The organism is Vulcanisaeta sp. JCM 16159 (assembly GCF_001316265.1).
Taxonomy (GTDB): Archaea; Thermoproteota; Thermoprotei; order Thermoproteales; family Thermocladiaceae; genus Vulcanisaeta.
The window spans coordinates 1-55,460 of sequence record NZ_BBDN01000008.1 but is presented as its reverse complement, the minus strand read 5'-3'; the positions used below and the strand labels follow the sequence as shown (position 1 = coordinate 55,460).

The following is a 55,460-nucleotide window of genomic DNA, read 5'->3' as shown; positions in this document are numbered from 1 at the left end:
CTACGACATCCTTCGTAATTAATACATTAAGCCAGGGCATAATTAAGATGCTTGAGGATTCCAATATACACCTGGTATTAACTACATGTCCTGTTGTGTCACCTTTCCTCAAGAGCGTTGGTGCTAATACCGTGGCTACGGAATCCGTTAAGCAAATGTATTACCTACCTAAGATGGTTGGTATTAATTATATAAGTTGTAATGGCATTGAGTGCTTAGATATTGCATTTGATGAGTAGGGGGTGATGGATATAAAGTATGTGTCCTTTGATATAGATGGAGTCCTGGTTAATTCAGAGAATAGATTAAAGTTATGCCTTAAGTCCAACAATGAAGTTGATTGGGATTGCTTTCTCGATTGCAGAAAATTGTTCATGGACAGCCCTAAAACAAGGAACATAAACCTCCTCAAGTTATTAAGGAATAGGGGTTTTGGCATAATAATAGTGACGGGTAGGAGGGAATCAATGAGAAAGTGCACAATAGATCAATTAAGGAGCTTTGGCGTAAATGAATTTGAGGATTTATTCATGAGACCGATGATAATACCGAACCGGACCCGATTTATAAGTCTGGGATGATCAAGAACCTATTGAGGAGGTACGAAATACTTGTGCATTTTGATGATAATGCCGATACCGTATCAACCCTGGTGAACAATGGTATTGATGCTGTAGTAATATCCTAAGTGATTAACCATGAAAAGAATAGGCATATTAAGCGTTAGGGGTGCAATGCCTTATTACGAGGAATTACCATTTAATGTACGTATTAATGAACCAGGCATTATTAAGGACCTCGACTTGCTAATACTACCTCCAGGAACCCTGGTGGAGTCCCAGGTACTACAACGTTATGACTGGATTGAGAGAGAAGTTTGGGAGTATGTTGAGAGGGGTGGTTTTGTCTTGGGTATTTGCTCGGGTACTCAATTGTTGTCGAGAGCCGTGAATCTGAACGTCAGGGGATTACCCGGGTACTCCAAAGGGCTTGGTGTCCTGGACATAGTCTTTGAGCCGTTAATCGTTACAGGGCCTGTGAGGGTTAAGATAATTAATGAGACTTGGGCAACTAGGGGTCTCGTAGGTAGCGAATTAGTGGGTTGGCAGGCCCATACCTATGGCAAGATGAGTATACTATCAAATAATGTCCAGGTTGTTGGAGTATCACATGTACTAAGGCATAATTATAGGAATGTAAGGATTGATGTACCCACATTGATCATATCCCGTAAGTATAACGTGTTTGGCACCATGGTTCACGGAATACTTGGGTCAGGGTCTCCTATAATTAGGAATATATTTCGTGAAATTGGGGTTTACGATAACAAGGAAATTATGAATTACTATAGGGATTACCATGAAAAAGAGTGGATAGGCAAAGGGAGTGTTGTTAATCCTAGAATGAGTACTAAGATAATTACTGTCGCATCGACCTTAACCAGTGAGGGCAAGACCTTAATAACGAGCGCATTGGCATTCTGTCTCAATAAGGCTGGTTATTACGTGGGCATCGCCAAATTGGCTGGCGATATAAGGGACCTACATCCCGGACTTTACATTCTTGATAGACCATTTAAGCCCTGGATGAGTATAAAGCTAAGATGGGGAGGTAGATCACTTGGTTGGGTTAATCTGAGGGATGTGTTAAATACTGTTGAGAGTCTTGGACTGGATGCTTTAATTGTTGAGGGTGTTATGGGGCTTTTAACGGGTTCGTCTAGGAAGTATAAACGTGGTTTTTCATCAACACTTGACTTCATAAGATGGGTAAATACGGACGTTGTATTAATAGCATCAGCGAACCTTGATGGTATTGAGGGTTCATTATTTAGGTTGAAGATGTATATTGATTTGTTAATTAGGTATGGTAGGAAACCTATTATGGTTATCCTCAATAATGCGTATGATGGGGTACATGAGAATAGGGTAATAAGGAAATTTAGTAAGTACGTTAATAAGTTGGGTGTCTCGTTCGTAGTAATTAAATCAGTGAGCACGTTTTCAAAGCCTGAGGAACTAATAGACCTTGAGGACTATAAAGAGGCTGCAATTAAGGTCGCGGATACTTTATGTAGTGTGATTATTAATGAGCTAGGTAAATCACGGTTACTATAGATAAATAGTCATTAATCCAGTGAATAATTATATCAGGCACCACATTTCTTGTGGATACAAATATAATGCTTGAAATGATTCCATAGATAAATATGTAACTAAGGGTGTAAATCAGTGATACTGGGTCGCTAAGGCCGTAAACCGCTAGGTAAATGGGCACATGCGCTATCGTGAAGTATAGGGCATCTATAGTTACCGCGGGTAATGAAGTGATTATGTTGATGGATCCCATCTTCGGTAATAACCTACTAAGCATAAAGCCTCTAAATATGAACTCTTCGCTAACGGCTATTGGAAACAACATGTAAGTCGCTAGGAGAAGACTTATCATTGGAACCCTAGGAATAAATAAGGTAAGGGGAATTAAACCGCTGATTAAAAACCAAACAAGTGCTAAAACAATGATAATCGGTACTGTCAACTTACCGAATAATGGTCTCCAGGATAGACCTAGCTCATTAAGTAATTCATGAATTCTTTGTCGATTAAGTACTAGAAGTATTGCAACAATTATATATAGGTATGGGGCTAGGTCTCCGAGGAGGTATATTAATAGAATACTCACCGGATTACTCATGGCATTACTCAGCGTCTGCGCTATTGATGACCCAATGTTGTAATAAGTATTAGTTAATATATATGGTTCATAGGTAATGAACACAGGGACCACTATTGTGACTAAGAGTATTGTTGGCCAAATGATATCACCCAAGTACCTACCCATTGTCTGCCTGCTTAATACGACCTACTTAATAATTCTACTCACATATAAATGAAACCATAGTACCTAAGGTAGGGGAGCAACGAATTAATAAGTCAGTTATTATAGCTATATCTTGCTGGAAAATGAAGAGTAAAGAGTATAGGGAAGAAGAGGAGGAAGAGGAATTTGAAGAGGAGGAATTTGAGGAACGCGAGGAGGAAGAAGAAGAGGAAATAACAATAAAGGCTGAGACACCTCAGAACACACCGCCATCTATAGTGCTGACCGTGACCTACGATGGGAAGGTTGGTAAAGCCCTTGTTAAACTTTACGATCCAGTCAATGATAGAATTTACTTCTGGTACGATAACACTGGGCATAGGCCCTACCTACTAACTAACGTGAGGCCGGAAGAAATAATTACTAAGTTTACGAAGGTCATATTACATCCAGGGTTCAGCCACGTTGAAGCTATCGAGAAGTATGACCCATTGAGCGATAAGAAGATTATACTTACTAAGATTGATGCTAAGGATCCGTTGAGCATTGGAGGTAGGTCTGACTCAATAAGGGAGTTACTTCCAAAGACCTGGGAGTCAAGAATAAGGTACCACTTGTGCTACATATATGATAACGAGATCATACCTGGCATGTTCTATAGGGTTGAGGATGGAAAACTAGTGCAGGTGCCCATTGAGGTGCCTGTCGAGATCGAGGGATTCATAAATAAGTTGTACGCAAACGATAGGGAATTCCTTGAGGAGGCGAGGAGGTGGATACCGCTGTTCCAGGCCCCTGTACCAAACCTTAAGAGGCTATCCCTCGACATAGAGGTATTCACACCACAGGAGAATAGGGTGCCGAACCCCAGGGAGCTAATTATGAAATCATAGCCATAGGCCTTGCAGGTAGTGATGGACTAAAGAAGATCCTGGTCCTAAGGAGACCGGACATGGAGTTAAAGCCCGAGGACCTTGAGGACCTCATGTACGATGACGTCGAGGTGGAGTTCTTCGATAGCGAGTATGAAATGTTGAAAGAATTATTCTCAATAATCTTGCAATACCCAATACTGATTACATTTAACGGTGATAATTTCGACTTACCTTACATCTACCACAGGCCCTTAAGCTTGGTTTTAAGAAGGAGGAGATACCGATAATTCTGAGGAGGAACGAGGCATCCATAGCCCTCGGAATACATATCGACTTGTACAAGTTCTTCAATATCAGGGCTATCGAGGTATACGCCTTTGGTGGTAAGTATAGGGGCATGGATAGGACACTGGACACCATAGCCCACGCGGTAATAGGCATGTCTAAGCTGAGTAGGGATAAGCCCGTGTCGCAAATGAGCTACGTTGAGTTAATTAATTATAACTTTAGGGACGCCTTTCTGGGGCTTTATCTGACGACGTATGATAACAACCTAGTGCTGAGGCTAATAATATTGATGTCCAGGATTTCCAAGACACCGCCAGATGACTTAGTCAGGAGTCAAATATCGGCATGGATTAGGAACATGCTGTACTACGAGCATAGGAGGAGGGGTTGGTTAATACCTGAGAAGGAGGATATAGTTAAGGCTAAGGGTGACGTAGCGACTAGGGCTATTATTAAGGGTAAGAAGTACGCAGGTGCCATAGTCCTGGAACCAATGCCCGGCATATTCCCGAACGTCTACGTACTTGACTTCGCAAGTATGTACCCATCAGTGATAAAGCGTTGGAACATATCCTATGAAACCGTTAAATGCCCAAACGAGAAGGAACAAGGCAATAAGCCAATACCAGAACTACCCCATTGGGTGTGTAATGATAGAAAGGGACTGACTGCATTAATCGTTGGCTTACTCAGGGACCTAAGGGCCTATGTATATAAGAAATTAGCGAAATCTGCACAAAGTGAATTATTGAAGAGTTATTATAATGTCGTACAGAGCGCCCTCAAGGTCTTCATCAACGCATCATACGGCGTGTTAGGAGCCGAGGTTTTTCAGCTATATTGCCCACCTGCCGCTGAGTTAACGACCGCCCTAGCTAGGTACGTGTTATCAAAAACCGTATTAAAGGCACTTGAGCTTGGGTTAGTACCCATTTATGGGGACACTGATAGCCTATTCATTTGGAACCCTGACGAGAACAAGCTTAAGGAATTAATTGAATGGGTGGATAAGGAATTCGGCATTGAGATTGAGCTGGACAAGGTCTATAAATTAGTCGCCATGAGCGGAAGAAAAAAAAGAACTATGTCGGCATACTACAAAATGGTGAACTGGACATAAAGGGATTAGTTGGTAAAAAGAGGAACACACCTGACTTCGCTAAGGAGGCATTCAATGAGGTTATTAGCCTTCTCTCTGATATTCAGGGCCTTGAGGATGTCGGTAAGGTCGTTGAGGAGGTTAGGGATAAAGTCAGGGATTATTACAGGAAACTACAGAGAAAGGAGATACCACTTAACAAGTTGGCGATAAGAACCGCACTCACTAAGTCTCTTGAATCATACACAAAGAACACACCACAACATGTAAAGGCAGCGCTTCAATTAAAGAGCCTAGCTATAATGTAAGGCCTGGTGACATAATAATTTACGTAAAGACCACGGGTAAGGATGGAGTTAAGCCAATACAGTTGGCTAGGATTGATGAAATCGACCCAAATAAGTACATTGAGTACCTAAGGACATCGCTTGAGCAGGTCCTTGATGCCTTTGGGATAGAGTTTGAGAGTATAATGGGCTCATCAATAATAGATAATTACTCATGAAATGCCGTCAACCTACTCCTCAAGGAATTCCTCACCTTCTTCCTCACCCTCAGGTGTCAGTGATGACAGTATATTATTCACCACCTGGTTTATGACGTCATCATTTATGTAGGGCATTATAACGACGAACCTGTCGGCCTCCATGTCCTCACCCATCCACCTATTGCTGTATATTATCTCGTAGGTCGGTATCTCAACCTCAGCCTTATTACCGACCCTCTTAACACCGTACTTCTCAACCCTCCTATAGAGTTCCTTACTTAATGGTAAATCAAGACTTACCGTTTGAGACACTTTAAGTACTATGAAGTCTGACTCGTCTGGGTTCCATTGATCCAGTAGCTTTTTCACGTAGTTCTTCACGGTGTCTATTAAGCTCGACTTAACAATCTCCTTATTGGCTATGTTCTCATTCTCTACGTAAATAACCACATTCTCGCTCTCCTCAGCCATACCCACAATTATTGGCTTGAGGATCAATTATAAAAGCTTTAGCTTTTCCCTGTTATCGATAATCATTAATTAAGAAAACCAAGAAATGAACTAATGAAATCAACAAATCATTTCATTATAAGTCAAGTAGAGCTCAGAGATCTAACTGCCATGATTATCCTCTCCACAGCCGTAACATTTGTTAATAATGCGAGTAGTAAGAGACCATATAGTACCACTGCATCCATGCTCGTGACTATGAATATCAAAAGAATAAGTAGTATGAGAATTAGCCTTTCCTCCCTCTCAAGTAAGCCAATACCCATCATCTTAATACCAAGTGCCTCAGCCCTAGCTCTTGCGTAGCTTGTCATTAATGAACCCAGTATTGCGAATAATAATGACAGTATACTCAGTAGACCCCTATTGCTAATTATCCAGAGATCAATTAATGCTATAAAATCAACATACCTATCCAGTGTGGAATCCAGAAAAGCGCCAAGCCTGGAGGTCCTTCCCCAATACCTGGCAACTAAGCGTCAAGCATATCAAATGCGCTTGTAATTATCAATAGTATGAACGTTAATACGTAGGCCCAGTAATAATGCAACCACATTAAGTAGGGTGTTGGCAATGCGATAACTAATGAAGCTATCGTTAGTGCATTGGGGTTTCTAGGCATAACTCTCGCAAGGCCTTTTTCGAGAACTCTCCTACCCATCCTTTCTATCCTGTCCTTAAGCCTTCCCAGAACCACAGTCAACACCGCAATTAAAAACCTCCTTAAGAATTACGGATATGAAGTCCCTAGCCCTTAACCAAAGCTCCATGGTTTCCGGCTCAACCTATACATTTTAGATCCATCACTCATGAACGTCTCCACTAAACCATCTCTCTCCATCTTGTAAAGCACTACGTAAACACCAACATTCGTTATATTAATGTTAAAGCGCTCTCTAACCTCCCTAGCTATTTCATAACCATACATGGGTCTCTCCATTAATAACTTGACCACATAAATCCACAGATTTTCCTTGGTTAATTTAGCCATAAGCCTATTGAGCGCCTTCTGGCTCATGAGATTCTCAGGGATAATCATTGATTAATAACTTTAAATGCTAATCTAGGTCGTCAATGTTCATATTACATAAGCCAATAGAGAAAGATTTAATAACCCATCACTTACATAGTCTCGATGTCACTAAGGGGAACTACATTCCTAGAAAGTGTCCTACAAACACTAAAGAGAGCTATAGAGCTAGGCGGATATCCAGAGGAGGTCTATGAAATCCTAAGTAGGCCCCAGAGAATAATAACCGTTAACATACCCGTTAGGATGGATAATGGAAAGATACAGGTATTCACGGGTTACAGGGTACAGCACAACAACGCCTTAGGACCGTATAAGGGCGGTATAAGGTTCCACCCAGAGGTAACGCTTGAGGAAGACATAGCACTGGCCACGGTAATGACCTTCAAGAACTCATTAAATGGCCTACCATATGGTGGAGGCAAAGGCGCAATTGCAGTTGATCCTAAGAAATTAAGCAAGAAGGAACTTGAGGAACTAAGCAGGGGCTATGCAAGGGCATTGGCGCCCTTCATAGGTCCTGAAGTTGATATACCAGCACCCGATGTTGGTACTGACCCGCAGATAATGGCCTGGATGGTTGATGAGTACAGCAAAATATCAGGTCACAACGTACCTGGCGTATTCACAGCAAAGCCAGTGATACTATGGGGCAACCCAGTTAGGGAGTACTCCACTGGCTTTGGCGTGGCAGTCTGGGCTAGGGAGGCTGCTAAGAAGTTATGGGGTGGAATTGAGGGTAAGACCGTGGCAATTCAAGGATTTGGTAATGTGGGTTACTGGGGAGCCTATTGGCTGGAGAAGATGGGCGCTAAGGTAGTTGCCGTAACAGACAGCAAAGGCGGTGTCTATAACCCGAACGGTCTCAAGCTAGCGGATGTTAAGGCAGTTAAGGATAAGACAGGTACAGTAATGAACTACGATGCCTCAGGAACGAGGAAAATAACCAACGATGAAGTGCTTGAACTACCGGTTGATATACTCGTACCCGCCGCACTGGAGAACGTTATACACAGGGGCAATGCAAATAACATAAAGGCCAAACTAATAGTTGAGGGCGCAAATGGACCAACGACTGCTGATGCCGAGAAAACACTGCACTCGAAGGGTGTCTGGATATTGCCCGACCTAGCAGCTAATGCTGGCGGTGTCGTGATGTCATACCTAGAGTGGGTTGAGAACCTGCAGTGGTACTTCTGGGATGAGGAGGAGACGAGGAATAGGCTAGAGAGGATATTGCTTGACACATTCAATAGGGTAATGAATAGGTGGAGTAAGCTGGGTACGAGCCAGGTAACGATAAGGGAAGCGGCATACGTAGAGGCTGTGGACAGGATATACAACGCAATGAAGGTTAGGGGCTGGATCTAATGAATAAATTTGAATAAGAATAAATATAAAAACATAATTTTTCATATTTTAGTATATTAATTTTAATTGAAATAGAGAAGTTATTTTAAGTAAACATACTATACTTGACTTAAAATTCACATTATTTTAAGTATTGTAATGAGAATCGAGAATAGCGTAGTCATAGATAAGGTGAGTAAGGATCTAATTATTCTAAGATACAACGACACATCAACTAAGTACTTTGAGGCTTTATGGGAAATACCGGAGGGGGTCACATATAATGCGTATTTACTGATTGATGGCGATACTACGGTACTTTTCGATACCTGGAAGAAGGGCTTAGAGAGTGAGTTTCTTAATACCTTAAATTCCGTAATCGATATACGTGACTTGGACTACGTCGTTATTCATCACATGGAACCAGACCACAGCGGTTCAATAAAGACTTTGTATGAAAGAAACCCAGGTATTACCTTCATCGGTCACCCAATGACCAGTAAATTAATGAGAAATCTCTATGGAATAAGTCCTAAATTCAGGGCTGTTAAGGATAACGAGACGTTAAGCACAAAGAATTACCAGTTGGCATTTATCCACGCACCATGGCTTCACTGGCCCGAGACCATGTTCACGTACATACCCCAAATAAAGGCCTTGATAACCTGTGATGTCTTTGGTGCGTACACGATACCTAAGTCAGTGTTTATTGATGAATTAAGCGATGAGTACATATCATCAATGAGAAAGTACTTTGCGAACATAATTGGTTTTTACAAGGATAACGTCATTAAAAACCTCGATAAAGTACTAGCAGTGACTGAAGGCAATATCGAAATTATCGCGCCCGCCCACGGCGCAGTGATCAAGGGAAACCTCGTAAATAAAGCCATTAACCTATATAGGGAATTCACGTTGAAAACACCAGTTAATAGGAAGATAGTAATTGCGTATTCCTCAATGTATGGCTTCGTCGATGGTATAATGAGTCATGTGGCTCACGTACTTAGTGATTGGGGATTTAACGTTAGTATTTATAAGTTTACGGATAAGGAAAGAGCAAGTATTGGTGACTTAATTGGAGAGGCAAATAACGCACTTGGTATAGTCCTTGGGGTGTCCACATACGATACCGAGCCATTCCCACTGATGGACTACATAATCAACCTATTGATAAAGAAGTTAAAGGGTGGAAAGCCAGTACTACTAATAACGGATTATGGATGGGGTGATGTGGTGCTTAGGCATGTAAAAACAAGGCTTGAGAAGGCGGACTTCACGGTAATAGATGCGATAAGTGTAAATGGTATACCAACAAAGGAGGACCTAGATAAAATAGATATAGCATTACAAAGCCTTAAACAGGCACTTACCCAATGAGGCAATCAACCCTATAACCAGGACAAAAAAAACTTAAATTCTAACAAGGCAACATTGGCTTGCCGCCGTAGCTCAGCCCGGTAGAGCGGCGGGCTGTTAACCCGTAGGTCCCGGGTTCAAATCCCGCGGCGGCGCCAGAAGCGCGTTCAATCCCTCCTAACCATGCAATATAAACACGAGGCATTATGCTATGAAATTTATAAAAATCAATGCTTTTCGTTATTAGGAAGTTTATGATTATTAATTGAGGTTATTGTTAACGATTACTTACCATTTATGCGGTTCTGCTTCGCCTGTGGCTATGGTCTTTAGTCTTTCTATTCCGTTTATCTTCCTTATTATTTCAGCCACTGATTTTGGTACGAGATCTTCCCACTCAGGATCACCTTTAAGCATTAATTCCCTAATCCTCGTGGAGTTGTACTTCTGCCTGTCATAGAGTGGTTGTTGCCTTACCTCAATGCCTGCCTCCCTGAGTAACATGGCCACGAATGGATTACCCGTGTAAGCCACTTGGAATGGTGGTACGTATGACCTTAAATACCCAAACCACGCAGCGTTATTCTCGATATTGGGTATTGGCACTATTATCACCCTCGACAAATCCACGCCACCTTCTCTCAAAGCCTCCCTCAACATCCAAATCCTCTCCCCAACCGTGAATGTCCTTAATTATGTAATTGAACTGTGCGGAACCAATCACTACCACCAACTCATCAACCTCATTGAGTATATCCCTCACCGCCCAAACATGGCCCCAATGTGGTGGTTGGAACCTGCCGATGAAGAGACCTCTGGTCATTGAATTCACATGTTAATTAAATTTAGTGGTATTAAGCCTTTTATTGTTAATAATGGCGCCCTTAGTTTTATAGTTATCTATTAAGAACTCGACAGTTGACTAACACCTTAAACCTAATTAAACTATATACTAGGATAGTATTTAAATAAGTGACTGTAGGGTTAAGGACGTATGAGCGAGGAAGTTAAGGAGGTTAAGATTGAGACAAGTGGTAAAGTTATTCAAAGCCCATGTGGCCTATAATTCACGGTCTTGAGGATGTTCTCGTAAAGACTACTACCATAAGTGATATTGATGGTAAAAACGGTATCCTTTGGTACAGGGGTTATAGGATCGATGACCTAGCTAAGTACTCAACCTTCGAGGAAGTTGCATACCTAATACTATATGGCAAGTTACCCAATAAGAAGGAGCTTGATGACTTCAAGGCATTACTAGCATCATACAGGGACCTGCCCAATGAAGTTTATTCAGTAGTAACAACCCTGGGTAAAGCCAAGGCTCACCCAATGCTTGCCCTAGAGGCCGGCGTGGCTGCCCTAGGGGCATTTGATGAGAACCCAAGTGATTATAGCAAAGAGGCCAACCTCAAGAGGGCTGTTAAGTTAACGTCAGCCCTACCAATAATGATAGCTGCACACTACAGGGCCAGTAGGGGCCTAGACCTTGTTAAGCCCAGGAAGGATTTGAGCCACGCCGCCAACTTCCTCTACATGATGTTTGGGAAGGAGCCTGATGAAACATCAACAAAGGCAATAGACCTATACCTAGTCCTCCACATTGACCATGAGGTACCAGCATCAACATTCGCGACGTTAGTCGCAATATCAACATGGACAGACCTATACTCGGCGATAGCGGCTGGCATTGCCACACTGAAGGGCCCACTCCATGGTGGCGCGAATGAGGCCGCAATGAAGCAGTACCTGGAGATTGGGAAGCCCGAGAACGCCAGGCCATATGTGGAGAAACTGCTTGCCGAGGGTAAGAGGTTAATGGGCGTTGGCCATAGAGTGTACAAGGCCTATGACCCGAGGGCTAGGATATACAAGGAACTCGTCAAGCAATTAAGTGAGGCTAAGGGTAATATGACGTGGTATAGGATCGCCGAGGAGGTGGAGAAGGTGGTCCTCGAGAAGTTGGCCCCCAAGAAGCTTTATCCAAACATTGATTTCTGGAGTGGCATAGCAATGTACTTGCTTGGAATACCCTATGAGTATTACACGCCAATATTCGCAATGTCAAGGGTCGTTGGATGGTCCGCCCACGCCATAGAGTACCTAGACCAACACAGACTGTTTAGGCCTAGGGCATGCTATACAGGTCCTCATGACGTGCCCTATGTACCCATTGATAAGAGACAATAATGAATACTTCACCAGTAAAAAGTGTTAAAAAGATATACTTTATTGTTTTTGATCTCGATGCGAAGTGCTGAATTATTAGCGGAATTGAAAAAGATGCATACCGAGCTAAAGGGTTTGGCCGCCAGGGCGGTGGTTAATTACATAATGACCGAGGTTCATGAAATTAATTCAATAAGTGACGAGGAACTTAATAATGTACTACGTAACGCTCTAAGCCTAATAGAGATTGAAGATAACGATATTCACAGGGTAAAGGAGATAATTAAGAAGATGATTGACGCATGAGTCTCGTCTATTTAATTAAATGGAGGGAGTGCCTTAATTATGTTGTCAGGGATGGAAACGTAAGCATACTCAACCTAAGTGAGGAGGGGGCCCTCGTAATGGCTAATGACGATACCGACTTCATGAACCATGCCCTTGACAGTGGATGCACAGCATATGCCAGATACTATAGGTTTAGAGTGATTAAATCAGGCAATTTAGACGAGGTAATAAAAATCATTAAACCTCTTGACTTGTGGATTGAAAATAAGACACTAAATATGGTCATTAATCCACTAAGACTTAGCATAATCGACATTGCCAGAGTCCTCGATGAATTAAACTTTGAGTTGGAGTTGATAAGCGAGGACGATGTTGAATATACGAAATAGTGGTAAAAGGAAACTTCTTATGCCCGCAATTTAATGAAAAACACCCATAATGAGCATTACAAGCTTCATGGGTAAGGAAACCACGCCCGACCTAGAATACCTAGTAGACCCAATGCCTACTGAGGCTCTCCGACTCATTAACCTTAGGAAAAGTACACATGTAATGCTTATTTACGGAGACATGACAGCATCATATGAAGGTAGGGCTAAGTCGCAGCTCGAGGAATTAATGCCGAGGCTTGTCGTATCGAAGCCCGACGGTACCTTCATGATTCATGAAGCTAGTAAAGAGAGACCTCGTTTATGGAACCCACCACCATCAACATTGTATGCCTCAATAAACCTGGGCGTGTTGACGCTCAGGAGTGTTAGGGCTAGCCCGAGGGAGGTCGTTATTGTGGAGATACCTGTTATTAGATTTATTGGTGCCGTGAGACTTGGTGTTACGTTGAATTATAGGGTTTTTGGTACGGAGGAAGATATGGTTAATGCCATCGTCAATAATCCAAGTATTGTTGAAGAGGGGTTGCAGGTAATCGCCAGAGAGTACCACACAATTGTCGGTGACATAGACATACTTGGTAAAGATTCTAAGGGTAACCTAGTTGTCATTGAGTGCAAGCGCTCGCAAGCAGGTCCGGAGGCTGTTAATCAGCTTAAGCGTTATGTCGAACACCTGAGCCAGAAGGAGGACAGGAACGTTAGGGGTATCTTGGTTGCTCCGTCTATTTCCTCCGCGGCTTATCATTACTTAAGATCGTACGGCCTTGAGTTTAGGCGTGTTGAACCTAAGGGCATGCTTTAGTTATATGGCATGGCTAATAACAGTATTATGAGTACCATGGCGAGGATCACCGACATTATATACCAGCGTAATGAGAGGAGAACCAAGTCCTTGAATTCTCTATCTTTTCCGTAATTAATTAACAATAGTATAAAAAGCAGTCCATCAGCTGAGGGTATTGCCATTATTAACGATAGTATTATCGTTCCTGCCATTAATGATATTGCCGCATCGCCAGATACTGCGTTTGTGGCGATCCCATTAGTAACCCACTGGGCTGCCGTGTTCCAGATGCCGTAAAGTGGTATTAACGATGGACCTAGGTTTATCATGTAATTCGTTAATTCATAAGAAAATACCGCTATTGGAGATATTGATGTAAGGTTATTTTTCTCCGACTGCATCTGGTTTATTTCTTGATTAACGGCTGCAGCGAATTGCTGGCTAGGCTTTATGGCGTAGCCAAAGAAGTAGGCTGCTAAGAAGAGCAGCAGCAATATTAGGTATAAGTATATTCTAAATCTCCCTAGTTTACCTATTATGGATACTCTTATCCTCTCCTCTTGTGTTAGCATTTATTGTTCACTAATCGTGGGCTTTAAAAATGATTACTCTCTCACACACTATTACATCATGACCTAAGTACTATGTGCTCAACGCCATCCTTATAAGTCCTGATAACCACGCCTTGTCTCTCAAGGTTCCTAAGGGCCAGGTCTATGTACGTGACCTTAACCTTGAGGACCTCTTCACCGTACCAATCAATCATCCTATTAATTATTTCATTCAACGTCCACTCCCTCTTACCGGCCTTAGACTCCTCAGTCAGCACCCTCCTTATGAAGTTCGTCATGTCCTCAGTGACGTTCCATGGATAAACAAACCAAACCCAATCCCTAACCTCAATTGCCCAGTAATCAGGCTTGAACTTGGCAACGGTTGATATCCACTGGAGGCTGCGGTCCTCACTTCCACGTTCTTATTATTACGCTCTATGTATTCCTTAGCCAATTGTATTGAGTCCCCCGTATCCACTATGTCATCAATCACAAGAACCTTCTTACCGCTTAAGTCAACGGAAAGTGGGTACTTAATGTATGCCTTCTCAGCAACCTGGGCCGTTGATGGCCAATGGACAACCTGAAGGCTAATTAGATCAGATATGCCTAGATAATCGCAAACAAGCCTTGCAGGTGCATAGCCACCCCTAGCTATTGCAACTACAATATCGGGTAACCACCCTGAATCTTTTATTTTCATTGATAGTACCCTAGCCCATTCAGTTATTTCATCCCAACTGACTAACTTTATTGGTACCTTAACCACGTTTTTTTGTTAATTCTCATGGTTGATTTATAAATTTCATGTCCCACACCCAATATTATGAATCATTAATAATACTTTTATTTAAACCCTGAAACCATTAACTAAGATTATGCAATTCAGGTACTATTTATTGCTTATAATTGCGGTGATGGCAATATCCTGGGCCTCAATATTAACACTACTATCTGGCGCTCAACCAATAGCAGTAGCTTCTGGAGAACTGCTATAGCCGCGGCAGTATTATCGCCATTATTAATTATTGAAAAAAAAGAAGAAATAATACCTACGCACCATTAAGAAATGAGACAATATTAATGGTAGTTAGCGGTATTGCACTAGCTACGCACTTCATGACCTGGATTGAGAGCCTATACCTAACCAACGTGGCCGCAAGTACTACACTGGTATCCACATACCCGATATTCACGTTAGCAATGGGTAAATTAATTGGCGAAAAAGTTGGTAAACGCTCGATACTCGGTACCCTAGTGGCCTTCCTTGGTATTGTATTGATCACAGTACCCGAGTTTTACGTAAGTATGAAGGCATTAATTGGCGATTTACTTGCACTAGTCGGTTCAATGTCTGGCGCCGTGTATTTCCTAGTGGGTAGGTTCATTAGGGTTAAGGTATCCTTAGCTATGTACACAGTGCCAGTCTACAGTGTTTCAGCCCTAACAACGCTATTCGTTGGATTAATACTGCATTCAAGGTTTTGGCCATATCCACTATACACCTGGCTTTACATATTAATGATCGTACTTGGCCCAATGTTACTTGGTCATACATTGCTAAATTATTCCCTTAGGTATTCGAGGGCCATAACCATAACCACATCAACATTGGGTGAACCAATCGTTGCCTCATTACTTGCATACATAATATTTCACCAAGTCCCTCGGGCATTGACCGTTGTTGGCATCGTCATGACATTACTTGGTATTTACATGGTTATTTCCGAGGAGACTAGGATGCAGAATGACTTAAGTGAGGATTAGGTAAATTAATTAGTTCTTAACTTAACTGTTTGGGGATTTTGTGGATTGTATTATAATAGTTGATTCACGGGAGTATGAAACGGCTGAGGAGGTCGTTAAGTGGATTAAGAGATTAGGTTGTAGTGTTGTTCCTCGTAAACTGGATATTGGCGATTACGTACTGCCTAACAATGTTGGTATTGAACGTAAGAGGGCTATGGACTTCATATCATCAATAGTTGATGGCAGACTCTTTGAACAAAGCAAGGAATTATTAAGCGCGTTTGATAAGGCCTACGTAATTGTTGAGGGTGACTTATGGAGAGCCTTGAATAGGAGGGATGTACATAAGCACTCTGTACTCGGTGCATTAAGCACGTTGGTTAATATAGGCGTTAAGGTGTTATATACGCCTGATGAGGAGGGTACGGCCTATGTAATGAAGTCACTGGCGGAGAAGATGGGAAGTAAAGGTATTAAGGCCTTGCCAGTTAAGAGGGGCGAGACGATTAGGGATGCCCAGGTTCAATTTTTATCATCATTACCTGGCATAGGTCCGAAGAGGGCGGAGGCATTATTGAGAACGTTTGGAACTCCACTCGATGCATTGAACAACCTGGGACAATGGACTAGAAGGGTTGATAATATTAACGAGGGCATAGTTAGCCTTGTCAGGAAAATATTGACTACCAGATATGGTGATGAGGAAAACAATGCTGTAATCCCGATAGATGAGGCTATTAAAGAAACTGGTGATAATAAGAATTACGATAGTAGAGATAGCAAAAACAGTGAAGATAATATTAATAGTAGGCGTAATATAATGGATTTCCTCGGTGATAAATAATGGTAATTACCTGCCCATACTGCGGCATGAATAATTGGACAATGGTGCAATTCCTAAGTAAGAGAGGCAGTGAGAATTTTATCGTGGTTTGTCGCTGTAATAATTGCGGTAAAATTTTCTATCTATATAAGACGAAATTCGCAACATTAACCTATAAATTAGAAGAAATAGGACTTTAATAAATGGCGTAATTTCTTACGTGTAGAAAGAGGAAAAATCCTTAAATACTTATTTTGAGAAAAACCATCAATGCCAGAATTACCACTGGCACCAATAGATAGAATTTTCCATAAAGCTGGTGCTGAAAGAGTAGGTGAAGATGCAATACAAGCATTGAGAGATATCCTTGAATATATTGCGTTTGATATAGCAACAAAGAGTATAGAATTAGCGAGACATGCTGGAAGAAAGACCGTTACTGCTGATGATGTTAAGACAGCAATTAGAATACTTAGGTGTATACCTGCACCCACATCATAATGAAATTAAAATATTTCTCTTTTTAAATTTATTAATTATTCGCTGGATCTATCCGCATAATTAACGATATATTTCCTCGGCTTAAGAACACTCACAATATAGTTAAATGCCTTATTTGGCATGCTATGGTCGCCGCATGTATATACATCAACCGTGGCAAACCTATAGACGGGCCATGTATGTATCGCTATGTGGCTCTCTACAACTAGGGCAAGTACGCTGACACCCTCTTTATCGCCATTTATGAACTTCCAGGACTTAACCTCAACCAGGTGTACATTGGCTATTTCGGCGGCCTTTATTACTAATGACCGTAAGAACTTCTCATCACTTAAAATGTTTGGGTCGACCCGTATAGGTTACCATATATGTGCTTACCGATCACCCCATTTAACCTTTCATATCCCAGTTGGGATGTTGTGGACATGGCTTTGAGTTCTAAGAACCCCGTATAGGGCATGCCTTTAAATCCTTTTCCTTTAAAAGAACAGGAAGTATCGGAATGACAGTACCTTATGTACCAACACCACGTGATGTTGCCATAGAAATGCTTAGGTTAGCGAATGTAAGGCCTGGGGAGGTTGTTGTTGACCCTGGTGCTGGTGAGTGCAATATCGTAGTGTTAGCAGCCACGATATTTAATGCCATTGGTATAGGTATTGAAATTAACCCAGCACTTGTTAGGTCATGTATTGAGACCTTCGAGAAGTTGGGGTTGAAAGGCAGAGCGTATGTCGTATGGGGCGACTTGTTTGATTTTAATTACTCAATAGCTGACGTAATAACGTTGTACTTGGGTAGTGATGCTAATGAGAAAATACGACTGAAATTAAGTAAGGAGCTAAGACGCGGCTCTCGCGTGGTTAGTCACGACTTTGAGGTACCTGGTTGGCGGCCTATAAAATCCATTGTTGTTAATGGTCCATTTAGAACGCACAGAATTTATTTATATATCATCTAGAGATTTTCATGCCCGTGAATTATAACAATGACTTAACTGAGGTACTAGACGAGTACTTATTGCCGCTTAAAGGAATTGAAGAAGTACTGAGCAGAGTGGGTAAAGACGCTAAAGTCCTGGTTGAGACCCCCCTCGGATTTAAAAACGTTGGATTAGAGGCTGTGCGATATTTAAGTAATAAGGGATATAGGGCACACTTAAGTGGGCAGAATGTTTGGGGTGCTTGTGATTTCTCGGTGTTGAGTGATTATCAATACATAATTCATCTAGGGCATGCTTTGCCATCTAATATATTCCGAATAATAAGCAAGAACCTCAGAGTAAGGAGGGGTGGGTCTGGCGATATTATTACTATTGAAATCGAAGGAGGCCCCATCGTATTGTTTTCAGCTATCTATTATAAACCTAGGCCTGAGTTATTAAATAGGGTTAGGGAAATTGTGGATGATTTCGTTAAGCCAGGCACCGACGTTCTCGTAACCTATGCGTTACCATATAAGTTATACGCATATAAAATTGCTGAGACTCTTGGCTTGTCAGTAGCGCCAAGCCCCATAACTGGTTGTTTTATTCCCTTTCCAATACGAGGAACAGTACTGTTTGTGGGCTCTGGTTACTTTTACCCATTGACATTTAAGTTATTAAAGCCGCAAGCAACTGTTTACCTGCTTGATGTGTTTAGAGGGTCTGTTGAAAATGTTGACCAGGTATACCGTAGGTACTTGGCCCTTAAGGTTAAGGCGCTTCAGGGATTTAGTAATGCGAGGCTCGTGGGCATCGTCGTTTCGAGGAAGCCTGGCCAATATAGACCTGAGCTGGTTGAATTGCTAATCAATAGGTTGAGGGGTTTGGGTAAGGAATTCGTGGTTATTGATCTGAACGAGGTCTCGCCTGACTACATTAATAACCTGCCTGTGGACGTGGTGGTAAATACTGCATGTCCAAGGATTGGTATTGATGATTTAGATAGATTTGCAAAACCTGTTATTAATGCTGGTGATGCCCTTAAGGTGAATACTCTTGATTTAAGTAATTTATTGGTGTGGTAATACGTGGACTTATTCCTCATAGGAAAGAAAGGTTTTTATAGAAGTGCTTTACGGAGACGCCGATGAGCAGCGGTACACAGGCATATCTAGCACAGATCGGCGGTGTGCCAGTACTGGTATTGAAGGAAGGTACCCAGAGGGCCTTTGGTAAGGAGGCAATGAGGATAAACATAATGGTTGCCAAGGCGGTTGCTGAGGTTATGAAGTCAACGCTTGGCCCTAAGGGTATGGATAAGATGCTCATTGATAGCCTTGGTGACATAACAATCACGAATGATGGAGCAACGATACTAGATGAGATGGACGTGCAACATCCAATTGGCAAGCTACTTGTTGAGATCTCTAAGACGCAGGATGATGAGGTCGGTGATGGAACAACAACCGCAGTAATACTGGCCGGTGCATTGCTTGAGGAAGCCGAGAAGCTACTTGATAAGAACATACACCCAACAGTCGTTGTTTCGGGATTCAAGAAGGCGCTTGATGTTGCCACGGAGCACCTAAGGAAGATCGCAATCCCGGTAAAGAGGGATGATGTTACAACGCTTAAGAAGGTTGCGTCTACGGCAATGCACGGCAAGATAAGTGAGACCGTCAAGGACTACTTCGCAGAGCTTGCGGTTAAGGCAATGCTACAGGTTGCTGAGGAAAGAAACGGGAAGTGGGTAGCCGACCTGGATAATGTACAGATTGTTAAGAAGCACGGTGGTGCCCTTGAGGACACTCAATTAGTTTATGGCATAGTCGTTGACAAGGAGGTTGTCCACGCAGCAATGCCCAAGAGGATTGTTAATGCTAAGATTGCCCTACTCGATGCACCACTCGAGGTTGAGAAGCCAGAGATTGACGCCGAAATTAGGATCAACGATCCCAACCAGATAAGGGCGTTCCTCGAGGAGGAGGAGAACATACTAAAGTCCTACGTCGACAAGTTCAAGGCTCTTGGAGTGAATGCGGTCTTCACAACAAAGGGTATTGACGACATGGCCCAGTACTACCTGGCTAAGGCAGGTATCCTAGCCGTTAGGAGGGTTAAGAGAAGCGACATTGAGAAGCTCGTTAGGGCAACTGGCGGTAGGCTAGTGACTAATATTGAGGACATGACGGAGGCTGACCTCGGCTTCGCAGGCCTTATTGAAGAGAGAAGAATTGGAGATGAGAAGATGGTGTTTGTCGAGCAATGCAAGAACCCGAAGGCAGTAAGTATATTAATTAGGGGTGGCTTCGAGAGACTTGTTGATGAGGCCGAGAGGAACCTAACAGATGCACTTAGCGTTGTCTCTGATGTAATCGAGGAGCCCTACGTATTACCTGGTGGCGGCGCACCCGAAATGGAGGTCGCCAAGGTAGTTAGACAGTTCGCGGCTAAGGTTGGCGGTAGGGAACAGTATGCTGTAGAGGCCTTTGCAAATGCTGTGGAGGTGATACCAAAGACACTCGCTGAGAATGCGGCCTTGACGCTGTCGATGTATTGACGGAGCTAAGGCACATACATGAGAGTAAGGAGGATGGTTGGAAGTACGGTATCAACGCCTTCACGGGCAAGGTAGCTGACATGTGGGCTATTGACGTAATAGAACCACTAACCGTTAAGTTGCAGGCTTTAAAGGCTGCCGTTGAGGCTGCAACGATGGTGTTGAGGATTGATGAGATAATCGCCGCCAGCAAGATTGAGAGTGAGAAGAAGGAGGAGAAGAAGGAAGGCGAGGAGGGCAAGGGCGAGGGTTCAAGCTCATTTGACTAATATTAAAAGCCCTATACTTAGTAAAATACTTAAAATAATAATCATAAAAAAACATATACCTATTAATACCAATACCAAATTCTTTCTTAATTACCCTCAGAAGGACATAGAGGGATATTGCAATTAACACCTGGATTGAAATAACAAATAGGATATTCCAACTAATTCCAAGAAATTGTAGGGACTTGGCTACCGCAGGTATCGCGAACAAAAGAACATAGTAACTAAGCGCTATTGTCCTTAATCCCCTATTTAATGCGCTAATTGTTATTTTATCACTTGAATACTTGAGGGCAATTATATACCTAGCAAGGCCTAGTTCATTAATTGAAAGGCTGCCCTGTAACTCCCTGGATAATATGGAAGTAAGTACATCATCATGAACCTCATATAAAGCCCTTAGTAGGTAAATCCACTTACGCGAATCATTAATACCGAGGACATTCATCATCATCGATCCACCGCCACTTAATAGCTCTCCTACGAAATTATCCCGGGCATTCATGGAATTCAATAATTCATCATTAAGCCTACTCCTAAACCTAAGAAATATTCTCCTAATGACAAGTGTTGTTGATGTTACGAATAGAGGTATGATTAATGAGAGGTAGGGATTCACGAGCGTAGAAAAAAATGAACAGGGCTATGGGGCCTATCGATATTATGCCAACAATTATTGTTAAGGACTTATCAAGTGAATCAATTATTTCCTGGGCCCTAGCCCTGGCATTACTCAGTAGATACTCATTTAGGCTCATTTTCACCACCAACATCGTTTAATAATCTATTTAATTGAATGGAATACTCAATATAGCCGTTGTTGACGCGGTTTAACCTCATTAATGCATTGATTATTGCATCTATTTTTTTGCTGCTCAGGATTGAAAAACTGAGGGTAGATAATGGACTTAACCCGGCGCATTGAACCATCCCTCTCCATTATTACTAATACGAATCTATCCAGGTCTATTAACTCATTCAATGAAAATGTCCTTAACCTGCTCATTAATGAGCCGACGTTATCCGCATGCGTGGTACCTAATACCTGGAGACCTGCATTAACGCCGTGGATCAAGCTTCGAAGTGATCCCTCTCCCTTAATTCGCCGATTATTAACACGCCATAACCCCTATGTAGCGACTTAAGTACCTCTTCGGTCTTACCAATTATTGACTTAACCTTAACGCTTGGTGTCGGTAGTTCCAGGGATTCATCAGTCTCATCAATGTATATCCTCCTCAGATTCAGGGGTAGCGCCATATCTAGTGCATTTAATAGCGTTGTTTTACCGCTTGATGGCGGACCCATAATAAGCATACTAAAACCATCACGTAGCGCAGCAATCAATCTACTCGCCTCCTTTATACTTATTGAACCTATGTTAATCAAGTCATTAATTGTAAATGGCTTCTTATGAAGCCTAACGTGCACCGACAAACCCTCAACGAGAGGCCATCTATCCACCGAGATCCTGAGTTTCTTGCCACTAATGGCGATAGAGAATTTACCGCTGGGATTATCTACGGAAACCCTAATACCGCTAATATTGGCGATCTTAAGGAACTGCCCTGCAACTAGTTGTGGATTGGCATTCATGACCTTACACATTCCACGTTCACTATGATTGACGTATATGGAGTCCTGAGTTATGAATATATCCTCAACATTCTGATCTAGTATAATTGGTGCTAAATCGCCTAAACCAAGGCTAGCGAGTATTATTAGTGACCTGAGTGCATGGTCATTAATAAACATGGATAGAAATTTATCCCTTGATAATAATAGTGATGATAGGGAATAGTCATGGTTGGGAACAACTCTCTTCGTTAATTCAACTAGGTAATTTAAATAATCATTATTAATCCTATGAAGCTCAAGTAGGCAGTCACCATTATTATTTACGTATTTAAGGGATGATATTGTAAATGTGCCGCCTATTGGTTGGGCATTATCAATTACTAACGAGAAATCATTCATGGTAATGATAGACCCCTCCTTGAATAATTCCACCCTTAAATTAGACCTAGCACCCTCCTTAATGAACAGATTAAGGAGCCTATTAATGAAGCCCTGTCCATCAAACCTACGCGCAATATTTAGTATATCTACTAAATTTGTTAATTTGCAAGCACTTAATGTCTCGAGCGCGTCGATATCGACCATGCCCTCGATCAGCATGGCTGAAAGACTTCTTGCGAAATTACACCTGCTAATTAACGGGCATCTTATACAGTTCAGGATTTGATGAGCGATTATCAACTTAGTTAACAACGGTTTTTTTATTAGCATGTATATTCAGTGGAGATACGTAATTTAACATGATTTCTTCACCAAGAATAAAAAGTATGGACAATCAATTAGTTTGGCATAACTTACGTACATAATCCCTCAGCGTGTATTGACTAACCTGGGTTACTTTAGCCACGTCCTCTATCCTTAATTTGTAATTAAATCTCTTGCCCACGCAGTAAATGATTGCGGCAGCCAGGATTGGCGGACTCCTTGATTGTATTACGGACTTTCGCAACGAGTTGAGAAACCTCTCGGCTTCAGGATAGAGGGTAACCCAGGAATCATTAAATAATTTAACAAGTCCTGACCTGATGAGGGATAATATTCTATCCCTCAAACTATACCTAAGCCCGACAGCGGCCAGAGAGCCCCTTATCGCCTCAAAGGTCAGTTTATGACCCTTAACCTACATGCGCTTATTACCTGCTTAGTGCTTATGGGTAGGTTATGTGACAATATTACGTATAATACCGCCGCAATCGCCGCCTCGTAGTAGGTTGCTGATGAACTATCCTTGCTTATTATTTTTCTAAAAATGAGCTTGGCTTCCTCGATGTACTCATTACCGATTCCAAAGGACCTAGCTATGAAAAGCATACAGTCATAGGCCCTATACATTGAGTAGCTCTCACGCCTTATCCTGAACAATTCATTTATGGCCCTCAACCTTTTATAGACACTCAACTTTGTCTCATTACCTCCTCTTACACTTCTCTCTACGGATTTCCATATTGGAGTTAGATCAATCTCTTCACCGTCTATTAATGGTGATGATTGTGTATACGTATCATAAACGTATACAGAACCAATTACAGTACCGCAATTCATACATATGTATTGTCCATCTCTTTCGACTATTCTTGAACTTCCGCAGTAAGGGCATTGCATGGCATCTGTGATTTCATTCTCATTATTAATAAGTCCAGTGCTTATATGCCAAATAGCTCAGGGTTATTAAACTCCAGTGGAGTGTGAGAGTTTACTGAAACTTTTGGTCTACCTTAACACCTTCAAACCAATGTAGACCTTCTCGCCGACCTTAACATCATTTTTAAAATTATTAACATCCATTAACAAGCCCCCTATCGATATCTTAACATTATTTCCACCCACGTAATACACGACTCCACTCATGTAGACATCCCAATTCGAGGCATAGTTTGGGTCTTTCTCATTACTAATACTAACTTTAACGTTATCTCCCTGCTTAATATCAACATCAACGGCATTCCTTGGGTACTCAAGGGCCAGGGATACGCCAGACTCGCTACTCATTTCAAGCCTTACAATGCCCCTGTAATCCGTACCCTTAACATCCATTACCTTGAAATCACCACTTAACTGCATTGGTCTACGGTAAGGAAAAATACTAAAAAAAAGCTTATCTTATGTAATCCTGATTAATTATGTCATTACTCGCTGACGCAGCCAGGAGGTTTAATGCGGAATTACTGAACATGGTCAATAAGGAGGTTAGGGTAACCACGGACACGGGCACGACTTACCAGGGATTACTCGTGGGTATAGATAGCTCGTTAAACATAATGCTCGTGGACGCAGTCAATAATAAGAATGAGAGGTTCTCTCGAGTACTGATAATGAGCCACGCCATAGTGGACGTAGTCCTTGTTCAGGAATTCGTGGATCTCAGGGAATTCGCCAGGTACATAGACAAGTACTTCCCTGGCATGGTTAAGTATGTTGAGGAAGCAAACATAGTGCAGGTTGGTAATGTCAAGGTGACCACGGCTGGTGTCGAGGGCTCAGGACCATTGGCCAAGCGCGTTAAGGAGTTGTTTGATGAGTTCATGTCTAAGCGAAAAACCTAAATTATTAACTATGTAAAAATCCTGAGGATAGGTATATTTTTAGAATAAATCCTGTTTTGTGGTTATTCCGAATGTCCTTTGAAATATTAGAAAAAGATTTAGCTGGAAGAATTGGCAGACTAAGACTAGGTCAGGTATTATTGAGACTCCAGCATTATTTCCCGTAATAAATCCGGTAAAGCAGATTATATCATTAAGCGACATCTTGGATATAGGCTTTAATCAAGTAATAACTAATGCCTACCTACTTAAGAGACATTATGGCGACCTTGTCAGGGAGGTTGGTGTGCATAAGCTGCTTAATTGGGATAAACCCATCATGACAGACTCAGGCGCATATCAACTGCTCATGTACGGTAAAGTCGAAGTATCCCCAGACGAGATTCTCAAGTATGAGATTGACATAGGCACAGACATTGGCGTGATACTTGACATACCGACAGTGGGGTAGGCCTAAAGAAGCCGTAGTGCTTGAGGTTGAGGAAACCTTGAGAAGGGCCAGGGCAGCCCTCGTGAAGGCTAAGGTATGGGATCCCGAACACAGGATGCTAATTGTGGGTCCAGTGCAGGGCGGTGATAAACTCGACATACTTGGTTACTCGGCCACGAAGATGGGCGAGTTGAACTTCGATATTTACGCCATCGGTAGCCCAACAACGCTCCTTGAGGAGTATGACTTCTCAACGATAGTGAGGATGATAGCCACAGTAAAGGCTAGGTTACCACCAGGCAAGCCTGTGCATCTCTTTGGGGCTGGACATCCATTAATACTACCCTTTGCCGTAGCCATGGGTGTTGACTTCTTCGATTCTGCCAGTTATGTTCTCTATGCTCGTGATGATAGGATAATCCTTAGGGACAGGACTGTGAGACTTAATGAGATTAAGGTTGATAGAATACCCTGCAACTGCCCCGTGTGTAGGAAGTACAGTGTTAAGGAGTTAATGAGTACGAATAAGGCTGAGCGTGAGAGGTTGTTAGCAATTCACAACCTATACGTGCTTTGGGAGGAGATTCAGGAGATTAAGGCTAGGATTAAGGAGGGAACCCTTTGGGAGTACTTAGAGGAAAAAGCTGGCGGTGATGCCAGGGTTAAGTCAGCATTACTGGCCTTAAGGAAGGGGTTAAGGGCTTTGCTTAAGGTAATCCCGGATGAATCAGGGCGTGTGAGGGCACTGCACATAACATCCTTGGAATCACTACATAGGCCCGAAATCATTAGGCATGTTGAGAGACTTCTCAATAATTATGAGCCGCCCCAGGGATGTATAGTCGTGGTATTGCCAGGTGAGCTTCTTGATAGACCATACATAAGAGACCCATTAATATACTGGCTAATAGATCAATTAATAAGTAATGACTTATTAAGTAAAGTTCACATTATAATAAATAATCCATCCTGGGTCCAATACCGTATGAGATAAGTGAGATTTACCCGTTGTCGCAGCATGAGTATCCTGAACCTACTCCGAATTACCTGCGTCTACACGCTCACCATTTGCTGCGTAAATACTTAATTAAATTACGGAGTAAGGGATTTAACGGAATTATGGTAATTACGAAGGATTATCACGAAAAAAATAATCAATGAATTAATGGGTCTGGGCTTTAAAGGCTTAGTAATCCTTAAGGCTAGGTCAAGGCAGGAACTATACTCATTAATACCTTGGATCGTTAAGGAAATAAGTGGTATTCAATGCAGTAATCAGATGTAATGGGGAGGTCCCTCCCTACGTTTCATACTTTCCTGCAACTCCTTAACTTCTTTATCAATAATCTCGGCTAACTCCCTTAATCTACTAACATCAACCTCGACGCCTGTTAATTCCTTTAGGAACTGAATGGCGATGATAGCCGCATTAGGGTCTGCACGGAATGGTTCGGCATACGGCAATATGGAGATTGCAGGTATGCCTAACCTCTCGAATTCATTCATTAACAACGCCAATGGCCCAACCATTGCGTAGTTAAGCTCCATAAGTTTAACCTTACCCAGAGAATATCTACTCCTGTACTCGGTTGTTACAGCGATTCTTAGCTGGTCCAAATCCTCACCTCTTAATCTATTATCAAGCCCACCAAAGAGTATGGCCTCCTTAAAACCATTAATGTACACCCAGCGAGCAATTGTTTTAACGACATCGTGTGCGTATTTGGTCATGAAATCGCCATCCCAGTGAATTATGGAAATAGTAAAACCAGTTTCCGGGCAATAATAAATCTCGCCAGGCGTTGAGAGCATGTTCGCACTAATTATGTAAGCACTCAACGGTGGTTCCCTGGGCATTACTACGAACCCAACCCTACGGCAATTAAGAGCATTGGACAGGTGCTGAACAACTAAGTACCCAACCATGCCTATGCCTGCAAATCCCGTTAGGAAATACATGGGCTTTAGTATTGGCTCCACCATGTTAATCCTTACATTGTTCACGGCATTAGCAAAACCTGAACTGGTTATTAAAAGTGTTAGCATTACGTACATAACGTAAGATTTTAAAGGGGGTTAAGAATACGACTGGACAATGGGGCGTGTAAGGCCAAGGTACATAAAGAGCCTTGCCAGGAGGTTGCTTGAGGTTTACCCAGACAGGTTTAGTGATGATTTTGAGATGAATAAGAAGGTGGTTACTGAGTTGGCAGACATACCTAGTAAGGCTGTCCGTAATAAGGTGGCTGGTGAGATAACGAGGATGATCAAGAGAATGAAGGCCGCGCCGAGGAGAGACCTGAGGTTGAGTTGGAAGAGCAATAAAGGTTTATTAAGGCTATTTTATTCTTTATGTTGTATGTCGTGGTTCGAGGACATAGATAACTGGTTCAAGAGGATTCAGAGGTATTTTGAGGAGCTTGAGCGTGAGATGGAGGAGGAGATGGAGAGAATGATGAGAGGAGTTACGCCAGAAGAAGAAGAGGGAAAGCGTGGCGGTAAGGTAAGACCTAGGTATTATTATTATGGATTTGAGATATCCATAGGCCTGATGGGAAACCGAGAATTAAGGAGTTCGGCAATGTTAGGCCAAAGGGGGAGAGGCCAGTCATTGAGGAGGATATTGAGCCGTTAACCGATGTTATTGAGGAGGAGGACTCAGTAAAGGTTATAATGGACATGCCAGGTGTTGATAAGGATAAGATAAGTATTAGGGTTTCCGAGGATGGTAAGAAATTAATTATAAGTGCCAGGAACACTGATAGGAAGTATTACAAGGAAGTTGAACTACCAGCTGAGGTTGACCCTAGCCAGTCAAAAGCCACGTATAGGAACGGAGTATTAACCGTAGAGTTGAAGAAAAAGAGTTCAGGAAAGAGAGGATTTGAGATTAAGGTCGAATAATTCTCTATTAAATCATTAAATCCCAAGGAACAATTTAACATGCTTCAAATAAGACAGTTTAAATATTTTAATACTTAATTTATCAAGGCAGTTTAATTTGACATTATTTCTCATCTGCACGTTCAATCTATAGAAATACTTGATTATTATCCTTTCCAGCAGCTAGGTAATTATTACCTTTATCAATTATTGCTTACCTAGTCATACACAATTAAATACATTCACCTCATCCTTTGGTATTGGTTCCATGCGCATTGTTGATGTTTCGTTGGTTAGGCCTACGTATGCGTGTATTATGCCCACCGGCTCCATTTTGCGCCACCATGTTGAGACCGTAGAAGTAGTAATCCCCTTTCGAGACAATTGATGGGCCATTAATGATTCAGGAAACCATGATGCCATAGCCGTAGGGGACTGTTTACTGCCAGTTACGTAATTGGCATTGTATGTGGTGTTTACGTAGGACTCAACGTCATCGCTGGTTTTGTGGTGATGATTATTATGGACTATGCATGCATTAGGAATTCTTGTACGTGCTGTAGTAGACTATGGAGGTTATTGAGACATTAACCGATTTATCAAGCACATGGATGACAAAGCTAAAGCCAGGCAGGTACTTAGGATGGAATGAGCCCTAGTAATACCCAGGGAGGGTGGTACCGTTTATGTAGGTTATCATGACAACATGCATGAGGATGTAATCGTCAAGAATTACTACATGATCGCTTAGGTGCAATGAGGCCCACGTAATAACCCCACCAATAAAAAGCCTTAACCAAAGTCACAACTAATCACCTTACTGGCTTTCTACGTGCCATGTATGGCCATTAATTATTCTCCCTCATGTTTTTAAATTCGGTTAAGGCTCGTTTTAGGAACTAGAACGTAAGAATAGTCGGTAAGATAAGACCTAGCCTAATAGGCCACGGAGGATTCAGTGATAGTAATTTACTTTAAGCTTAAAACTTAAATTTCTAGGTTACGTTGTGCAGTTTGGTAACGATGGTGACCAATCAGGAAATGCCAAAAGGAAGTGGGTTATAGGCTCTGCATGGCCATACATCTATGCGGTACCTCACCTGGGCAATCTGATTGGTTCCGTATTGTCAGCCGACGTCTTTGCCAGATACCTTAGGCTCAGGGGAGATGACGTTGTTTTTGTATCTGGTTCTGATGAGCATGGCACACCTATCGAGGTCGAGGCACTGCAGTTAGGCGTGAAGCCTAGGGAATTGACAGATAGAATGCATGAAATCGTGAAAAAGCTATTCGAATTGTGGGAGATTAGTTTCGATAATTATACGAGGACAGAGTCACCAGTGCATAAGGAATTCGTTAAGGAATTCTTCATGAAGCTCTACAACAATGGATACATAATTACTAGGGAAGACGAAGTACCTACTGCCCAAAGGACAAGATCTACTTACCAGACAGGTTCATAATAGGTACTTGCCCATACTGCGGGTATGATAAGGCTCGCGGTGATCAATGCGAGAATTGCGGTAGGCTCCTTGAGCCAAGGCTATTGATAAACCCGAGGTGCGCAATATGTGGTTCTAAACCAACTTGGGTCAGAACAAAGCATTGGTACCTGGACTTAACGAAGCTTGAGGACAGGGTTAGGAAGTACGTGGAGGAGAATACCGCACTGCCCGAGAACGCTAAGCAAATGAGCCTTGGGATGCTTAAGGAGGGATTAAGCCAAGGGCCATAACAAGGGATAATAAGTGGGGTATTGAGGCCCCATTCCCTGGCGCCGATGATAAGACAATATATGTATGGTTTGAGGCCGTGCTCGGCTACATATCTGCGACGATCGAGTACTTCAGGAACAGGGGTAATGAGGATAGGTGGAAGAAGTTCTGGTTCGACCCAAGTACACGGGCCGTATTCTTTGTGGGTAAGGATAACATTCCATTCCACGTAATATTACTACCCGCAATGCTCATAGCCTCTGGGGACCCATACGTAATGCCCTACACCACAGCATCAACCGAGTACCTACTATTCGAGGGTAAGAAATTCTCCAAGAGCCAAAGGATTGGTATTTGGATTGATGAGGCATTGGCGTTAATGCCCGTTGACTACTGGAGATTTGTCCTGGTTTACCAGAGACCTGAGGGGAGGGATACGAGTTTTACGTGGCATCAAGTCCTTGAGATCATAAACTCAATACTAAACGATGTAATTGGTAACTTCATACATAGGGTGCTCACATTCATAAATACGAGGTTTAATGGGGAGGTTCCTAGTGGGGCGCTTAAGGACATTGACGTTAAGTATAAGGATGAGGCCCTAAACCACTTCAGGAGTGCTGAGGAGCATTATGAGAGGATTGAGCTTAGGGATGCGTTGATGGAGATTGTGGAGATTGCGAGGGTCGGTAATAGGTACCTAAACGAGAGACAGCCCTGGGAGTTAATAAAGAGTAATAGGGATGAGGCAGGCGCGGTCATGCTCAATGCCCTGCACATGGTTAAGGCCCTATCAATAGGTCTATGGCCTGTAATGCCCAAGTCAATGGAGGACCTATGGTCAATGGCGGGCTTCAGTAAATTAACCTGGGCGGATGCCTACGAATCGCCGAGGCCAGGTACTAGAGTTAGTAATGTGAGGCCTCTCTTCAGGAAGATTAGTTATGATGAGTTTAAGGCAATGATGAGGAAGTTAGACGAGATTAGAGATGCTAAAGACAGGAATAAGTACCCATGGGAACAGGTATACCTGCCCAGTCAGTGATAATATGTGGGGAATACCTTGGGGTTTTTATGGTAATAAAAATAAAATCGCGGGACTCGTTAGTAATTGATGGCCGTATTAACGAGGGATGAAATACTAAGGCTTGTTAGGGGTGGGGTCCTATCAATCGAGCCCTTCAGCGAGGATGTCGTTAGGGAGAATGGGCTTGACCTCAGGGTCGGCACTGAGTACGCGATATACGCCTTCGACGGGCAGGTAATAGACCCATGCGAGCTAGAGAGCGCAAGGCACTTATTCAGCATTGTGGAGGCTAAGGATGGCAGGATAGTCATACCACCAAGGAGCTTCGCCCTATTAACGACGATGGAGTACGTGAAGTTCCCAAGGGACGTGGTTGGCTTCTGCAACCTACGCTCAACCCTCGCCAGGTACGGCTTAAGCGTACCACCAACAATAATCGACGCGGGCTTTGAGGGTAACGTGACAATAGAGGTAATAAACAATAGTGGTAATTACATGGTCCTTAGGCCCGGCATGAGGTTCCTACACGTGGTCTTAGTGAAAACAATTGGTGAGGCGAAGTACCTGGGCAGGTACCTGGGTCAGAGGGGGGTCACGCCACCAAAGGGTATGAAGGGCGAATGCTGATTCATTGCGTATACTTAACGACTTCCATGCCGAGAACGCCGGCTATGGTCTCCAACTCTTCAACCACATTGCCAGGTATTATGACGTGGTGATTATACGGCGCCAGCTAAGGATGACCAAGGAGTTAATACCCAGGTCAAGTATGGCCTGCGTCCTACACATTTTATCACTCAGTAACCCTGACTCAATAACCCTGGCGTTAAAGATGCCCATCCTCCTAAAATCGCTCGATACCGAGACCCCAGTCACCTCATTAAACAGCAACCTGCCAGTTAAGCCATAGTTAAATCCAGACTCAAAGTGGGTTACAACCCTGGCATCTCCGACCATGTTAAGGGCTATTGTGCAATGAGCCATTGTGACCTTACTGCCTCAATATGGTTAGTATTTGCGATCCAACCACTATAACCAGTTAACTCCCTAGCAATGACCATAGAGAACAAAGCCCTTAGGTCAGCCTCGCATGCTGCTATCAATCCCTCCTCATTAAGCCTAGCCAACGCTAAACATGGTGTGACCCTATGCTTAATTAGGTATGGGAAGCAGTTAATGGCAAGGGCGTCATACTTACCATAAAGACCACGCATGGCAGCGTATATCCTACCAACGTCCCTAAGCCTCTCATCACTAACCTCAAACTTAACCCTACCTTTAATGTAATTGATGAACTCTGCGGTCAATTTCTCATCAGCATTATTAATCATATCCTCAAGGCTCTCCATGGGTATAGCATCAACCTTTGCCTCAAACCTATCCTCAAAGGTCCTGGCCACACTATCCTTAGCCCTAACACCGAGCAGGGCAACCCTAATACTGAGTATGGAGGCTATAGCTCTGGCGATCTTAAGCGCATGGTCGATGTGGCTCAGATCCTCAAGGTGAAGTATCCCTGAGTCAACCCCAACCTCACTAAGTAGGGCTTTTGCATCAAGGGCTGAGGCAAGGCTATTAAGGCCTGGATGGGAAACAAGAAGCAACCTACGTAAGCCATAATCCTCCGCGAACTCCCTAACCAGGCGACTAACACCGCCAGATAGTATCAAGGCAACGACGAACGCATCGCCGATGCTTAATCCCCTCAACTCGTCAGTGTTAGATATGGTTTTATCAATGCCCTTAATTACGGGAATTCTATCCCTATGCAGTGGTGAGACAAAGCCTAAGACAACTATCCTCCTCATATACCTAGTAATTCTCAAGAGCCTTCATAAACAGTTCTGGGTCAATATTGCCGCCAGTCACCATTACCACGACCTTCTTACCCATTAACTGACTCCTTAATTTCATTGCAGCGGCCAGGGCAGCCGCACCCGCAGGTTCGGCGACCTGCCCAGCATTAAGGGCTAATTCCTTAATAGCCCTAAGCATCTCATCATCACTAACGAGAATAACGTCATCAATCCTACCCCTCAATATACTAAAGGGCAGTTCATAAGCCCTAGCCGTGGCCAAGCCCTCGGCGATTGTCCTAGCATAGCCCGTGGAAACTAACCTACCCTCCTTAAGCGATAAGTAAACACTCGGCGCGCCCTCGGCCTGAACGCCTACGACCTTGATTGATGGATTGATGGATTTATATACAACGACGGCGCTCGAAGCCCCTGAGCCACCACCTATTGGGTTTATCACCACATCAACATCGGGTAAGTCCTCAATAACCTCCAGGTGCATCGTACCAACTCCTGGGTAGAGCAGCGGCTCGTTGGTGCTATGCACGAATAATAGGCCTTCCCTATCTGCCATTTTCATCGCGTAGTCCAGGGCCTCGTCAAATACCTTACCATGAAATACTATCTCGGCACCCCAAGTCCTTTAATGCCTCAACCTTAACCCTAGACACGCCCTCGGGCATCACTATCACGACCCTAGCACCGATTAACTTACCAGCATATGCAATGGATTGTGCGTGATTGCCCGTGGACGCAGCAATTAACCCCTTTCTTTGTGCCTCATCCCTCCTAATCATCGCAAAGTACACGCCACCCCTAACCTTAAACGCCCTAGTTGGTTGAAGATTTTCAAGCTTTAGATAAACATCAAAACCAAGTAACCTGGATAATTGACGTGAGTAAACAAGTGGGGTTCTCACCAGGTATTTACTGATTACCTGCCTGGCCCTATAAACGTCAGCCAATGTAAACATCAGTAATTACTCAAGCACTAAAGGCTTAATTTTTTCCTCGGCTATTAATGTTAAGGAGGGGTTTGGGCTATGCATGAATTATTTAACATGTAAGCATGAAACGACGTTATCAAAAGGATGGAAGGCTTAGGATTAAGGGAGGATTATGAGTACGGCTTACGTAATCCATCATTAAGAACCGTTAAGTTAACCAAGGCATGGCGAGCCAAACTGCCTTACCTAAAGCTCACGGGCCTTATAGGAAACATACCTATTAAGAACGTGGTGGACCGGCCGGGATTTGAACCCGGGATCTCCCGCGTGCGAGGCGGGCATCCTTCCAGGCTAGACTACCGGCCCAAGGAAAAAGCCGAGAACCAAGAAATTTAAGCTTTTAGCCTGGATTGGCGTAATAATGACTATTTATTTTTGGTCAGGTTATTAATTCACGCGTACTTCACATTATGGGGAGTACTTCCTGCTTAATTCATCAACTATGCGTATTACCTCCTCGTAGGGTGGTTCAATGCCTGGGTTATCGCTGACCCACTTATAGACTATTACGCCCTTTGGATCGAGTATGAATACTGCCCTCTTAGCAACGCCCTTAAGTCCGAGTATGTTCTCGCGGATGACCCCATACTTCGTAATCATCTCCTTATTGAAGTCGCTCAATAATGTGAAGTTCGGCCTATTCGCTCTTTAAACGCCTTGAGTGTGAATGGTGTGTCCACGCTTATTGCTATGACTTCAGCATTTGCCTTATTTAGTAATGCCATCCTATCCCTAAAGGTGCACAACTCCTTTGTGCATACCGGCGAGAAGGCCGCTGGAAAGGTCAGTATGGCTACGAACCTCTTACCGAGAAATTCGGACAACCTCCTTGGTTTCAACTCCGTATCCAAGAGCTCAAAGTCCGGAGCCCTTTCTCCAACCTCAACCGTGATGGTCGGATAACCATGGTGTCCCCCTCTTAAATAATTAGGGCTATAATTCATAAATTAGTAATAAGCGTTGAGGTTGCTACAAAGTTAAGAATAATTAAGAATAAATTAGGGTATGGAGATTAGTAATAAATTTGTAAGGGATTCTGAATAAGCATTATTTAACGGACCAATTGCGTACTCACCAATGTCAAGTAACGCTAAGGGTAAGAGGTCAAGTAATATGGGCATTAGTAGTAGGAGGAGGTTCCTAACCATGTTACTAACCGCCGGTGCTGCCGCAATGCTCGCAAGTGCGATACCCAATGCGATAACCAATAATGGTCAGGGTGTTGAAAGCGCCGCCAATAATTCCGCAATTTCCTCCATAATTAATGAGTCCAGGGCAAATCAATTAATCACTAATGGATCCACGGTCAACATAACCGTACCAACCGCATCACACATATCGGCCATTAAGACCTTCCCAATAAACAAGACATAACAGACGAACGTCAGCGCAGTTACGGTAAGCAATGCCACAAACAACACGGGTAGCACCGGTAATGTTACCAACGTAAGTTTAACACCACTGGATGACTGGTATATCGTACAGATAGGGCCCACACCCCAGGTAAATATTGGTAGTTACATGCTGGTAATCGATGGGCTCGTGAATAATCCATTAAATCTAACATACTCTGAACTGACGAGTATGCCAACCACGACAATCATAGACACACTACAATGCGTCTCAGTCCCATACTTCCTAAAGGCGGTGGTTAAGTGGACTGGAGTACCCCTTAAGTACGTGTTGAATGCTGCGGGTGTTCAATCAGGTGCGACTAAGGTAATACTCTATGGAGCTGACGGGTATACAAGCGATTTACCGTTGTGGAAGGCGATGGAGGATGACACATTAATCGCGTTTATGGCTGACGGACAACCATTACTGACGACCCACGGTTACCCCGTTAGGTTAGTCGTGCCTAGATGGTGGGGCTATAAATACGTTAAGTGGTTGGTTAAGATCACGGTGACTAACGAGAATTACCTGGGCTATTGGGAGTCGAGGGGCTACCCAGACGTTGCTAGAAAGAACGGTGATTAACAATGCAGTCCCTGCGTATTAGTGATTTACGTATAAACAAGACCATCCTGATATACCCCGGCATCCTAACGATGACCTTAGCGATGTATCTCAAGTCATGGCTCATTGCGGTGCCTGGTATCGTGATGGCGGTTTACCCAGCCCTTGATATTGATATTGCAAACTCGATCTACTTACCGAGTTTTCAAAGGAAGACCGCATGGGTATTACTTGCGCTGTCCATTGCCGAGGCAATTACGGGATTTGGTGCCGGGCCCACGATTTCGTCCATAGTGTACTCCCTAACGTTCGGCGCCTTAACGAGGGGATTATCCCTTCAATTGCACATACTATTAATCGCACCACTATCGCTCTTCTTCATATTGCATATACCAGCGGCATCGGTCTTGCGTTGATAAGGAGGAGGATTACCTGGAGACCGCTTTATACCTATGTCATACCCTCAATGCTCATAGTGCTCTTCCTAATCACCATGTACCTCTATAGCCTGTTAGTGATTATTTAATTAAGCACAGCGTCAACACTACCCCGTACCCCACCTAGGTTAATACATAGGTTTTTAACCCATTGATTTAATGGTATGTTAATGAGTAATGACAAGCAGTCTGTGCAGGCAGGGCAGGCTATTAATCAGGAAATGCTCGTGACTGGGATACTAGCGTCCGTTAAACCATTAATACAGGTGGTGCTGGCGGACCTTGTTAACGACCCAAACCTCAGAAAGATAGTGATATCGTCGATGCTCTCGGTAATTAATGACAGGGAGTTCAGATCGTCACTTAAGGCATTAATAATCGAGATCCTGCGCGATGAGAATGTTAGGCGCGAACTCCGCGACTTCCTGAGGGATGTCGGTAACCCACTGCGTCTTTTACTGCCTCCGTGAAATTAGGATTAATTTGGGATTTTGTTATTTTTACTGGTGTGCCGGGATTCATTTATTTTGGCAATACATTAACAGTGATCAATGAGTTCGCAGGTAGACCCAATACAGATAGCCCGATTACCCGAGAACCAGCGTGAGCAACAAATAAGGTCAATACTACAAATGCTATTCACACTCAAGGAGGACCAGGCATTCCAGGCACTTAGGAGCGTCATCGAGACACTTGCCCGGAGAGCGAGTGACGAGGAATACATAAATTGGTGCAAAACAACCATGAAAATACTTGCTTCATTCCCTGACGACGTTGTTAAGGCAGGACTAGCATTAAGGACTAAGGCAGTCTCTAGCCTAAGTAGGGACCTGCAGAATAGGGACCAGGCAATCGTGGGTAGGGTGTTGCAACTGCTTGATGAGGGGTCACGGCAGAAGTTAATGAGGAACATGAAGTGAGTGCCTCCGGCTTCGTCAAAAGAATTAAATTTACCTTCCTTATCCTTAAACCCGCGGTAAGATGCCCTCAGTGATTTATTGGTGCGATGACTTAAACGTGCCGGTGCTCAGTAAGGACTTGGGAGCCAAGCGATGCTCATCATTGAGTGTTGCCAGGATTACGAAGCCCGGCGATGTTAGACCTGCCTTTCCTGCCGATGTTGAGATTACTAGGAGGGCTGTGATTAATGAGTTCGGGAGTGGGGAGTTGGCTAAGTTGTTAATACCAGATGACGAGGTCATCCTCCTCAATAAAATACCTGGCTACGCAGACCAAGCTGATGAGGTCATCGTGAGGGTAGAGTGATTGGTCATAGGTTTTATGATATAGAGAGGAGAATGTGGAGGTTTAGGCCCTTGTACGAAGGCGTCACCGAGATGATCAATAGGGGCCTTGGTTACTGGGCCGTAATTAAATTAGACAAGCTTCCCGAGAGATACGATGTTCATAGGGAGTCGATCATTAGGGTAATTTACCCAGCGAGAGGTACGTGCACGTCGCGGTATCCACAGAGGACGGTAAATACCACGGCATCGCTAAGTCGATGAGAGGTGGTAGGCTCAGGATAATCAAGAGCTGGTTGGCAAAGGGGCCACTGCCAAGTCCCAAGCCTAGCACGTTGAAGGATTTCATCGAATTGAACAGAGATTACATAGAGCGTAAGGCCGAGAAAGCCGTGGAATTCCTAAGGAGGGTCTTCAGCGAGTATAAGAAGCCAATCGTGGTCTCGTACTCAGGCGGCAAAGACTCCCTAGTAACCCTCGACCTGGTGGCTAGGACCGGGGTTAAATTCTACGTATTATTTAATGATACGGGTCTCGAGCCATCAGAGTCCTATGACAATGTTAGGGAGGTTGCGAAGCTCTATAATGCCGAGTTAATCATAGCCTCAGCAGGGGATAAGTATTGGAAGGCAATTATGGAGTTTGGGCCACCAGCCAGGGACTACCGCTGGTGCTGTAAGGTCATTAAGCTTGGGCCGATAACCGATGAGATGCTGCGTAGGTTTCCAGGGGGCTTTATCAGCATTGTTGGTCAGAGGGCCTTTGAGTCGTTCCAAAGGGCTAGGTTGCCTAGGGTCTCGGTTAGTAAGTGGGTTACTAAGGATATTGTTGTTGCTCCAATACAGGATTGGACGGCGCTCGAGGTTTGGGGCTATATATTAATGAGGAACCTGCCCTATAACAAGGCTTATGAGTATGGATTTGATAGGCTCGGCTGCGTTATATGTCCAGCCAATGAGTTAGCGGAACTTGAGGTTGTGCGTGAGAGGTATCCAGGAATTTACACGAGACTTCATGAGGTGCTCAGGGAGTTCTCGAAGAGTCAGGGACTACCAAGGGAGTTTGCTGATTACGGTCTTTGGCGTTGGAGGAGGGGCTTGCCTGGCGATATTCGTGGTCGGGTTAGGGTGAGTTTCAGGGTTGAGTACCCTGTCAAGTTTAATGGTGATGTTAATTCGTTGATTATCAATGTTGATAAGCCCATTAACCTGGTTACTTTCACGGAGTTCCTGAAGATGCTTGGTTCTGTGGAGGGCGTTAATGGTTCATACGTAGTAAGGGGAAAGTTCGGGGAGGCTGAGGTTAGGGTTGAGCAGGGTAGTAACAGGGTAGTGGTCTCCTCAGGCAATGAGGAATTGAGGGTGCACATAGCGGGTTTTGCTGCCAGGGCGTCAATATGCGGTGAGTGCAACCTGTGCATTAATTGGTGCCCAACAAAGGCGTTGAGGCGTGTTGGTCCAGGTCCATCATTCATAGTTGATGAGAGTAGGTGCATAAATTGCCTGCTCTGCTCGAAGGCATGCCCATCGGCTCAGTACTTGGTTTATCGCCGCCCTGAGATTCACGGCGCCTGAGTTTATTGCCTTATTAATTATTTAGTGAGTGTTTTTATTGATGGATAGGGAGGAGGCCGTTAAGGCGATTTACCACTTAATTGATTGGTTGGTTAACCCAAGTGAGGAGTTTAGTACGGTACTTCAGTACTTGGATGAGTTGTGTATGGAGTTCAGGACCTGCGTTAAGGTTGATGAGCCGACGAGGGTGTCGGTCATGAAGGCGATTATAGAGGTTGTGATGGAGTTGCTTAGTAGGTGCAATAAAAATTAATCCCGGCAATACTCACTTAATCAATGGGTTGGTTAGAGGAGCTTAGGGGTAGGATAGAAATAACACGGAGAAGGACGTACCTCGACAATGCTGGGGCTGGTCCATTAACGAAGGATGCCGCTGAGGCGATTATGAATTTCGTTAATCTATGGCAGGAGGAGGGCGAGCCGTGGGAATTGGCCCTTGACCATATCGTGGAGGCCAAGAGGGTCTTTGCGCAGTTGATTAATGCTCCATCGTGGCAGAGTATTGCTGCCGTGCCGAGCGCCACGTATGGGTTAAATGCGTTATTATCGGCTATGGAGTTTAGGCCCGGTAGTAACGTGGTCATTAGCCCACTCAATTTCCCAACAGGCGTCTTCTCATTCCATGCCCTCAAGTCCCGTGGCCTAATTAAGGAGGTTAGGATCGCGAGGCCTATTAATGGTACGTACCTGGAGGAGTATGAGAAGCTCATTGATGATAACACCGCAGTGGTCTTTGTTGATTATGTTTCCTGGATAACGGGATATAGGGAGAGGATTAGGGAGATTGCGAGATTGCGCATGCAAGAGGTGCCGTTTTAATAAGTGATGCATTTCATGCGGTTGGTGTCCTACCAATTGATGTAACTAGGGATGGTGTTGATGCCCTAATTACAGGTTCATATAAATGGTTGCTCGGCCCTCATGGTGCTGGTTTCATCTATGTTAGTGATGAGTTATTAAATAGCTTAAGCCATCGTTGTCGGGTTGGATGGGGATTGATGATAACCAAGTGAGTAGGAGGTTGAGGGGTGAGAAGTTGTTTGAGAGACCGATAGATATAAGCATGTACATGCCTACCAAGGATGCTGCAAGGCTTGAGTGGGGTACGTGGCCGATAATAGCGTTTGAGGGGACCCTGGCATCCATGAGGTTACTGCTTAGGTATGAGGTGCCTCATAGATTTGAGGAACATACTAATAGGTTAATTAGGCATTTGGCGGATTCATTAGGGGATTTGGGGTTGAAAGTGACGACACCACTCGATGGCCATGCAGCGATACTAACCTTCGAGTACTCAGATCCCTACGGTCTTGCTGAGTTCCTCGGTAGGAATGGTATTGTGGTCTCCCCAAGGCCTGGCACTATCAGAGTGTCACCGCATGGTTATAATACCGTTGATGAGATTGAGAAGTTTATTGAGGCCCTGAGAGTGTATATTAGGGCTAGGGCTTGATCAGTGATTTCTTCCTTAGTAACCACCAATCCCTCCCATTACTTATTGCTTCTTCGAGTGGGTCCTTAATGCCCAGCTCATTAAATGCCCTCTTCCTGGCAAGGCACCCGCTGCATTGGCCGCATGGCGCGTCGTAATTATTGTGGCAGGACCACGTGTATTCAAAGGGCACGCCCAACTTGAGACCTAGCTAACGACTTCGGTCTTGCTCAGCTTTGAGAGTGGCGCTATGACCCTGAGCCCCCTGGCCCTGCCTATGTAGGTACCTATTGTTAGTGCCCTCGAGATTAACCTCCTGAACTCTCTCGAGGTGTCTGGGAAGTGTTTCGTGTCATCGGCATTATGGCCTGCGACTATTGTGTCTATCCCAAGTACCTCGGCGTAGTATGCGGCGATGGCGTATATTATTGCGTTTCTTGCGGGTATAGTACTTGGGTGAGCACTCCTTAGGTGGCTTGGTCTTTCATTATCATTGCTCCACAGTTCATCAACCTCCCTCATGAATGGTAGATCAACCTCAATCAGTTCCGTATTTGTTAGCCTGGCAAGTTCCCTGGCCGTCTCCTTCTCACGTTCTCCCCTGCCTGGTAGTTTATTGATATGGCGATCACGTCGTAACCACGTGACTTGAGTAGGTATAGTGCCACGGCTGAGTCAATACCTCCTGATAGCAGGAGTATGGCTCTTTTCTTCATTCATGAATGAATATGCAACAATCATTAATAAGTAGTTTGTTATTATTTCATTGAGGTTATGCATTAAAATCAGGGCGTTGTATCATTAGGTGAATATGGTTAAGGATAGTGTTGGTGAGGCCATAATTCATTATGCGCTTAATGTTAAGTTTGAGGACCTGGATCAGCAAGTCATTAATGAGGTTAAGCGTAGAGTCCTCGATGGCCTTGGCGTTGCCCTGGCAGCCTTCATGGCGGAGCCCGTTAAGATAGCGAGGAGTATTGCTAAGAATCACCGGTCAAATGTTGAGGCCACGGTATGGGGCACGCTTGATATGTCATCGATTGAGTGGGCTGTATTTACTAATGCGCTAATGGTTAGGTACCTCGACTATAACGATACGTACCTAAGCAAGGAGCCGCTCCACCCAAGCGATATGATCCCTGCACTATTCGCGGCTGCCGAGTATAGGGGATTGAGTGGTAGGGATTTGATAACGGCCATAGCAACTTCGTATGAGATAGGCGTTAGGCTTTGCGATGCGGGTAGTCTTAGGCTCCACGGTTGGGATCACGTCAATTACATAGGAATTGCGGTTACGGCAGGCCTCGCGAAGCTCATGGGCCTTAGTGAGAGTGAGGCCTTGAATGCGTTATCGATAGCCACGGTACCGCATGCGGCCATGAGGCAGTCAAGGGTTGGTGAGCTTAGTCACTGGAAGGCGGCGGCAACCGCCAATTCCTCGAGGAATGCCGTGTTCGCGGTGTTACTGGCTAGGGAGGGATCACGGGGCCGGACGCACCGTTGAAGGGTGAGATGGGTTTCATAAGGCAGTTACTGGCTGGGGAATTCAATGATAAGTTAATACTTGACCTGAGCTCAATACCGAGCCCCAAGAGGATACTAGACACGTACATAAAGCCATACCCAGTGGAGTACCATGCGCAGTCGGCCGTTGATGCGGCTAGGATGATTAGGCAGGAGTATGGAAAGGCCATTGAGCCTGACGATGTTGAGGCTATAACGATAGACACATTCAAGACTGCCTACGACATAATAGTTAAGGACCCGAGAAGTGGGATCCAAAGACTAAGGAGACTGCGGACCACAGCCTAATGTGGGTGACGGCGGTAGCGCTGCTATACGGTACCGTGGAGCTCTACCACTACAAACCCGAGAACATACGTGACCCCAGGGTGCTTTCATTAATAAGGAAAATGAAGGTTAATGTAGATCCGGAACTAGATAAGTTATATCCGTCGGCGATACCCAATAGGATAACCGTGAAGTTCAGGGACGGCAGAGAACTAACAGCCCGTGTAGATCACCCAAGGGGCCACCCAAAGAACCCAATGAGTGATGAGGAGGTTGAGGATAAGTTCAGGAAGTTAACTGATGGTTTATTAACATCGGGCCAAGCAAACATCGTGATAAATCTCGTGAAGAACCTAGAGAATTTAAAGGATGTTAAACAAATACTTAAGGCTATAGTCATATAAGTGTAATAATAACGGCCCGTGAGACTATTTTAATTCTTAAATCATGAAGATTTTCATATGAGTAATGTTCTATTAATATTGCAATACCTTGCCATATAGTGTAGTTGGGTTAATTCATTTTATGGGCATTATTTATTTATAAACAGGATTATGCAAAATTAAAATTATAATTGTCTTCTGTGTTTAGTGTGGCGGAATCATTGATAGGGTATGCCTAATAATTAAGGTTATGCCTTGTGATGCTTAGTGCAATAGTGTGGTTTTGCGGGTCAGGGTATTGTTAATGATTAATAACCTTATGTATAGTATAGAATGCATAAAGTTTAAATTGGTTTCCGTCTCCTAGGTTCTAGATCATGGGTACTAACGATATTGTTAAGTTTGAGGCCTTATCGCCGGCTGAGTTCTTTAGGCGCAATCGAGAGATAGCGGGATTTAGTAACTCAACTAGGGCTGTTTATCAAACGATTAGGGAGCTTGTCGAGAATAGTCTTGACGCGACTGAGACGTTTAAGATACTGCCGAGCATAAAAATATACATTGACTATGCTGATCAATCAAGGAGTTGGGTCAGTATTTACGTTGAGGATAACGGCATTGGAATACCTGGGGATGAGATACCAAACGTCTTTGGCAGGGTATTCTACAGCAGTAAGTATAGGATTAAGCAGCACAGGGGTATCTTCGGGCTTGGCGCCAAGATGGTTGTGCTATATGCCCAATCGACCACGAATACGCCAATACTCGTTAGGAGTGCACCATTGAAGAGTGATGTTATTTATGAGTATCAATTGATGATTGATATTACGAAGAACGAGCCCGTGATAGTCTCACAGAGAACGCTGGAGAATAAGTATGGGTGGCATGGCACGGCGATTAAGGTGGTTCTTGAGGGTGACTGGTCAAAGGCTAAGCGGAGGGTTGAGGAGTACCTGAGGAGGACCGCCATGGTCGCGCCGTATGCCGAGTTTGTACTCAGGGGCCCAGATGAGGATGACGCCATTAAAATACCCAGGGTAACCACGAAAATGCCTGATCCACCGGAGGAGGGTCTTCCGCATCCCAAGAGTGTTGATGTGGAGTTGATAAAGCAATTAATACAGAGGGACCCAAATACGCCACTGCTTGAGTTCCTTGTTGAGAACTTCGATGGTGTTGGTGAGACGATTGCTAAGACATTCCTTGACTTTGTTGGATTACCGCCCGACATGCCCGTGGGTAAGCTTGTGAATGATGAATTGGTTAATTTCGTAACAAAGATGAGGGAGTTTAATGGGTGGAGGAGGCCCAGGGCTGATTGGCTTTCACCGATTGGTGAGGACATACTTGCCGAGGGTGTCAAGTTCGTGCTTAGACCGAGGTTGTATTTACAGTCACTAGGAAGCCGAGTTCGTACATGGGTAATCCATTCATTGTCGAGGCAGCGTTGGCTTGGGGTGGGGCTATCGAGCCCAGTGATAAACCGATTATCTATAGGTTTGCTAATAAGGTTCCGTTGATATACGATGAGGGCAATGATGTTGTTAGGAAGATTGTTGATGAGATCGATTGGACTCAATACAAGGTTAAGTTCCCGGCCCCCCTAGCCATAGTAGTCCACATATGCTCTACGAAGATACCATATGCAAGTGCGGGTAAGGAGGCGATTGCCGAGGTACCCGAGATAGAAAACGAGGTAAGGAACGCGGTTAGGGAGGTCGCCAGGAAGTTAAGGCTCTACATAACGAGGAAGGAAAAGGAGCAGGAATTACTAATGAAGTATGCAATATTCAGCATGTATGCCGAGGAGATCGCCAGCGCCCTCTCCTACGTGAGTAAGGCGGACTTCGATGAACTAAGGAGTAGCATTAACGCATTAATAAGGGAGAGATTAAAGATTAGAAGTCTCGAGGAATTATTGACAAATACTATTAATAATGCCGAGAACGGGAATAATGAGGGCAAGAGTGATCAGGATCACGAGCCATCATCATGAGCCCTCAGACGCACCAGCAACATCACTAGGCTACATTGAATAGTGAGTTTATATGATTATCTCTATAATGACCTATTATAAATGATTATTGAATTTATGGCTGCATTCATTATTCGGTTCCTTATGAATGGTCATGCTTAATTCATGGAGAATCTTAATGATGGTCTCATCACCTGAACCCACCCTAAATAGGTGTGTTTTATCCCTCCTCTTATCGCTGTTTCCAAAGCCTGGAATTCCAGGGAACCTACCAAGTAATGCCTTGGCGACATCCTCCTCCGCATAGGGCAGTATCATGACGGCTACCTCATCACATACTCCATGCAAGTAATCAACATGCCAAAACCTATTAACAACCTTACTAAGATGCCTAACTATGCGTGCCGAGCATGCATTACCGCATGAACCCACGTACGCGTAAAACCCATCGACTATTGCGAACTTCCTACCCCTGGTAGTTACATAGCCACCCCTACACCTGAATAGGACTACATAGCTGTGCTCCTTCACCATACATAGGTCACATTAATAACGGCGTTCTCCGGTATCTTGCCATTAATCATCGTACCCGCACTTGCCGGTGGGTAATACTCAGCAACATAGCATGTAAAGCCGAGGGTGAGTGCATATGTTGAGTTTGGTAGTACTGGGATGATTAATTGTCCGTACTGACCAGCCTCATAGGCATATGTTGAGCTCTCGTACGTATACACCGCGGTCATGGGAATCGAGGGCATTGCCTGGGCCATGACATACACGTAATACGATACCGAACCCTCAATGACCTGGGGATTCGACAACCTATACGTTATTATTAGGTAACCAGGTCCCTTAGTTTCGAAATAAAGTTCCTTAGTTGATTGTAGAGTGTAGCCATTACAGCCTGTTACTGATAATGTGGCGTTCATGGCCAGGTTACTCACAATAACCTCCCTATGGCCTAGTGAGCCCTGGTACTGAATCGAGCTTTCATTTGCCATGCACTCATTCAGCTTCTGAAGGAGTGCGGTATACTTAATGAGTAGGTTCGTGTAATTGCTCATCAACTCCTCATACTCAGCCGAGTTAACGTAAGAACCGCCCACTGCGGTATTACTCCTGACCATGTATAGCGAGTGTATTGAGTACACAAGCGCTATTGCGAGTACCAGCGTTAGGATTGCTACGCTTAACGCCTTTATACTTGGCACTCGTAGTCTTTACTGTGGGGTAAAATAAAAGTTAATTTGCCGTGTCGTGGAGATAGGCTTTTATAATTTCATAGGACTTGAAATTATGATTGGCGTGTCGTTACCTAATTACTGCAATGAGCCGGAGATCCTCGTTAGGATACCCAACGAGCAGACCAACCAGAGTGGGGTATACCACCGGAGAAGAGGCCCATGGATCTATACCTTAAGTACGGCTTTGTGGTGATCGATAAGCCAAGGGGGCCGACGAGTCACGAGGTGGCTGCCTGGGTTAAGAAAATGCTTAATCTCGATAAGGCTGGTCACTCAGGGACTCTCGACCCAAGGGTCTCGGGCGTATTGCCCATAGCGCTTGGTGAGTCAACAAAGGCAATGCCCGCAATAAACACACTTGATAAGGAGTACATAATGGTCATGAAGCTTCACGGTGATGTTGATGACGAGAAGTTGAAGGCCGTGCTCAGGGAATTCACCGGCGCCATTTATCAGAGACCGCCATTAAGGAGTGCTGTTAAGAGACAGTTGAGGATTAAGCACGTTTATGAACTTGAGCTTCTCGAGAGGATGGTAAATACGCATTGATTAAGATGAACGTGGAATCCGGGACCTACGCTAGGAAACTCGCCTACGACATCGGCGAAGTACTGGGAGTCGGCGCTAACATGAGGGAGCTAAGGAGAACCAGGGTTGGTTGTTTCACGGAGAAGGAGGCAGTTACACTTCAGGACCTTAAGGATGCGTACACACTCTATAGGGATTATAGTGTTGAGGACTTGCTCAGGACCTACGTGAAGCCCGTTGAGTACATGGTTAGGCACCTACCAAGGTCTGGATTAGGGACTCAGCGGTCGATGCTGTATGCCATGGCGCCGCGTTGGCGGTTCCAGGCATTGTTAAGTTAACGAACAATATTAACAAGGGATCGCTTGTGGCAATAATGACGCTTAAGAATGAATTGGTCGCCCTTGGTTATGCGGAGATGACTAGTGATGAGATAATGAGGGCACAGCGAGGAATCGCTGTTAAGACGACCAGGGTGGTCATGAAGAAGGGCACGTACCCACCAATGTGGAAGCGAAGGAATACCGGGGGAAAGGCTGAGGAGAAGCCACAAGGTTCTGAGGGTAAGTCACAGCAATAGCTTTATTACTTCTTTCATAATTAATGCGCTGATTGATGAGAGTTGAGGGTCAACTGACCTGGTGAGGAACAGCGGATCACCTGACTCTTCCTTTCGACATCCGTAATTTAAACAGGAATACACAATTATGGAGATTAGGCGATTAAGTGATTGATGAAACCGAGATATACCTAGACGAATGCCCCGCATCACCACTGGGCCACATACTGGTCCTACGGAGTAGTATGGAGGGTGGTAACGAACCTCCATACCTAAGCATGGATTCGATAAATGACGTAACCATACACCTAACCCACGCGTGTAATCTCAAATGTAGGCATTGCTATTTATCGGCAGGTAAGCCATTAAGTGGGGAGTTGAATGTTGATGATTGGCTTCACATACTCGATAAACTAAGGGATTTGGAGGTTAAGTACGTGTATTTATTGGGTGGTGAACCGACGTTACTGATTAAGAGGGGTTTATTGAGGATAATAAGTCATGCGAAGGATCTCGGCCTCTACGTATCGATGAGCACCAATGGTACATTGATTAATAGGGAAAACGCGCTTCAACTTAAGAGGGCTGGTCTTGACCAGGTCCAAGTAAGCCTTGATGGTCCAAATCCCGCGGTTAATGACGTGATTAGGGGTTTTGGTAGCTTTAATAAGGCTATCAGGGCTATTAATGTATTTAGGGAGGTTGGTATTGCCGTGTCGTTGTCATACACGGTAATTCCTGATAATGCCTATTACGTAATCGACATGGTTAAGCTAACGGAGAGGTTGAGGGTACCCGTGCTCACCTTTATACGTGCTCAGGAATTTGGTAGGGCTCGAGAGAACGGTTTATCACTTAGCGATGAATTGGCGAGGATGGTGATTAAGGATTTAATGCGCATTAGGACCAACGTCAAGCTGGTCCTAAATGGCTTTAGGTTTAGTCTCAGCGATTTATATGAGGTATATAGAAAGTCAAGGGAGAGACTTAATGCCCTTAAAATCATTAATTACTCAACATGCCCTGCAGGCAGGAGTAGGTTCGTAATAGACTCAGACGGTAATGTCTATGGGTGTGAGCTATTAATGAGTAAGGAGTTCTACGAGGGCAATGCGTTGAGGGATGACCTTAGGGCTATTTGGAGGGATGGCTTTAGGTCCTTTAGGGGTAGGAGATATGCGGAAATAAGGCCATGCAGCACTTGCCCAATGGCTGACCTATGCAACGCAAGTTGTCCTGCCCGGGCATTTACGGCATTCGGCTCCGTGAATTCGCCTGATCCTTACTGCCCCATCATTAAGGAACTGATTAATAAATCCAGGTAATGATTTACTCCTAATTAAGGAAATGATTGTTGATATATTCAGGGAGTTGAATAGGGATGTACTTAGCCTAATCAAGAGGGCCTACATGGCGGATCCCATTAGGTATGCCTACCTGTTCTACGACATTACTTACTACCCGGAGTTCACCGAGGCGTACCTAAACGTGGTCGGTAATGAGATAATTGGTTACATACTAATATTCAGGGGATTGTCATACACGGCGATTCACGTAATCGGTAATGCGCCCATTAACATACTTGATAAGGCTTCATTAAGTAATCACCTAGTGATCTATGCAGAGACCGAGCCCAAGTACGTAAATAGCCTGGTCAATAAACTATCCAGTAGGGGCGTGATATCACTATCCAGGGGCCTAACAATGGTTTGCCAGGGAAACACATTCAGGGAGTTCATAATCAACGGTAATGCCATAGTCCGCAAATTATCAATTAACGACATTGACGAATTCCTTGGGATAAAGAACATACAGGGGGCACGTATAAGCAGGGCTGAGGCGTTAATTAGATTATCATCACCTCACTGGCATTACTACGGCTTATTCATCAATAATGAGTTAGTGGCTATTGCAGGCACGTACCTAAAGCTGCCGGAGGTTTGGATCATCGGTGACGTATTCACGACACCCAACTACAGGAGCAGGGGCTTTGCGAAAGCCGCGGTCTCCGCGGTAACTAAGGATGCAATTAATGCTGGCGCTATGGCAATGCTATATGTAGATGAGAATAATATATCCGCCCTGAAGCTTTATAAGGGGCTTGGTTATTACGCGGTACAGGAGTTCATCATAATAATGTCTAACTTAGCTATAATATAAATACACTATATACTTTATACTTTTATTTAGTATAAACCCTGATTAATAAGCTGAAAAAGTATGGATCCTGAGGTTAAGACTTATCTAATGCTGCTTTTAGTGTCTCTAGTCTTAATGATAGGCGGGGGTGCCTTTGCATCCTATGTTAATTCTGACTTTGGTTTTGTCCACGTATATCAAATATCAATATATGGTGATCATGGGGCAGTAATAAGCGCCATGCTTTACGTACCTAGTACCGCATCACCAAAACATCCCGCCCCAGCTGTTTTAGCTGTTAATGGATGGAATAATCAAAAGGAGTTCATGCAGAATGTAGCCATTGAATTGGCGAGAAGAGGATACGTGGTGTTAATAATGGATCCTTACGGACACGGGCTCTCCGGTGGTACCATAGGGCTTTTAATTGCCTATGGACCTTACGGCACAGTAAGCGCGTTGAAATACCTGGCATCTCTGCCGATGGTTAATGCCAGTGATATTGGGCTTGTTGGCCACTCCATGGGTGGTTTAGCCATAACCGAGGCTGCCCTGGCTCTTCCAAGTGATTATAGGTCCATGTTTTTCATGGAATCAACGCCATTTTGGTACGGCTTCTACAGCCCATCACTGGTTAGTCATCTTAAGAACGTGGCCATAGCCTTTGGGCTATACGAGGAGTTAGGGCCACTAATGATGCATGAACCGACGGGTTTTGACGCGCCTAGGTCGCCGTTATTAATGCAGTTCTTCAATACCTCACAACCGGTGGTGCCGAACGTGATATATGGATCTATAAGTGATGGAACTGCAAGAATATTGTATCAACCTCCAATAACCCATGCTCAGGCAACTGATGATCCAACGGAGATAGCCGAAGTAATACAGTGGTTCTATCAAACCCTTGGCGCCCCTATTTACATACCGCCATCCAACCAAATATGGCAGTGGAAGGTAGTTGGTACAGGAATAGCATTATTCGGCGCATTCATCTTCCTATTCGCCGCGGGATCCTACTGCTTAGGGCAGGTGTCTTTAGGTCCCTGGTAAAGCCAGTGCCTGACTATAGGGGATTCACGGGGATTGGTTGGTGGATAAATGCTGTGATAGTAACGGCATTAGGTCCAGCGCTATACATATGGACAAACCTATTCGTTTGGAGCCACTTAACGTCATTTGTGAGTATAGTATTTCCCCAGGTACAGAGTGATGTATACATGTTTTGGGCATTGGTGGTTGGCGGTATAACAATAGTACTCCTCATATTAGATCACTTTGTTTTCCTGAGGAAAAAGGGTGCAACTGCGGTTAATTATGGGCTTTCATGGGGCGATAGAAAAAACGACCATAATAAACATAATCAAGGCTTTCGCCTTCGCAGCAATAGTACTATCAGTCCTATACGTAATACTGGCCTTCGTGTTTTACACATTCAATGTGGACTTTAGGTTATGGATCTGGGCCCTGGAACCCATGACCTTTAGAAGGTTTGTGTACTTCTGGGCGTACCTACTACCATTTTCAGTCCTCCTTGTGCCACTGGCCGTATTGTTTAGCGGATTTATGAGACCAAGAAATGGGAAAGTAGGTATTGGGGCTGAAATGGCCATAAATTCCGTAGTACTAACCCTGGGCATAATAATTTGGCTGGCCATTGTCTATGGCGAAATATTTGCTGGGCACGCACCTAACTTAAGTGTACTTCCAATATACATGATACCCTTCGTAATACTATGGCCATTAATTGCTTCGTTAGTGACGTTCTACTTTAGAAAGACAGGAAACGCCTATGTTGGCGCGTTCCTAGTGACCATGTTCATTGTATGGTATGTAGTCGCCTTTGACTCATTCTAACACCAGGTACCAACCATCAAAATAAAAATTCGAGCTTACTTTTCCTTAATTAAATTCCTCACGGTGAAATTTTACAAGATGAATTCCAATTCCTGGTGCGGGGGGTGGGATTCGAACCCACGCAGGCCTTCGCCAGCGGATCTTGAGTCCACAAATCCGTAACTTAATGATCGGGAATTAATACGATTATTCGTAACAGATGTTATTTGTGAGTCAGGTAGTTTGGTGGTGGTTAGGTAAGTTTAGGCGCATAAATCGTATGCCCGTAACATGCCCACCCTAATACTTTTCCTCATCTGTTATAATGACCTTCACCTTCCTACCTATTAACTCATCCTCCTGAATCCCATGACCCCTTATCACGCGTTTAGGTATTCTAATGAAGTAGTAAAGCGTTTTCCCACCACTCCTGCCCACTTGAAGCCTTGTACTAAATGTTAGTTTCTTACCCACCTCAATGTATAGGCTTATAATTAGTTTCTTATTACCCATGATTTCGTCGGGGAGTATTACCTTAGGGATAGTAATCCTAAGGTATCTACCATCATGATAAACCCTGGCGTAATACTCCAGCTAAAGTCATATGGGCTTGGATACCTCACTGAATTATGGAATTCGAAGCCATCAAGGGATGGTAGGTAAGCTATTACTTTATACTTCCCCTCCTTGCCCCAGGTCTCGAGACAAGGTACTCAATACTACTGGGATTACGGGCCTGCACCCACCCAATTTCCTCACAAACCCTCCTAATCCAACTCCTCAATTCCTCAAAATCGCCACTAGAAATACTCCTAGTAGGGCATTGGTACAAATCCCCACCAACCAACTCCTGTGAGCCCTCCTGGATCCTCTGCCCTGTGATGTAAAACCACATACAAGTAATAACTCAACAATTAGGTGTTTAAAATACTTACACTTCACTCGCGCCCAGCTAATTAGGCCCCAGTGTAACTGAGCGTTCAGGTGTTGAGGAATGGAACTGCAATTGTTGAGATACCCATGAGGGTGAGGATTTGGAAGCGTGGGAGGCAGCACCTAGCCGTGGTTAGGGATGAAGTCGTGGTTGAGGAGCTAATGAAGTACGTGGGGGTGAGGGTTAGGTTGGTCATTAATCATGGGGGTATTGAGCTTCCAATAGAGGCTAAGCCCATTATTGAGAGGGAGGGTAATAGGACGTATATCCTATTCACATTACCAAGGAGGCTGAACATCCTTTGGCAGGGAATCACCGAGGCGAGGGCAAAGGTGATTATTGAGAAGCGAGGGATGGGTGAGGCGTGATGGTGAATAGAAAGATGAAAATAGTGAAGGCCTACGGATATTCGAACAACAAGATCGTCGAATTAATCAACGTTGAGGATTTCAAGGCCTGGTTAAAAAGATATGCTTGCCGCATAAACGCTGGGGTTTTCTCGATTGGAGCCATTAGGCTACTTATCGAGTATGCGGTCATCGTCATGAAATTGAGGGAGGAAGAGGCGCTGCAGGTCATTGACGCATTGTATTACAAATTGCTCGTTCCACTCCATAAGGAGGGATTGATTGAGCTCGCGAGTGCTTCTGGCTTTCAATTACCCACAAATGTTTGGGATGCTGTTGTGAACATCGATAGGGATGTTGTGAGGTGTTCTAAATGAGCAGTGGGCAATGCCCACCTGGCTTCGTATGGAGTGAGAAGTTGAACAAATGCATGAAGTCGTGGGACGATATACCCGAAAAGAAGACTAGCCTCGCTGAAGTCCTCGGCCTTCCCGAGGGCAATAATAATCAATCTAATAAGGAAGTTAAGCCTGAGGCTAAAAACGAAGCAAAAGCTGAATCAAAACCCGAGACAAAACTAGAGGTTAAGTCTGAGGAGTTCATAGCAATTGGTAAGGTCGATGGCGTTGAGGTCAAGGTCAAGGTTAATGACCCCAACTACGTTTGCTATGGCGATCGCTGTGGTTGGGTTCATTATAGTGAGATAAATGACATCATGAACACATTGAATGTTCCAAGGCCAATAGCTGAGGGAATCGCAAAAGCCGTTACAAGGTATCTGCTTCGTTCTAATAACCTATTCAGGGAGTGCGTGTCGAAAGCTTACATTTACAATAAGAAGACTGGCGAATATGAGGAGGATTGTGTGAAGGAGGTCTATGTCGAAATAAGAGGCGAGCACAAGGTCGAGGTGTTTCTAGTGAGGTATGGGGAGGAGCGTGAGGTTCATGAGCCAATCGCAGTCCTACCTAGGCGAATCATTGAATATCATGACCTATTCATGGACAACACGTACTATTTATTTACTGATGACGCTGGTCGACTGCACGTCGTCATTGATAAGAATGAGATCGTGAATGAGTTGAGGAACGCGGGATTTATAATCGAGAGGTTGAGTTATGAGGTTCAGGTTGCGATTGAAAATTTAACAATCAGGGATTCTGGCTACCTAATGCCTGGTATTACCGAGGAGGGCATCATTGACCCAACGCAGAGGCTTGCGGAGTTGCTTGGCTTGAGTAATCTCAAGACTTTGACGCTTGACCTCAATGACTACGGCATTGAGTCCTTAGCAGCAATTCATGACTTTGTAATGAGTCACTACCCTGGCGATAATAAGTGGCGTGCACTCGCGAATGTCGCGTTGGTTCTCGGTAAGGTCGTGAGCCCAGTCGTGAGGAAGCGAAACAGGACATTTATCGACTCGCTCATATGGAACTACGGACGTGGAGGGGAGGGTAAGACAACGCTTGTTGAGTATGTTCTAGCTCCACTCCTGGGCATTACCGATGAATACAACGCGAATTACTTCGTGATCATCAAGGGCAGTGTCCGTAGCTATCAGCAGTTCCGTAACCTGATTAGCCTCAACAGGCTGCCGTTGATCCTTGACGAGCAGACCGAGAGGGCATTAGCCAACAATGCCGAATTGATCATTGAAGCCACAGTTGGCTCGGGCATAATTGGCGTCCACGCTGCCAAGTACGGGCTTGGCATTGGTGCAAAGTTCATGAGTTCGAGAGGGGTTGTCGTCTTCACTAACGTGCCGTTCAGCAGGTTCTTAAAGAAAGTCCAGGAGCTTGCGAGTGAGTTCGCATACGTCAGGCGTGTCGTGGTGATTAATTGGGTTCATGAGCTGCCGAACTTCACAACCGATGAACTTCATAAGTTGTATGAGTCAATTAAGCCGATCTATGGTGCAATAAATAGGGTTTGGATGAAGTACAGGGATGAGTTGATTAAGGCGAGGGACATCTTTGAGTTGTCGAAGAAGTTACTCCTTGCCCTGGGTAGAGAATATGCAGTGGATAATGAGGAGTTGGTGAGGGTCATTGAGGACTACATCAAGGCGCTTGACCTCGTGATGCAGGAATTCGAAGGCGAAAAGCCCAATTGCTAAGAAACGATGCCGAGGAGTTCAGGGATGCGGCGTATGATTTCGCGAGGAAACTGGCATCCAGGTCAGGTCCTGGATGGATGTCGTGGATGCCCTAATCAATAACCCGTCATCGGGCATCGAGCTTCATAGGGCAAAGTACTCAGACGAGGTCACGGCAATACAGGAGAGGACGCTTAAACTCCTCGGTGTTGGGCCTAACGAGGACTTCACCACAAGCCCAAGGTACCCAATTCAGTGGCTAGGGCGCTCCAGGATGGTAGGGTCAAGGTTTACGTGAAGCCGTATGCCCTGGGCATAGTCCCAGGAGGAAGGAGGAAATGGATGAATAAGGAGGGCATACCCTATAAGGGCAGTAGGTACTACGTCCTTGACTTGGACGAATTCCTCAAGGTCTTTTATGAAGCCAGCGAGGAACCCGCGAAAGAGGATGAGGAGCAGAATGGTAGTGCTTAAACTTTGACAAGTGTAGCACGGCTTTCTACCATTCTACCAATTCTACCAAACTCCCACTTATTACTTTACCTCTACCCCCACGTGGGGTGTCGAATTGAGGATACGAAGACTCTGAGTACTAGAGTGTGTGGGAAGCCTGGTAGAATTGGTAGAATGGTAGAATACCGTGACTGGGTTGTAGAAGTTTTAATGGTTTCTTTACAAAGTTTAAGGCACGGCAGGTTATTTGCCCTCATCCTAGAGCCAAGGCCTGGCCAGGCCTGGGCAGTACCGGCATCCCTAACGGCCACGAATAAAGTCAGGATCACGACAGACTTCATCAAGAAGGCAGGCATTGACTCGCTGAAGAATTTATTTTGAACACTTGACAGCGAACTTAGTTTAACTATCGTAATCAATTAGGGTTGAAATTAGCCAATGCTCATTTTAGCTTTTAATGCATGATTAGCCCTAATTAGCAAGCCCTTGGGCTTGCTAATTAGTGATTAGTACTGGCAATCCTCAAGTGATGAGAGCTGGCCCCTGATTCATGATTGCGTCCCCAACCGGGATTCCTAAAACACAAGCTATTTAACTAGTGCACGAAAAGTAAGGCCGATGGAAAAATGGAATCCACGCCAACGTGGTTAAAGGCCCTCGCAATAATGGGCATAGTGGCAATAGCCCTCTTGGCTGTGGTGGTCGTGAGCCCGCATGTG

The 55,460-nt window shown here is 44.2% G+C and carries 65 protein-coding genes, 2 tRNA genes and 13 pseudogenes (1 of these 80 running past the window's edge); 53 read left to right on the top strand and 27 right to left on the bottom strand.

The window, feature by feature from the left end; translation table 11 throughout:
- The 3 genes from JCM16159_RS08675 to JCM16159_RS08665 all read left to right on the top strand — a co-directional run.
- Positions 1 to 239, top strand: the final stretch of a protein-coding gene (locus JCM16159_RS08675) for an aconitase X catalytic domain-containing protein (protein ID WP_054857561.1). Its footprint begins 955 nt before the window's first position; 239 of the gene's 1,194 nt are visible here — the last part of the coding sequence; its start codon lies beyond the left edge, outside the window; its stop codon occupies positions 237 to 239.
- 6 nt (positions 240 to 245) lie between these two features.
- Positions 246 to 581, top strand: a complete 336-nt coding sequence (locus JCM16159_RS08670) for an HAD family acid phosphatase (RefSeq protein WP_243666441.1) — start codon at positions 246 to 248, stop codon at positions 579 to 581.
- Positions 582 to 698: 117 nt separating this feature from the next.
- On the top strand, positions 699 to 2,117 hold the full coding sequence (locus tag JCM16159_RS08665; protein ID WP_054857560.1) for a glutamine amidotransferase: 1,419 nt from the start codon (positions 699 to 701) through the stop codon (positions 2,115 to 2,117).
- On the opposite strand, the gene JCM16159_RS08660 is transcribed toward JCM16159_RS08665, so the two are convergent.
- Positions 2,086 to 2,841, bottom strand: a complete 756-nt coding sequence (locus JCM16159_RS08660) for a type II CAAX endopeptidase family protein (RefSeq protein ID WP_054857559.1) — start codon at positions 2,839 to 2,841, stop codon at positions 2,086 to 2,088. The genes JCM16159_RS08665 and JCM16159_RS08660 overlap by 32 nt on opposite strands.
- 122 nt (positions 2,842 to 2,963) lie before the next feature.
- Here JCM16159_RS08660 and JCM16159_RS08655 point away from each other — a divergent pair.
- Positions 2,964 to 5,587, top strand: a pseudogene (locus JCM16159_RS08655) (DNA-directed DNA polymerase I).
- Between the two features lie 12 nt (positions 5,588 to 5,599).
- Here JCM16159_RS08655 and JCM16159_RS08650 read toward each other — a convergent pair.
- The 4 genes from JCM16159_RS08650 to JCM16159_RS08640 form a co-directional block, all read right to left on the bottom strand.
- Positions 5,600 to 6,040 (bottom strand): DUF2286 domain-containing protein, encoded by a 441-nt coding sequence (locus JCM16159_RS08650; protein WP_054857618.1) that lies wholly within the window; start codon positions 6,038 to 6,040, stop codon positions 5,600 to 5,602.
- 122 nt (positions 6,041 to 6,162) lie between these two features.
- Entirely contained in the window at positions 6,163 to 6,498 is a 336-nt protein-coding gene (locus tag JCM16159_RS16445; RefSeq protein ID WP_367834430.1) for a hypothetical protein, read from the bottom strand.
- A gap of 53 nt (positions 6,499 to 6,551) precedes the next feature.
- Entirely contained in the window at positions 6,552 to 6,776 is a 225-nt protein-coding gene (locus tag JCM16159_RS16440; protein ID WP_243666439.1) for a hypothetical protein, read from the bottom strand.
- A gap of 57 nt (positions 6,777 to 6,833) precedes the next feature.
- On the bottom strand, positions 6,834 to 7,097 hold the full coding sequence (locus JCM16159_RS08640) for a PadR family transcriptional regulator (protein ID WP_243666438.1): 264 nt from the start codon (positions 7,095 to 7,097) through the stop codon (positions 6,834 to 6,836).
- A gap of 117 nt (positions 7,098 to 7,214) precedes the next feature.
- On the opposite strand from JCM16159_RS08640, the gene JCM16159_RS08635 reads away from it, so the two are divergent.
- The 3 genes from JCM16159_RS08635 (at position 7,215) to JCM16159_RS08625 (ending at position 9,976) form a co-directional block, all read left to right on the top strand.
- Positions 7,215 to 8,480 (top strand): Glu/Leu/Phe/Val dehydrogenase, encoded by a 1,266-nt coding sequence (locus tag JCM16159_RS08635; protein WP_054857558.1) that lies wholly within the window; start codon positions 7,215 to 7,217, stop codon positions 8,478 to 8,480.
- A gap of 138 nt (positions 8,481 to 8,618) precedes the next feature.
- Positions 8,619 to 9,839, top strand: coding sequence for an FprA family A-type flavoprotein (locus JCM16159_RS08630; RefSeq protein WP_054857557.1), 1,221 nt, complete (start codon positions 8,619 to 8,621; stop codon positions 9,837 to 9,839).
- A gap of 61 nt (positions 9,840 to 9,900) precedes the next feature.
- Positions 9,901 to 9,976 (top strand) — tRNA-Asn (locus JCM16159_RS08625).
- 130 nt (positions 9,977 to 10,106) lie between these two features.
- On the opposite strand, the pseudogene JCM16159_RS08620 reads toward JCM16159_RS08625, so the two are convergent.
- A pseudogene (locus JCM16159_RS08620) lies at positions 10,107 to 10,641 on the bottom strand (nicotinamide-nucleotide adenylyltransferase).
- A gap of 171 nt (positions 10,642 to 10,812) precedes the next feature.
- On the opposite strand from JCM16159_RS08620, the pseudogene JCM16159_RS08615 reads away from it, so the two are divergent.
- The 4 genes and pseudogenes from JCM16159_RS08615 (at position 10,813) to nucS (ending at position 13,469) form a co-directional block, all read left to right on the top strand.
- Positions 10,813 to 12,008: pseudogene (locus JCM16159_RS08615) on the top strand (citrate/2-methylcitrate synthase).
- A 57-nt stretch (positions 12,009 to 12,065) separates the two neighbouring features.
- Positions 12,066 to 12,293 carry a hypothetical protein gene (locus JCM16159_RS08610; protein WP_054857556.1) on the top strand — a complete coding sequence of 76 codons (228 nt, stop codon included), beginning with the start codon at positions 12,066 to 12,068 and terminating at the stop codon, positions 12,291 to 12,293.
- Positions 12,290 to 12,664 carry a hypothetical protein gene (locus JCM16159_RS08605; protein WP_054857555.1) on the top strand — a complete coding sequence of 125 codons (375 nt, stop codon included), beginning with the start codon at positions 12,290 to 12,292 and terminating at the stop codon, positions 12,662 to 12,664. Before JCM16159_RS08610 ends, JCM16159_RS08605 begins: the two co-directional genes overlap by 4 nt.
- A 49-nt stretch (positions 12,665 to 12,713) precedes the next feature.
- Positions 12,714 to 13,469 (top strand): endonuclease NucS, encoded by a 756-nt coding sequence (nucS, locus tag JCM16159_RS08600; RefSeq protein WP_054857554.1) that lies wholly within the window; start codon positions 12,714 to 12,716, stop codon positions 13,467 to 13,469.
- Here nucS and JCM16159_RS08595 read toward each other — a convergent pair.
- On the bottom strand, positions 13,466 to 14,023 hold the full coding sequence (locus tag JCM16159_RS08595) for a hypothetical protein (protein ID WP_054857553.1): 558 nt from the start codon (positions 14,021 to 14,023) through the stop codon (positions 13,466 to 13,468). The two genes, nucS and JCM16159_RS08595, sit on opposite strands and share 4 nt — an antisense overlap.
- Before the next feature lie 56 nt (positions 14,024 to 14,079).
- Positions 14,080 to 14,774 (bottom strand): annotated as a pseudogene (locus JCM16159_RS08590) (phosphoribosyltransferase).
- 314 nt (positions 14,775 to 15,088) lie between these two features.
- Here JCM16159_RS08590 and JCM16159_RS08585 point away from each other — a divergent pair.
- The 4 genes from JCM16159_RS08585 (at position 15,089) to JCM16159_RS08575 (ending at position 17,078) form a co-directional block, all read left to right on the top strand.
- The gene (locus JCM16159_RS08585) at positions 15,089 to 15,772 is read left to right on the top strand and encodes a DMT family transporter (RefSeq protein ID WP_054857552.1); all 684 of its coding nucleotides are present in this window, start codon (positions 15,089 to 15,091) and stop codon (positions 15,770 to 15,772) included.
- Positions 15,773 to 15,812: 40 nt separating this feature from the next.
- Positions 15,813 to 16,598, top strand: a complete 786-nt coding sequence (locus JCM16159_RS08580) for an ERCC4 domain-containing protein (RefSeq protein ID WP_054857551.1) — start codon at positions 15,813 to 15,815, stop codon at positions 16,596 to 16,598.
- Positions 16,598 to 16,777 carry a hypothetical protein gene (locus tag JCM16159_RS16435; protein WP_367834411.1) on the top strand — a complete coding sequence of 60 codons (180 nt, stop codon included), beginning with the start codon at positions 16,598 to 16,600 and terminating at the stop codon, positions 16,775 to 16,777. Before JCM16159_RS08580 ends, JCM16159_RS16435 begins: the two co-directional genes overlap by 1 nt.
- A gap of 70 nt (positions 16,778 to 16,847) precedes the next feature.
- Entirely contained in the window at positions 16,848 to 17,078 is a 231-nt protein-coding gene (locus JCM16159_RS08575) for a histone family protein (protein WP_013603668.1), read from the top strand.
- A 35-nt stretch (positions 17,079 to 17,113) separates the two neighbouring features.
- Here the strand turns inward: JCM16159_RS08575 and speD are convergent.
- Positions 17,114 to 17,505 (bottom strand): annotated as a pseudogene (gene speD / locus JCM16159_RS16430) (adenosylmethionine decarboxylase).
- Between the two features lie 75 nt (positions 17,506 to 17,580).
- On the opposite strand from speD, the gene JCM16159_RS08570 reads away from it, so the two are divergent.
- The 4 genes and pseudogenes from JCM16159_RS08570 to JCM16159_RS16425 all read left to right on the top strand — a co-directional run bounded on the left by JCM16159_RS08570 (position 17,581) and on the right by JCM16159_RS16425 (position 21,612).
- A complete protein-coding gene (locus JCM16159_RS08570; RefSeq protein WP_054857550.1) occupies positions 17,581 to 18,039 on the top strand; it encodes an SAM-dependent methyltransferase in 459 nt (152 codons plus the stop codon).
- 14 nt (positions 18,040 to 18,053) lie between these two features.
- Positions 18,054 to 19,088: a diphthamide synthesis protein gene (locus tag JCM16159_RS08565; RefSeq protein WP_054857617.1), complete on the top strand. Its 1,035-nt coding sequence runs from the start codon at positions 18,054 to 18,056 to the stop codon at positions 19,086 to 19,088.
- 62 nt (positions 19,089 to 19,150) lie between these two features.
- Positions 19,151 to 20,832: pseudogene (thsB, locus tag JCM16159_RS08560) on the top strand (thermosome subunit beta).
- Positions 20,833 to 21,465: 633 nt separating this feature from the next.
- Positions 21,466 to 21,612: a hypothetical protein gene (locus JCM16159_RS16425; protein WP_243666437.1), complete on the top strand. Its 147-nt coding sequence runs from the start codon at positions 21,466 to 21,468 to the stop codon at positions 21,610 to 21,612.
- A 25-nt stretch (positions 21,613 to 21,637) separates the two neighbouring features.
- On the opposite strand, the gene JCM16159_RS16420 is transcribed toward JCM16159_RS16425, so the two are convergent.
- From JCM16159_RS16420 to JCM16159_RS08540, 5 genes are all read right to left on the bottom strand, one after another.
- Entirely contained in the window at positions 21,638 to 21,907 is a 270-nt protein-coding gene (locus JCM16159_RS16420) for a CpaF/VirB11 family protein (RefSeq protein ID WP_243666436.1), read from the bottom strand.
- Positions 21,904 to 23,010 (bottom strand): ATPase, T2SS/T4P/T4SS family, encoded by a 1,107-nt coding sequence (locus tag JCM16159_RS08555; RefSeq protein ID WP_243666435.1) that lies wholly within the window; start codon positions 23,008 to 23,010, stop codon positions 21,904 to 21,906. Before JCM16159_RS08555 ends, JCM16159_RS16420 begins: the two co-directional genes overlap by 4 nt.
- Before the next feature lie 175 nt (positions 23,011 to 23,185).
- Positions 23,186 to 23,461: a cyclin family protein gene (locus JCM16159_RS08550; RefSeq protein WP_054857549.1), complete on the bottom strand. Its 276-nt coding sequence runs from the start codon at positions 23,459 to 23,461 to the stop codon at positions 23,186 to 23,188.
- 50 nt (positions 23,462 to 23,511) lie between these two features.
- Positions 23,512 to 24,012 carry a TFIIB-type zinc ribbon-containing protein gene (locus tag JCM16159_RS08545; RefSeq protein ID WP_243666434.1) on the bottom strand — a complete coding sequence of 167 codons (501 nt, stop codon included), beginning with the start codon at positions 24,010 to 24,012 and terminating at the stop codon, positions 23,512 to 23,514.
- A gap of 108 nt (positions 24,013 to 24,120) precedes the next feature.
- On the bottom strand, positions 24,121 to 24,444 hold the full coding sequence (locus JCM16159_RS08540; protein ID WP_243666433.1) for a hypothetical protein: 324 nt from the start codon (positions 24,442 to 24,444) through the stop codon (positions 24,121 to 24,123).
- Between the two features lie 86 nt (positions 24,445 to 24,530).
- On the opposite strand from JCM16159_RS08540, the gene JCM16159_RS08535 reads away from it, so the two are divergent.
- From JCM16159_RS08535 to JCM16159_RS08530, 3 genes are all read left to right on the top strand, one after another.
- Positions 24,531 to 24,953, top strand: coding sequence for an Lsm family RNA-binding protein (locus JCM16159_RS08535; protein WP_054857546.1), 423 nt, complete (start codon positions 24,531 to 24,533; stop codon positions 24,951 to 24,953).
- Between the two features lie 85 nt (positions 24,954 to 25,038).
- Complete coding sequence (locus tag JCM16159_RS19150; protein WP_367834429.1) at positions 25,039 to 25,404, top strand: tRNA-guanine transglycosylase; 366 nt, start codon at positions 25,039 to 25,041, stop codon at positions 25,402 to 25,404.
- The gene (locus tag JCM16159_RS08530) at positions 25,382 to 26,377 is read left to right on the top strand and encodes a tRNA-guanine transglycosylase (RefSeq protein WP_367834410.1); all 996 of its coding nucleotides are present in this window, start codon (positions 25,382 to 25,384) and stop codon (positions 26,375 to 26,377) included. The genes JCM16159_RS19150 and JCM16159_RS08530 overlap by 23 nt, the downstream gene beginning before the upstream one ends.
- Before the next feature lie 281 nt (positions 26,378 to 26,658).
- On the opposite strand, the gene JCM16159_RS08525 is transcribed toward JCM16159_RS08530, so the two are convergent.
- Positions 26,659 to 27,387 (bottom strand): proteasome assembly chaperone family protein, encoded by a 729-nt coding sequence (locus JCM16159_RS08525; protein WP_243666432.1) that lies wholly within the window; start codon positions 27,385 to 27,387, stop codon positions 26,659 to 26,661.
- Between the two features lie 91 nt (positions 27,388 to 27,478).
- Here JCM16159_RS08525 and JCM16159_RS08520 point away from each other — a divergent pair.
- The 5 genes and pseudogenes from JCM16159_RS08520 to dcd all read left to right on the top strand — a co-directional run.
- Positions 27,479 to 27,667: pseudogene (locus tag JCM16159_RS08520) on the top strand (30S ribosomal protein S17e); the annotation flags it as partial.
- Positions 27,668 to 27,921: 254 nt separating this feature from the next.
- Positions 27,922 to 28,287: an archaeal heat shock protein Hsp20 gene (hsp20, locus tag JCM16159_RS08515; protein ID WP_367834428.1), complete on the top strand. Its 366-nt coding sequence runs from the start codon at positions 27,922 to 27,924 to the stop codon at positions 28,285 to 28,287.
- Positions 28,288 to 29,273: 986 nt separating this feature from the next.
- A pseudogene (gene metG / locus JCM16159_RS08510) lies at positions 29,274 to 30,441 on the top strand (methionine--tRNA ligase); the annotation flags it as partial.
- A gap of 54 nt (positions 30,442 to 30,495) precedes the next feature.
- Positions 30,496 to 31,026: a hypothetical protein gene (locus JCM16159_RS19145; RefSeq protein ID WP_367834427.1), complete on the top strand. Its 531-nt coding sequence runs from the start codon at positions 30,496 to 30,498 to the stop codon at positions 31,024 to 31,026.
- A 69-nt stretch (positions 31,027 to 31,095) separates the two neighbouring features.
- Positions 31,096 to 31,635 carry a dCTP deaminase gene (gene dcd / locus JCM16159_RS08505; RefSeq protein WP_054857544.1) on the top strand — a complete coding sequence of 180 codons (540 nt, stop codon included), beginning with the start codon at positions 31,096 to 31,098 and terminating at the stop codon, positions 31,633 to 31,635.
- A gap of 78 nt (positions 31,636 to 31,713) precedes the next feature.
- On the opposite strand, the gene JCM16159_RS16415 is transcribed toward dcd, so the two are convergent.
- The 6 genes and pseudogenes from JCM16159_RS16415 to JCM16159_RS08485 form a co-directional block, all read right to left on the bottom strand.
- Entirely contained in the window at positions 31,714 to 31,992 is a 279-nt protein-coding gene (locus tag JCM16159_RS16415; RefSeq protein ID WP_243666431.1) for a hypothetical protein, read from the bottom strand.
- Positions 31,974 to 32,816 (bottom strand): hypothetical protein, encoded by an 843-nt coding sequence (locus JCM16159_RS08500; RefSeq protein ID WP_243666430.1) that lies wholly within the window; start codon positions 32,814 to 32,816, stop codon positions 31,974 to 31,976. Before JCM16159_RS08500 ends, JCM16159_RS16415 begins: the two co-directional genes overlap by 19 nt.
- A 4-nt stretch (positions 32,817 to 32,820) precedes the next feature.
- A complete protein-coding gene (locus JCM16159_RS19140; protein WP_367834426.1) occupies positions 32,821 to 33,396 on the bottom strand; it encodes a threonine/serine dehydratase in 576 nt (191 codons plus the stop codon).
- 16 nt (positions 33,397 to 33,412) lie between these two features.
- Complete coding sequence (locus tag JCM16159_RS19135) at positions 33,413 to 33,778, bottom strand: pyridoxal-phosphate dependent enzyme (protein WP_367834409.1); 366 nt, start codon at positions 33,776 to 33,778, stop codon at positions 33,413 to 33,415.
- A gap of 262 nt (positions 33,779 to 34,040) precedes the next feature.
- Positions 34,041 to 34,117: transfer RNA gene (locus JCM16159_RS08490), tRNA-Ala, on the bottom strand.
- A gap of 102 nt (positions 34,118 to 34,219) precedes the next feature.
- Positions 34,220 to 34,755 (bottom strand): annotated as a pseudogene (locus JCM16159_RS08485) (peroxiredoxin).
- A gap of 133 nt (positions 34,756 to 34,888) precedes the next feature.
- On the opposite strand from JCM16159_RS08485, the gene JCM16159_RS16410 reads away from it, so the two are divergent.
- From JCM16159_RS16410 to JCM16159_RS16390, 11 genes and pseudogenes are all read left to right on the top strand, one after another.
- Positions 34,889 to 35,185 carry a twin-arginine translocation signal domain-containing protein gene (locus JCM16159_RS16410; protein WP_243666429.1) on the top strand — a complete coding sequence of 99 codons (297 nt, stop codon included), beginning with the start codon at positions 34,889 to 34,891 and terminating at the stop codon, positions 35,183 to 35,185.
- An 87-nt stretch (positions 35,186 to 35,272) separates the two neighbouring features.
- On the top strand, positions 35,273 to 35,791 hold the full coding sequence (locus JCM16159_RS16405; protein ID WP_367834425.1) for a molybdopterin-dependent oxidoreductase: 519 nt from the start codon (positions 35,273 to 35,275) through the stop codon (positions 35,789 to 35,791).
- Positions 35,792 to 35,793: 2 nt separating this feature from the next.
- Positions 35,794 to 36,186, top strand: a complete 393-nt coding sequence (locus JCM16159_RS08475) for a hypothetical protein (RefSeq protein WP_243666427.1) — start codon at positions 35,794 to 35,796, stop codon at positions 36,184 to 36,186.
- Between the two features lie 191 nt (positions 36,187 to 36,377).
- Positions 36,378 to 36,677: a hypothetical protein gene (locus tag JCM16159_RS08470; protein WP_243666426.1), complete on the top strand. Its 300-nt coding sequence runs from the start codon at positions 36,378 to 36,380 to the stop codon at positions 36,675 to 36,677.
- 81 nt (positions 36,678 to 36,758) lie between these two features.
- Complete coding sequence (locus JCM16159_RS08465) at positions 36,759 to 37,127, top strand: hypothetical protein (protein ID WP_054857542.1); 369 nt, start codon at positions 36,759 to 36,761, stop codon at positions 37,125 to 37,127.
- Positions 37,128 to 37,197: 70 nt separating this feature from the next.
- Positions 37,198 to 37,473: a hypothetical protein gene (locus tag JCM16159_RS19130; protein WP_367834408.1), complete on the top strand. Its 276-nt coding sequence runs from the start codon at positions 37,198 to 37,200 to the stop codon at positions 37,471 to 37,473.
- Positions 37,470 to 37,715, top strand: a complete 246-nt coding sequence (locus JCM16159_RS19125) for a hypothetical protein (protein ID WP_367834407.1) — start codon at positions 37,470 to 37,472, stop codon at positions 37,713 to 37,715. Before JCM16159_RS19130 ends, JCM16159_RS19125 begins: the two co-directional genes overlap by 4 nt.
- Positions 37,658 to 39,025: a phosphoadenosine phosphosulfate reductase family protein gene (locus JCM16159_RS08460; RefSeq protein ID WP_367834406.1), complete on the top strand. Its 1,368-nt coding sequence runs from the start codon at positions 37,658 to 37,660 to the stop codon at positions 39,023 to 39,025. Before JCM16159_RS19125 ends, JCM16159_RS08460 begins: the two co-directional genes overlap by 58 nt.
- A gap of 40 nt (positions 39,026 to 39,065) precedes the next feature.
- Positions 39,066 to 39,278 (top strand): hypothetical protein, encoded by a 213-nt coding sequence (locus JCM16159_RS08455; RefSeq protein WP_054857541.1) that lies wholly within the window; start codon positions 39,066 to 39,068, stop codon positions 39,276 to 39,278.
- Positions 39,279 to 39,301: 23 nt separating this feature from the next.
- Positions 39,302 to 40,038: pseudogene (locus JCM16159_RS16400) on the top strand (aminotransferase class V-fold PLP-dependent enzyme).
- A complete protein-coding gene (locus tag JCM16159_RS16390) occupies positions 40,002 to 40,478 on the top strand; it encodes a hypothetical protein (protein ID WP_243666424.1) in 477 nt (158 codons plus the stop codon). Before JCM16159_RS16400 ends, JCM16159_RS16390 begins: the two are co-directional and overlap by 37 nt.
- Here JCM16159_RS16390 and JCM16159_RS19120 read toward each other — a convergent pair.
- Positions 40,468 to 40,650: a 7-cyano-7-deazaguanine synthase gene (locus JCM16159_RS19120; RefSeq protein ID WP_367834405.1), complete on the bottom strand. Its 183-nt coding sequence runs from the start codon at positions 40,648 to 40,650 to the stop codon at positions 40,468 to 40,470. The two genes, JCM16159_RS16390 and JCM16159_RS19120, sit on opposite strands and share 11 nt — an antisense overlap.
- Before the next feature lie 14 nt (positions 40,651 to 40,664).
- Positions 40,665 to 41,173: pseudogene (locus JCM16159_RS08445) on the bottom strand (7-cyano-7-deazaguanine synthase).
- A 95-nt stretch (positions 41,174 to 41,268) separates the two neighbouring features.
- On the opposite strand from JCM16159_RS08445, the gene JCM16159_RS16385 reads away from it, so the two are divergent.
- From JCM16159_RS16385 to JCM16159_RS08435, 4 genes and pseudogenes are all read left to right on the top strand, one after another.
- The gene (locus JCM16159_RS16385) at positions 41,269 to 41,961 is read left to right on the top strand and encodes an MmgE/PrpD family protein (protein WP_243666423.1); all 693 of its coding nucleotides are present in this window, start codon (positions 41,269 to 41,271) and stop codon (positions 41,959 to 41,961) included.
- An 8-nt stretch (positions 41,962 to 41,969) separates the two neighbouring features.
- Positions 41,970 to 42,269, top strand: a complete 300-nt coding sequence (locus JCM16159_RS16380; RefSeq protein WP_243666422.1) for an MmgE/PrpD family protein — start codon at positions 41,970 to 41,972, stop codon at positions 42,267 to 42,269.
- A 5-nt stretch (positions 42,270 to 42,274) separates the two neighbouring features.
- A complete protein-coding gene (locus tag JCM16159_RS16375) occupies positions 42,275 to 42,652 on the top strand; it encodes an MmgE/PrpD family protein (RefSeq protein ID WP_243666421.1) in 378 nt (125 codons plus the stop codon).
- Positions 42,653 to 43,008: 356 nt separating this feature from the next.
- Positions 43,009 to 44,627: pseudogene (locus tag JCM16159_RS08435) on the top strand (DNA topoisomerase VI subunit B).
- A 75-nt stretch (positions 44,628 to 44,702) separates the two neighbouring features.
- Here the strand turns inward: JCM16159_RS08435 and JCM16159_RS08430 are convergent.
- Both JCM16159_RS08430 and JCM16159_RS08425 read right to left on the bottom strand, forming a co-directional pair.
- Positions 44,703 to 45,140: a GIY-YIG nuclease family protein gene (locus JCM16159_RS08430; RefSeq protein WP_054857540.1), complete on the bottom strand. Its 438-nt coding sequence runs from the start codon at positions 45,138 to 45,140 to the stop codon at positions 44,703 to 44,705.
- Positions 45,134 to 45,817, bottom strand: a complete 684-nt coding sequence (locus tag JCM16159_RS08425) for a hypothetical protein (RefSeq protein WP_054857539.1) — start codon at positions 45,815 to 45,817, stop codon at positions 45,134 to 45,136. The genes JCM16159_RS08430 and JCM16159_RS08425 overlap by 7 nt, the downstream gene beginning before the upstream one ends.
- An 85-nt stretch (positions 45,818 to 45,902) precedes the next feature.
- On the opposite strand from JCM16159_RS08425, the pseudogene JCM16159_RS08420 reads away from it, so the two are divergent.
- The 5 genes and pseudogenes from JCM16159_RS08420 (at position 45,903) to JCM16159_RS08400 (ending at position 50,930) form a co-directional block, all read left to right on the top strand.
- Positions 45,903 to 46,958, top strand: a pseudogene (locus JCM16159_RS08420) (RNA-guided pseudouridylation complex pseudouridine synthase subunit Cbf5).
- Positions 46,959 to 47,104: 146 nt separating this feature from the next.
- Positions 47,105 to 48,262 carry a radical SAM protein gene (locus tag JCM16159_RS08415; RefSeq protein ID WP_054857538.1) on the top strand — a complete coding sequence of 386 codons (1,158 nt, stop codon included), beginning with the start codon at positions 47,105 to 47,107 and terminating at the stop codon, positions 48,260 to 48,262.
- 22 nt (positions 48,263 to 48,284) lie between these two features.
- A complete protein-coding gene (locus tag JCM16159_RS08410; RefSeq protein ID WP_054857537.1) occupies positions 48,285 to 49,097 on the top strand; it encodes a GNAT family N-acetyltransferase in 813 nt (270 codons plus the stop codon).
- A gap of 114 nt (positions 49,098 to 49,211) precedes the next feature.
- On the top strand, positions 49,212 to 50,126 hold the full coding sequence (locus JCM16159_RS08405) for an alpha/beta hydrolase (protein WP_243666420.1): 915 nt from the start codon (positions 49,212 to 49,214) through the stop codon (positions 50,124 to 50,126).
- A 264-nt stretch (positions 50,127 to 50,390) separates the two neighbouring features.
- Positions 50,391 to 50,930 carry a hypothetical protein gene (locus JCM16159_RS08400; protein WP_054857535.1) on the top strand — a complete coding sequence of 180 codons (540 nt, stop codon included), beginning with the start codon at positions 50,391 to 50,393 and terminating at the stop codon, positions 50,928 to 50,930.
- 279 nt (positions 50,931 to 51,209) lie between these two features.
- Here the strand turns inward: JCM16159_RS08400 and JCM16159_RS08395 are convergent, their stop codons facing one another.
- A complete protein-coding gene (locus JCM16159_RS08395; protein WP_054857534.1) occupies positions 51,210 to 51,422 on the bottom strand; it encodes a hypothetical protein in 213 nt (70 codons plus the stop codon).
- 154 nt (positions 51,423 to 51,576) lie between these two features.
- The gene (locus tag JCM16159_RS08390; RefSeq protein ID WP_054857533.1) at positions 51,577 to 51,804 is read right to left on the bottom strand and encodes a hypothetical protein; all 228 of its coding nucleotides are present in this window, start codon (positions 51,802 to 51,804) and stop codon (positions 51,577 to 51,579) included.
- Between the two features lie 92 nt (positions 51,805 to 51,896).
- Between JCM16159_RS08390 and JCM16159_RS08385 the strand changes: the two genes are divergently transcribed.
- The 6 genes from JCM16159_RS08385 to JCM16159_RS16370 all read left to right on the top strand — a co-directional run bounded on the left by JCM16159_RS08385 (position 51,897) and on the right by JCM16159_RS16370 (position 55,122).
- A complete protein-coding gene (locus JCM16159_RS08385) occupies positions 51,897 to 52,211 on the top strand; it encodes a hypothetical protein (protein WP_243666419.1) in 315 nt (104 codons plus the stop codon).
- Entirely contained in the window at positions 52,211 to 52,567 is a 357-nt protein-coding gene (locus JCM16159_RS08380; RefSeq protein ID WP_054857531.1) for a hypothetical protein, read from the top strand. The genes JCM16159_RS08385 and JCM16159_RS08380 overlap by 1 nt, the downstream gene beginning before the upstream one ends.
- The gene (locus JCM16159_RS08375) at positions 52,564 to 54,309 is read left to right on the top strand and encodes a hypothetical protein (RefSeq protein WP_054857530.1); all 1,746 of its coding nucleotides are present in this window, start codon (positions 52,564 to 52,566) and stop codon (positions 54,307 to 54,309) included. Before JCM16159_RS08380 ends, JCM16159_RS08375 begins: the two co-directional genes overlap by 4 nt.
- A 73-nt stretch (positions 54,310 to 54,382) precedes the next feature.
- Entirely contained in the window at positions 54,383 to 54,586 is a 204-nt protein-coding gene (locus JCM16159_RS08370; RefSeq protein ID WP_054857529.1) for a hypothetical protein, read from the top strand.
- A complete protein-coding gene (locus JCM16159_RS08365) occupies positions 54,544 to 54,762 on the top strand; it encodes a hypothetical protein (protein ID WP_243666418.1) in 219 nt (72 codons plus the stop codon). The genes JCM16159_RS08370 and JCM16159_RS08365 overlap by 43 nt, the downstream gene beginning before the upstream one ends.
- Positions 54,763 to 54,951: 189 nt before the next feature.
- A complete protein-coding gene (locus tag JCM16159_RS16370) occupies positions 54,952 to 55,122 on the top strand; it encodes a hypothetical protein (RefSeq protein ID WP_243666417.1) in 171 nt (56 codons plus the stop codon).
- The last annotated feature ends 338 nt before the right edge of the window (positions 55,123 to 55,460 follow it).

Bases quoted from the DNA above. Each gene is read 5' to 3' on its own strand.
- JCM16159_RS08555 (WP_243666435.1), bottom strand. From the start codon at position 23,010: ATGCTGATCGAGGGCATGGTCGATATCGACGCGCTCGAGACATTAAGT.
- JCM16159_RS16380 (WP_243666422.1), top strand. From the start codon at position 41,970: ATGGGTTTCATAAGGCAGTTACTGGCTGGGGAATTCAATGATAAGTTA.
- JCM16159_RS16370 (WP_243666417.1), top strand. From the start codon at position 54,952: ATGGTTTCTTTACAAAGTTTAAGGCACGGCAGGTTATTTGCCCTCATC.
- JCM16159_RS19135 (WP_367834409.1), bottom strand. From the start codon at position 33,778: ATGTTTACATTGGCTGACGTTTATAGGGCCAGGCAGGTAATCAGTAAA.
- JCM16159_RS08635 (WP_054857558.1), top strand. From the start codon at position 7,215: ATGTCACTAAGGGGAACTACATTCCTAGAAAGTGTCCTACAAACACTA.
- JCM16159_RS08405 (WP_243666420.1), top strand. From the start codon at position 49,212: ATGATAGGCGGGGGTGCCTTTGCATCCTATGTTAATTCTGACTTTGGT.
- JCM16159_RS08455 (WP_054857541.1), top strand. From the start codon at position 39,066: ATGGATAGGGAGGAGGCCGTTAAGGCGATTTACCACTTAATTGATTGG.
- JCM16159_RS16435 (WP_367834411.1), top strand. From the start codon at position 16,598: ATGGTAATTACCTGCCCATACTGCGGCATGAATAATTGGACAATGGTG.
- JCM16159_RS08390 (WP_054857533.1), bottom strand. From the start codon at position 51,804: ATGTGGTTTTACATCACAGGGCAGAGGATCCAGGAGGGCTCACAGGAG.
- JCM16159_RS08540 (WP_243666433.1), bottom strand. From the start codon at position 24,444: ATGGATGTTAAGGGTACGGATTACAGGGGCATTGTAAGGCTTGAAATG.
- JCM16159_RS08640 (WP_243666438.1), bottom strand. From the start codon at position 7,097: ATGAGCCAGAAGGCGCTCAATAGGCTTATGGCTAAATTAACCAAGGAA.
- JCM16159_RS08400 (WP_054857535.1), top strand. From the start codon at position 50,391: ATGGGCTTTCATGGGGCGATAGAAAAAACGACCATAATAAACATAATC.
- JCM16159_RS08475 (WP_243666427.1), top strand. From the start codon at position 35,794: ATGCAGTCCCTGCGTATTAGTGATTTACGTATAAACAAGACCATCCTG.
- JCM16159_RS08410 (WP_054857537.1), top strand. From the start codon at position 48,285: ATGATTGTTGATATATTCAGGGAGTTGAATAGGGATGTACTTAGCCTA.
- JCM16159_RS08470 (WP_243666426.1), top strand. From the start codon at position 36,378: ATGAGTAATGACAAGCAGTCTGTGCAGGCAGGGCAGGCTATTAATCAG.
- dcd (WP_054857544.1), top strand. From the start codon at position 31,096: ATGGCCGTATTAACGAGGGATGAAATACTAAGGCTTGTTAGGGGTGGG.
- JCM16159_RS08650 (WP_054857618.1), bottom strand. From the start codon at position 6,040: ATGGCTGAGGAGAGCGAGAATGTGGTTATTTACGTAGAGAATGAGAAC.
- nucS (WP_054857554.1), top strand. From the start codon at position 12,714: ATGAGCATTACAAGCTTCATGGGTAAGGAAACCACGCCCGACCTAGAA.
- JCM16159_RS08395 (WP_054857534.1), bottom strand. From the start codon at position 51,422: ATGGGTAATAAGAAACTAATTATAAGCCTATACATTGAGGTGGGTAAG.
- JCM16159_RS08670 (WP_243666441.1), top strand. From the start codon at position 246: ATGGATATAAAGTATGTGTCCTTTGATATAGATGGAGTCCTGGTTAAT.
- JCM16159_RS08370 (WP_054857529.1), top strand. From the start codon at position 54,383: ATGGATGTCGTGGATGCCCTAATCAATAACCCGTCATCGGGCATCGAG.
- JCM16159_RS16385 (WP_243666423.1), top strand. From the start codon at position 41,269: ATGGTTAAGGATAGTGTTGGTGAGGCCATAATTCATTATGCGCTTAAT.
- JCM16159_RS08465 (WP_054857542.1), top strand. From the start codon at position 36,759: ATGAGTTCGCAGGTAGACCCAATACAGATAGCCCGATTACCCGAGAAC.
- JCM16159_RS08375 (WP_054857530.1), top strand. From the start codon at position 52,564: ATGAGCAGTGGGCAATGCCCACCTGGCTTCGTATGGAGTGAGAAGTTG.
- JCM16159_RS16415 (WP_243666431.1), bottom strand. From the start codon at position 31,992: ATGGCTCATTGCACAATAGCCCTTAACATGGTCGGAGATGCCAGGGTT.
- JCM16159_RS08500 (WP_243666430.1), bottom strand. From the start codon at position 32,816: ATGAGGAGGATAGTTGTCTTAGGCTTTGTCTCACCACTGCATAGGGAT.
- JCM16159_RS08595 (WP_054857553.1), bottom strand. From the start codon at position 14,023: ATGCTAACACAAGAGGAGAGGATAAGAGTATCCATAATAGGTAAACTA.
- JCM16159_RS08605 (WP_054857555.1), top strand. From the start codon at position 12,290: ATGAGTCTCGTCTATTTAATTAAATGGAGGGAGTGCCTTAATTATGTT.
- JCM16159_RS08430 (WP_054857540.1), bottom strand. From the start codon at position 45,140: ATGGTGAAGGAGCACAGCTATGTAGTCCTATTCAGGTGTAGGGGTGGC.
- JCM16159_RS08660 (WP_054857559.1), bottom strand. From the start codon at position 2,841: ATGGGTAGGTACTTGGGTGATATCATTTGGCCAACAATACTCTTAGTC.
- JCM16159_RS08665 (WP_054857560.1), top strand. From the start codon at position 699: ATGAAAAGAATAGGCATATTAAGCGTTAGGGGTGCAATGCCTTATTAC.
- JCM16159_RS08575 (WP_013603668.1), top strand. From the start codon at position 16,848: ATGCCAGAATTACCACTGGCACCAATAGATAGAATTTTCCATAAAGCT.
- JCM16159_RS08380 (WP_054857531.1), top strand. From the start codon at position 52,211: ATGGTGAATAGAAAGATGAAAATAGTGAAGGCCTACGGATATTCGAAC.
- JCM16159_RS08630 (WP_054857557.1), top strand. From the start codon at position 8,619: ATGAGAATCGAGAATAGCGTAGTCATAGATAAGGTGAGTAAGGATCTA.
- JCM16159_RS08610 (WP_054857556.1), top strand. From the start codon at position 12,066: ATGCGAAGTGCTGAATTATTAGCGGAATTGAAAAAGATGCATACCGAG.
- JCM16159_RS08570 (WP_054857550.1), top strand. From the start codon at position 17,581: ATGACAGTACCTTATGTACCAACACCACGTGATGTTGCCATAGAAATG.
- JCM16159_RS08535 (WP_054857546.1), top strand. From the start codon at position 24,531: ATGTCATTACTCGCTGACGCAGCCAGGAGGTTTAATGCGGAATTACTG.
- JCM16159_RS08585 (WP_054857552.1), top strand. From the start codon at position 15,089: ATGGTAGTTAGCGGTATTGCACTAGCTACGCACTTCATGACCTGGATT.
- JCM16159_RS16410 (WP_243666429.1), top strand. From the start codon at position 34,889: ATGTCAAGTAACGCTAAGGGTAAGAGGTCAAGTAATATGGGCATTAGT.
- JCM16159_RS08545 (WP_243666434.1), bottom strand. From the start codon at position 24,012: ATGCAATGCCCTTACTGCGGAAGTTCAAGAATAGTCGAAAGAGATGGA.
- JCM16159_RS16425 (WP_243666437.1), top strand. From the start codon at position 21,466: ATGAACAGGGCTATGGGGCCTATCGATATTATGCCAACAATTATTGTT.